The following is a 56,581-nucleotide window of genomic DNA, read 5'->3' as shown; positions in this document are numbered from 1 at the left end:
GCCCGGCTCTGCGACAAGGCCGGCGTCACCTTCGTCGGCCCGAGTGCGGAGACGTTGGCGCTGCTCGGTGACAAGGGCCGCGCCCGGGAACTGGCGGAGTCGTTGCAGGTACCGGTACTGCCCGCGACTCCGGCAGGCTCCGACCCGGCCGAGGCTGCGGCGCTGCTGCGACGACTCGACGACGGCGCGGTGATGGTCAAGGCGGTCGGTGGCGGGGGCGGCCGTGGGATGCGCATCGTGCGTGGTGCCGACGAGCTGGCCGACGCCTGGCAGCGGTGCCGCTCCGAGGCCGAGCGCGGTTTCGGCAGCGGCGAACTGTACGCGGAGCAGTACCTGCCCCGTGCCCGTCACGTCGAGGTGCAGATCATCGGCGACGGCAGCGGCGGCATCGCCCACCTGCACGACCGGGACTGTTCGCTGCAGCGGCAACACCAGAAGATCATCGAGCTGGCGCCGTGTGTCACTCTCGCGGCCGAACACCGGCAGCCGCTGCTGGCCGCGGCCACCCGGATCGCCGCCGAGGTCGGCTACGCCGGCCTGGCCACCGTGGAGTTCCTCGTCGACGCCGACCATCCGGAGCGGTCCTACTTCCTCGAGGTCAACCCCCGGGTGCAGGTGGAGCACACCGTCACCGAGGAGGTACTCGGTCTCGACCTGGTGGCCGCCCAGCTGCGGATCGCGGCCGGTGCGTCGCTGGCCGAGACGGGGCTGACTCAGGACCGGATCCCGGCGCCCCGCGGGCTCGCGGTGCAGCTGCGGGTCAACGCGGAGCGGCTGCGGCCGGACGGCACGTCGGTCTCCGGGGTGGGCCGGATCGAGGCACTGCAGCTGCCCGGTGGCCCGGGTGTGCGCGTCGACAGTCACGCCGCCGTGGGGATGGACGTCACCGGCCGTTACGACTCGCTGCTGGCGAAGATCGTCAGCCACACCTCCTCGCCCGACCCGGCCGTCGGCGCTGCGGCCGCACGGGAGGCGCTGGCGGAGACCGTGGTCGACGGCGTCGACACCAACCTCGCCGTGCTGGACCGGCTGCTGGCTCACCCGGCGTTCGCTGCCGGTGAGATCACCACCGGCTTCTTCGACGAGCACGTTTCCGAGTTCGCGCCGGCCGAGGAGGAGTCCGCGGCGGCGGCCGAGGTGGGCCGCGTCGTCGCCGAGTTCCCGGGCACCGTGGTCGACGTCCCGGTCGCTGCCGGCGACCACGTGCTCGCCGGCACACCGGTGGTGGTGCTGGAGGCGATGAAGATGGAGTACGTCGTCGCTGCACCGCTGGCCGGTCTGGTCGAGGAGGTGCTGGTCGCCGCCGGTGACGTCGCCGTCGACGGCGCGGAACTGGTACGGCTGCAGCCCGACGAGGAGCAGAGCGGGGTGCGGGCCGACGAGGTGGAGGTCGATCTCGACCACATCCGCCCCGACCTGGCCGAGGTGCTCGACCGGCACCGGATCGGGCTCGACGAGGCTCGTCCCGACGCGGTCGCCAAGCGGCGGCGCAGCGGGCACCGGACCGCGCGGGAGAACATCGCCGACCTGGTCGACGAGGACAGCTTTGCCGAGTACGGCGCACTCGCGGTCGCCGCGCAGAGCCGTCGCCGCAGCCAGGAGGACCTGCTCGCCAACACCCCGGCCGACGGCATGGTCACCGGGATCGCCCGGATCAACGGCGACCGTGCCGCGGTGCTGTCCTACGACTACACCGTGCTCGCCGGTACCCAGGGGGTGCGCAACCACGGCAAGACCGACCGGCTGCTGGAACTCGCCGAACAGCAGCGGCTCCCGGTGGTGCTGTTCGCCGAGGGCGGCGGTGGCCGGCCCGGCGACACCGACCACGGCGGCGCCTCCGGGCTGGACGTCCCCACGTTCGCCACCATGGGGCGGCTCAACGGGGTCGTGCCCTCGATCGGCATCACCACCGGTCGTTGTTTCGCCGGCAACGCCGCCCTGCTCGGCTGCTGCGACGTCATCATCGCCACCCGCGACGCCACTATCGGCATGGGCGGACCGGCGATGATCGAGGGCGGCGGGCTCGGCGTGTATCGCCCGGAGGAGGTCGGCCCGGCCGACGTGCAGGCGCCCAACGGGGTGATCGACGTGCTGGTCGAGGACGAGGCCGAGGCGGTCGACGTGGCGCGGCGGTACCTGTCCTACTTCCAGGGTCCGGTCGCGGACTGGGAGGCGGCCGATCAGCGGCTGCTGCGCCACGTGATCGGCGAGAACCGGGTGCGGGTCTACGACGTACGCCGGGTGATCGACCTGGTCGCCGACACCGGCTCGGTGCTGGAGCTGCGCCGCGACTTCGGCGCCGGCATCATCACCGCGCTGGTCCGTGTCGAGGGCCGCCCGATGGGGCTGATCGCCAACAACCCGGCTCATCTGGGCGGTGCGATCGACACTCCCGCCGCCGACAAGGCGGCCCGGTTCCTGCAGTTGTGCGAGGCGCACGGACTTCCGGTGCTCTCGCTGTGCGACACCCCGGGCTTCATGGTCGGCCCGGAGGCGGAGAAGACCGCCACGGTGCGTCATTTCAGCCGCCTGTTCGTCACCGGCGCCAAGTTGACGGTTCCGCTGGTCACGGTGCTGCTGCGCAAGGCCTACGGGCTGGGCGCGCAGTCGATGGCGGGCGGCAGTTTCCGAGTGCCCGCGGCGACGCTGTCCTGGCCCACCGGCGAACTGGGCGGAATGGGGCTCGAGGGCGCCGTGCGGTTGGGCTACCGCCGGGAGCTGGAGGCGATCGAGGACCCGGCCGCACGGCAGCAGCGCTACGAGGAACTGGTGGCCGAGCAGTACCGGCACGGCAAGGCGCTCAACGCCGCCATGGTGTTCGAGGTCGACGACGTCATCGACCCGGCCGAAACCCGCGCCCGGGTGCTGGCCGCGATGCCTGCCGAGACGGCCTCGTCCCGGCGCGACTTCGTGGACACCTGGTGACCCGGACCCACCCGACACCGTCACCGCCACCGAGAGGACGACACCGATGACCGCGGACACCCCTGCGACCGAGACCGAGACCGCCCGGGCGCTCGAGGCCTGCCTCGCCGAACTGCGCCCCAGGCAGGAGCGGCTCCGCCCCGCCGGAACCCCGCGTCGGGTGCACTACCCACTGGGCGAGATCACGCTGCCCGAGTACGTCGACGAGTGGGCACGGCGGCGCCCGGAGATCACCGCCATCGCGTTCGAGGGCGCCCGGATCAGCTACGCCGACCTGGCGGACCGGGTTGCCCGGCTCGCCGGCTGGATGGAGTCGGCCGGGGTGGCCGCCGGGGACCGGGTCGCGGTGTTCATGCCCAACGCGCCGCAGTTCGTGATCACCATGCTGGCCGCGTTGCGGCTCGGTGCGGTGCACGTCCCGGTGAACCCGATGTTCCAGACCACCGAGCTGAGCTACGAACTCGCCGACTCCGGCGCCACCGTGGTGGTCACCTTCGACGAGCTGTACCCACGGTTGGCCACCGCGCTGGACACCGACGGTGTGAATGTGGCGCATGTGCTGGTCACCGGGCCGCGGGAGCTGGCAGGTGAGGCGAGCCCGCCCGCCGCGGTCGACGGCGAGGTCACCCGGTGGGCGGAGGCGGCCGTCGCCGCGCCGGTGCCGGTGCGATCCCGCGACGTCGACGCACTCGCGGCGCTCAACTACACCGGCGGCACCACCGGGCTGCCGAAGGGATGCCAGCACACCCAGCGGCACATGATCTACACCGCCGCGTCCTCGGCCGGTGCCACCGAGGAGAGCTCCGAGACCGGATTCGTCGCGGTCTGCTACATCCCGATCTTCTGGATCGCGGGGGAGAACCTCGGCATCCTGAACCCGTTGGTGCTCGGCGGCACGGTGGCGCTGCTGTCCCGGTGGAACGCTCGTGCCGTGCTGGAGGCCATCGAGACCCACGGCGCCACCACGATGGTCGGCACCGTGGAGAACTACCTGGAGCTGCTGGACCAGCCCGACCTCGGCGAGCGGGACCTGTCCACGCTGCGGGATCCGATGGCGGTCTCGTTCGTCCGCAAAATGACGCCCGAGGTCCGCGCCGCCTGGCAGGCCGCGGTCGGTGACCATTCGGTGCTGCGGGAGGGGGCGTACGGCATGACCGAGACCCACACCATGGACGTCACCCCGTTCGGTTTGGCCGCCGACGACGCCGATCTGCGCGCGGAACCCGTGTTCTGTGGCATCCCGGTGCCGGGCACCGATGTCGCCGTGGTCGACTTCACCACCGGCATGCCGCTGCCGTTGGGTGAGGCCGGCGAGATCCTGGTGCGCAGTCCGTCGGTGATGACCGGCTACTGGAACAAACCCGAAGCCACCGCGCGGCAGCTGGTCGGCGGTTGGCTGCACACCGGTGACAACGGCCGCATCGACGACCAGGGCTGCTTGCACTACCTGGGCCGGGACAAGGACATGATCAAGGTCAACGGGATGAGCGTGTTCCCGGCCGAGGTCGAGTTGCTGCTGTGCGGCCACCCGGGGGTCCGCACCGTCGCGGTCGTCGCCGCGGAGCACCCGGACACCGGGCAGACGCCGGTGGCGTTCGTCAACCCGAACCCCGAGGCCGACCTCGACCCCGCCGAGTTGCGGACGTGGGCGCGTGACCAGATGGCCGGCTACAAGGTTCCGGTGGTGGAGATCGTCGAGGAGTTCCCGATGACCGCCACCGGCAAGATCCGGAAGGTGGAGCTCGCCGACCAGGCGCAGCAGATCGTCGACGCCGGTCGCTGAGTGACCGTCGGCACGACGCGTGTGCGTGGGACTCGGAACGGCCGACGAGAAGACGGCCCGTGACCAACGGAACGCATCTCACGATGTTTCCGCAGGCCACGGGCCGTTTCCGTGATGAACCCTGAGGTCAGAACCTCACGCCGATCAGCAGTCGTAGTAGAGAGCGAACTCACTGCAGGGCACGCCTGACCTGCAACAACCGGCCGTGCGGCCGTTCTGCGCTGCGCTTACTACGTTTCGTGACGTTGGTAATCGCTGGCACTTTTGTACCGTCCTGCGGACTCTCTGCGGACCATTCCGTCGTATGTGGACAGTGCGCGCGCCCGCCCCCTCGGCCGTACGCCTGCCGACCCCATAAGGCGGCCCCGACGAGGTGACCTCACCACCTGCCGGGGCCTTGATCGGAAACGGAGCTTCCGACCCATGGCAACTGTAGTTCTCGCTGCGCTGTGCGCAGTCTGTGCCACCGCTGCGGCTGTGTTCGCGGCGCGTTCCCGCCGCTGGCGGCGCAAGGCTGATGCGTACAAGGGCTTGATGGCCCATCACCAGCGCAGCGCCGCCGACGCCGAGGCGCTGCGCCTCGAGCACGTCGCGAACCGCGATCTGTTGGACATGCTCGCCGAGGAACATCCCGGCGAACTCGAGGTGCTGGGCCGTCTCGACGAGGTGCGGGCGCTGGCCGCGCGGATGCAGCAGCACGCCGAGCCGGACGGGCTCACCGCGGCCGACGTGCACGTGTTCGCCGCCAAGATGCGCAGCACCGCACGCGGAGGTGAGCAGCGATGACCGGCGACGATCTGCACGCGCTGCGCGGCGAGCTCGAGGCCGTCGAACGCCGGCTCTCCGACATTCGCGCACGTCTCGACCAGCACCGCGGCGCCCCTCCTGGTGGTGCCGGCGGTGTCCGGCACGTCCACTTCGGCACCGGCGAGACGCTGGAACGAGTCGAGCCCATGGAGGAGGGCGGCACCGTGGCCTACCGCGTCACCTTCGACGGCGAGTTCGTCGGCTGGGTCGGCGACGGCCGGCCGTGGCGCGGCTGGCGCCACGGCGGCCGCCGCTGGTGGGCTTGCTGGCGGCAGCACGGCGACCGCGCGGCACGGTGGTCGTCGGAGCTGGACTATGCCACCCGGTGTGCCGCCCTGGCCGCGCTCGAGCGTGCCGTCGCCGAGGGCGGTGCCGACCATGTCTGACCGTGAGTGGTTCCGCCGCATGGCCGTAGCCGGGTGGTCGGTGTCGCTGATGTTGGCGTGCACCGTGGCCGCGCTGTACACGTGGGCGCCCGGGGTGCTGTCGACTGCCTGTTGACCCGAGAGCGCGGTCGGCCGAGGGGTGCGCGCTTCTGCGTACCCCTCGGTCGGCCGTTCCCGTCGGGGCCGGTGATCGCGCTACCCTGGCCGCTGTCCTCTTCGCGGAGGTAGTGCCCCCGGTTTGGCCACCGGGGGCCACGCGGAGAGACCGACTCCGCGAACGAGGTAGCCCCATGTCGTCCGAGACGTTCGGGCAGCGTCTGCGCCGGCTCCGCGCCGCCGCCGGCCTGTCACAGTCCCGCCTGGCACGCCTGGTGCCGATCTCGCAGTCCAGCCTGTCGCGGTACGAGTCCGACACGCAGGCCGTCGACGACGAGCGCATTGCCGCCCGGCTGGACGAGCTCGTCGGCGCCGGTGGCACGCTGCGCGCCCTGTTGCATCCGAGCGCGGCCGGCCTGGTGCTGTCGGACGAGGACCGGGCGCGCATCGCCCATCACGCCGAGCATCCGTCGCGCATCGATGGCGGCACCGTGTCGGCCCTGGCCGATCTGCTGGCGGCGCAACGACGCCTCGACGACACCCTCGGCCCGGAGATCATCCTTCCGGCGTCCCTGGCGCAGATGGACACCGTGCGCGCCCTGCTACCGGCCGCGCGAGGTCCGCACCGCGATGCGCTGGCCGAGGTCGCGGCCGAGTACGTGCAGTTCGCCGGATGGCTGCACGCCGAATCGCGCGGCGACGAACGCGCCGTCGAGCTACTCGGCCAGGCCGAACTGCTCGCCGACGAGGCCGGTAGCGGCATTCTGGCGGCGCAGGCGGCGAATTTCCGCGGCTACGTCGCCCGCCAGCGCGGCAACCCGCGCGGGGTGGTGCGCTGGTTCCTGGCCGAGCACCACACCCCCGGGGCCCACATCGCCCAGCGGGTCGGCGCCGCGGCGCAGGCCGCGCACGGCTACGCCCAGCTCGGCGAGCGTGACGAGGCGCTGCGGCTGATGGACACCGCCGGGCGGCTGCTCGACGAGGCCGCGCGCGAGGAACCGCCCCGCACCGCCTACTGGCTCACGCCCACGTTCCACCGGCTCAACTTCGGGTTGACGCACCTCGCGCTGGCCGACCACGCGACCGCGGCCGACCACTTCGCCGCCGGGTTCGGCGGCCTGCCGGCCGATCAGCTCGACGCCGAGTGGACGGCCGAGTACCGGCACGCCTGGAACGCCGCGGAGAACGCCAAGTAGGCGCGCTTATGCGCGCGCCTATGCGCATGGCGCAACCCCTGTTGTCGCAGGTCACCAGCGGTCGATGGTCTGGCCATGCGGCACGTGCAGTTCCCCAGCGGCCATATGGTCACGATCGGCCCGGACGGGTGGCCGATCGAGGCCGACCCCGAGGCGCCCGACCTCGACACGGTGCCCGGCTGGCGCCCGGTGGCCGAGGGTGTGCGCCACATCGGCGGCACCGTCGACGAACCGGCCGCCGACACCGTGGCCGAGATGCTGTGCGGCCGCCAGATCGTCGTGCCTCGCCGGCACCGCCGCGTGCCGCCGGCCCTGTTCGACTGCCACGCCTGCTGGCACGAGTGGATCGGCGTGGACGAGTAAGACGCGCCGGGCACTGCCCGGTGCTGCCTGGCGGTAGAGCCACCCCCAACCGCCCGCGCTCGTGACCCTCTGTGGTGATAACGGCGAACTTCAAAACCCGGGCGGAGTCTCTGGCGCTAACCCCATGCGTACGGGGGTCCCCTGCGGGAGGGGTCCTCCCCACCCCGTCACCGGTCACGCTCGGTGGCGTCTCGGGTGGCTCGGCCCGAGCTGCGTCGGCGGCGTCCGGTCACGCTCGAGCGTGACTGCTGCTGACTCGGTTGCCTGCGCGTTCCTGTTCGGGCGCGTTATGGGGGCGGGGCTTTCGACGGTCCGGGGGTGGTGTTGCTCGGCGTGGCCGGTGACGTGCGCTCGGCGTTGTCGCTGATCGGCTTGCCGTTGTCGCCATGTTGTCGGCTGTCATCTGGCCGCGTGCCGAACAGTGTTTGCTGTGCGCCTCACCCCTCCGTACCCGGGACGGGCGGCGGGGTGGGGGTGTGTTGTCCGTGGGGGTGGTCCGTCGCCGCCGGTGGTGCCGTGTCGGCGCCCGGTGGCATCTCGCCGCCCGGATGGGTCCGCGCGTCCGCGGGGCCGGCCTGCCGGTCCGGGGTGTCCGGGTCTTCGGCGGCGACGGACCGTCTGCAGGCGGGACACAGCGGCACGTGTGGCAGCTCGTCTCGCCGGCAGAGGAACGTGAGGATTCGGTTGCAGCCCTGACAGGGCCGGTGGTGGCAGCCTACGGCGAGGGTGTCGTCGAGGGCTTGGGCGGCGCGGCGTCGGGCGGAACGTTCCCGCACATCCGCGCCGTCCTGCCACGGGTCCGGGGGTAGTTCGGCGAGCGGGTGACCGTCGCCGGGGTGCGGGTCAGTCCGGATGTGTGGGTGTTCGGCCACACGGTCGGCGATGGCGTCGGTGTCGATGCGCCGAGCATCGCCGGGGCCGTGGCCGCAGGCGCCGCTGCGCATTCGTTACAGGTCGGCGTTGGGGTCGAGTTGCACGCCGAGCTGGCGGAGCCGTTCGCGTTCGGACTGGCGGCCCTGGCGGCGGGCGCGCTGCTGCTCGTTCTCGTGCGGATGGTCCATGTGGTCGATGAGTCGGGCGGTGTCGGCCGCGGCCTGCTCGTCGTCGGCGCGGTTCTCGGTTCGGCGCTGCTGGTTCTCGGCGATCAGGTCGTCCAGGTGGTCGGTGCTCATGCTGGCTTCACTCCCTGCGAGGCCAAGATGTCGTCGGCCAGGCCGTCGGATGCTTCCTTGCGTGCGCGGATGTTGGCGGCTGCGGTGGCGTCGCCGGCGAGCGCGCGGCGCTGTTCGTACTGTTCGCGGGTCTCGTGGTCGGGGCCGAGCGCGTCGACGATCTCGGCCGAGTACTGATCCGCGGCAGGGACGACGGCGCCTTGGGTGTCCCAGCCGGGAGCCTTGCCGTTCCGAAGTCGCGTGATCGCGCTTTCGGCGGCGCGGTGCTGCTTGTCCGGTAGCCGCAAGTCGTCCAGCTCGTCGGCGTGGATGTGGTCGCCCTGTTCGGCGCGGTTGAGCAGGCTTCGTACTGGGTGGTTGTGCCAGCGCTTGTATAGCTCGCGGTCCATGTGTCCCGCCTCCCTTTGCGTGTCCGGTGTGTCCAGTGGCGGCCCGCCCGGCACCGGACACAGAGCCCCGGGCGGGCCACCTGCGGGCGGGTGGCTTTCCGCTTCGCGTACCCCGGGCGGTGCCCGGGCACCCACCAGTATACGACGGTATGTAGTACTAGTGTCCGTCCTTTGTGGCGTGTTGCTGGCGGTGTCGAGGCTGAGGTCATCTTCCGTCGACTGGCGCGTCAAACCATGCGGCGACAGGCGTAATTCCTTCGCTGGTCGGCATGCCGTCGGGGAAGATGCCCTCGAGTAGTTCCTTGGCTTGGCTGCGCAGGTCGCCCTGTTGAACCATGGCGTCGAACTCGGCCTCGAGGGATGTTCCGGCGGGCACGTAGTAGCCGTGGCGCCGGATGGAGGGCAGCACGTCGTGGCATAGCCAGTCGGTGACGGTCTCGCATGAGGCGCAGGACGTGACGGTGTCTTCGTCGCCAATGCGTCCTCCGTCACCGGGGACGACGGGCATGGTGCCTGGCGGGCACCACTGTTCGCAGTAGATGGGGTGGGTCATGGTGTGTCCCTTCATGGTCCTGACTGGTCCCGGTCCGGTGGGGTCATGCGGGGCGCCCCGGGGTATGGCCGTTCGGATCACCATTCGGGCCGTTCGGATCAGCGTGTGTGCCCTGACCCGAATGAGCCGAATGTGATCCGGATGGGTCGACCGTCCACTCGGAGCCTTGGCCGAATCCGCGGCGCTGGCTACCCACGCCGGCGCGCTTGCGGGCACGTTTGAGCGTGGCCTCGGCGATGCCGTCGGCCCGTGCGGCCTTGAAGATGTCGGCGGCCGCGGCCGTGCCGCCCTGGTCCCGTAGGTAGCTGGTCAGCCACTCGACGGCTTCGTCGCGTTCGCTGCGCTCGTCGGCACTGTCGGGTACGTGGTCGATCAGGTTTCGTACGTTCTGCTCGGTCTCGCCGATCGGCACGTACCGGCCAACATCGGTCGGCCCCTCGGCGGTGTCGACGGTGGCCGGCTCGATGCGGTAGCGCACGCTCGTCGTCGACTGCGGCGCGATGTTGGTTTTGATCAGCGACATGACGGCCGATCCGTCGTCGGCTTCGCGGTCGGCGGCGAATCCGATGGCCGAGCGCACGACCTGGCCGAACTCTGCGGACCCGGCGATCATGTGAAGTGGGTCGGCGCCGCCGGCCTTGCGGAAGTGCGCCACGCCCACCACGGCGATGTTCAGGTCCTGCGCGAGCTGTGACACGGGTTCGAGGTAGCCGCGCACGTTGCCCTGCCGGGTGAGGTCTTGGCCGGTCATGGTTGAGAGCAGCGCGTCGAGCACGACGAGGCGGGCGCCGGTTCCCTTGATCTCGTCGCGCAGCTCGCCGAGGTCGGCCGCCAGCGAGACCGCGCCGTCGCCGCCGGCGTAGGACTCGGCATAGAGCCGGTACACGCGGCCCAGGTCGGCGCCGGCGGCCACGAACCGCGGCGCCAGCGTGTAGGACCACGCGTCCTCGGTGCCGAGGTAGAGCACGGGCGAGGGCGTGCCGTGCAGCTCGCCGGGCAGGCTGCCGCGGGACACCTCGGAGGCCAGCCACACCGCGGCCTGACTCTTGCCGATACCCGCATGTCCGACCCACAACGTCAGCTCGCCGAGCGGCACCCGGTTCTCCCACAGCCACGTACGCCGCTTGAGCGGGATTTCGCGCACGGGCTGCGAGCGGAGCCGGCGCGGCTGCGGCTCGGCGTCATCGCCGGTGTCCACTTCGGGCGGTGGCGCGAACTGGTCGATATTGCTCACGCGGCGGTGCTCCTGACGTTCGGCTCGGCCGCGGCCCACGAGGCGGCCGCGCGGGCCTTGATCTGGTCGGGTGTGAGCGCGGTGCGCTCGTAGGCACGGCGTCGGCGCTCGAGCTCGGTGAAGGTGGGCGCGCCGGCGACCGCGTGCCAGCTTTCGAGCGACGACATGGCCGCGGTCGCGGCGGACAGGTCGCGGCGCCGGCGCCACTCGTGCCACTCGTGCAGCAGGTCGACGACGTGCTCGGAGCGCTTGAGCGCGCGCCATGCCTCGGCGTCGCTGACGAGGGCGGTGTACTCGGCCCGGTCGAGGGTTACGACGTCGCCGGTCATGACGCGCCTGCCTCGATGTCGGCGAGTACGCGGGCCGACAGCGCGCCCCACAAGCCGGCGACACGTAGGTGATGCTCGGCGCGGCGGCAGGAACGGCGGCGCCGGTAGGCCGCGATGTCTGCGGGCCGCGGTACGCTCGTGGTGAACGTTGCCTCTGCTGCCCTGCTCGGTTCGTTCTCTGCGGCCCCTGCCCGTTCCTCTTCCGGGCGGGGGCCGTTCCATGTCTCGATCATGCGACGCCCTCGGCCCCCTCGATCTGCTCGGCGAGCTGGCGATCGAACTTCTCGCACTCGGCGACCGGGTACAGCACGCGCGCACCACACTTGACCCCCTTCGGCCCGTATCCGATATGGCGCCAGTAGCGCACCGTTCCCTGGCTGGTCCGGTAGCGCTCGGCGACATCGTCCGTGGTCAGGTACTGGACAAGCTTGTTCTTGCCGTCGGTCTTCGTACGGTCCATGTCGATACCTCCGTCGACGTTGGTCTCGATCTATGGATTGATACCACCGTTGACGTTGGTATAGCAACCCGTGTTGACGTTGGTATCGGTCGGGACTACCGTCCGGCCGCATGGCGAACGGCTGGACGGTGCAGGTGAGTGCCGACGACGGGGTGGACTATGTCCCGTTCGGGCCCCTCGGGGACGCGATACCGGCGACTTTTACGGCAACAATCCAGTACGACGGTGCGCCCGTGGTCATGGCCGTTCGCGCTGGGTTTGGCGGGGACAAAATCGTTGTCGAGTCCGCGACGGTTGCGCGCACGGACGGAACATCGGTGACACCGCGCGATATGTCCGCGCTTGAGCTGGGGGCAGTGGTGCAGGATGTCGGCGGGGCGGCGGTCCAGCCGGGTCACGGTGCGCATCTCGGACATCGGCCCGACAAGCGCCCTGACGACGACGAGCTTGAGCTCGTAGCTGCCTGCTACTGGTTCCACTACGTGACATGGGGTCGCCCACGGCAGGCCGTTATGGGGATCTGGGATCTTCCTCGAGCTACGGCGAATCGCTGGATCACAAAGGCTCGCGAACGGTTTGACATGCCAGACGGGGGCGCGCCATGAGCAGCATCAAGAAGCGGCCGAACGGCCAGTGGCGAGCGAGATACCGTGACGCGGTCGGCAAGGAGCACGCGCGGCACTTCGACCGGAAGGCCGATGCGCAGAAGTGGCTCGACGAGGCGACGGCCGAACTGGTCACCGGAACGTGGATCGAGCCGAAAGCACGCAAGATCACGGTCGGCGAGTGGTGCGACCGGTGGATCGCGGGGTACGCGACGAAACGCGCGTCGACCGTCCGCCAGGCGCGTACGCACTTGGCGCTGGTCCGGGACGAGTTCGGTTCGCTACTGCTGTCGCAGGTGCGGCCATCATCCGTGCGCGCCTGGTGCGCGACGCTGAAGGAGCGGGGTTACAGCACATCGTACGTTCACGCGGTGCACGCGCGGCTATCGCAGGTGATGCAGGACGCGGTGCTCGACGGCCTGGTGCCTGCGAACCCGTGCTCGCGGCGTACCGCGCCGAGCGCGGGGGAGCAGCGTCCGTACGTCGCGACGACTGATCAGGTGTTCGCGCTGTACGAGGCGTTCGCGCCGCGGTACCGGGTCGCGGTGTTGCTCGGCGCGTTCGCCGGCCTGCGCACCGCCGAGGTGTGCGGCCTGCGGCCGGGGGAGGTGAAGTGGTTGCAGCGCGAGCTGCACCCGGAAGTGCAGTACCCGGAGGAGCCGTTGAAGACGGACATGTCACGCACGCCCCTTCCGGTTGCGGACACTCTGCTTACCGCACTGTCCGAGCACGTGAAGGTCTACCCGGCATCGACCGTGCTCACGAACACGGACGGGCGGCAGGCCGGGCCCTGGCGGATCGATCGGGAGATGCGACGTGTGCGCGGGGGAGTCGAGGGGCTGCCGGCGAAGTTTCGCTTCCACGACCTGCGGCACTACCTCGCGTCGCTGCTGATCGCGTCCGGGGCCGACGTGAAGGTCGTGCAGTACCGGCTACGGCACGCGAGCGCGAAGACCACGCTCGACACTTACGGGCACTTGTGGCCGGACTCGGACGAGTCGACGCGGTCCGCGGTCGAGCGTGTGCTGTCCTCGCGCCTGTCCGCTGTTGCGGACTCTGTGCGGACTGGGGGCGGCCCAGCATGAGCCGCCCCCAGGTCACCGCACATTCACTGATCAGCAGTCGTAGTAGAGGGCGAACTCGTACGGGTGCGGACGCAGCCGCAGCGGGTCGATCTCTTCCTCGCGCTTGAAGGCGATCCACTTCTCGATGACGTCGGGGGTGAACACGCCACCCTCGAGCAGGTAGTCGTGGTCGGCCTCGAGGTTGGTGAGAACGGTCTCCAGGTCGGCCGGGACCTGCTTGACGTCCTTGGCGTCCTCCGGCGGAAGCTCGTACAGGTCCTTGTCGATCGGCTCCGGCGGCTCGATCTTGTTCTTGATGCCGTCCAGGCCTGCCATCATCATCGCGGCGAACGCCAGGTACGGGTTACCGGACGAGTCGGGGCAGCGGAACTCGATGCGCTTGGCCTTGGCGCTGTTGCCCGTGATCGGGATACGAACACACGCCGAGCGGTTGCGCTGCGAGTACACCAGGCTGACCGGAGCCTCGTAGCCCGGCACGAGCCGGTGGTACGAGTTCACGGTCGGGTTGGTGAACGCCAGCAGGCTCGGCGCGTGGGCGAGGATGCCGCCGATGTAGTGGCGGGCCACGTCCGACAGCCCGGCGTACCCGGACTCGTCGTAGAACAGCGGCGCCCCGTCCTTCCACAGCGACTGGTGGCAGTGCATGCCCGAGCCGTTGTCCCCGTACAGCGGCTTCGGCATGAACGTGGCCGTCTTGCCGTTCTCGAACGCCGTGTTCTTCACGATGTACTTGAACAGCTGCAGGTCGTCGGCAGCGTGCAGCATCGTGTTGAACTTGTAGTTGATCTCGGCCTGACCGGCGGTGCCGACCTCGTGGTGGGCGCGCTCGAGCTGGAAGTCCGATCCCATCAGGTGCTGGGAGATCTCGTCACGCAGGTCGGCGTAGTGGTCGACCGGCGGCACCGGGAAGTAGCCGCCCTTGAACTTGGTCTTGTAGCCCTTGTTGCCGCCCTCTTCCTTGCGGCCCGTGTTCCACCAGCCCTCGACCGAGTCGATCTCGTGGAACGTGGCGTTCTCGGACGAGTCGAAGCGCACGTCGTCGAAGACGTAGAACTCGGCCTCGGAACCGAAGAACACGGTGTCGGCGACGCCGGACTCGGAGATGTACTGCTCGGCCTTGCGCGCAATGTTGCGCGGGTCGCGGCTGTAGGGCTCGCGCGTGAACGGGTCGTGCACGAAGAAGTTCATCGACAGCGTCTTGGCCTGCCGGAACGGGTCGATCTTCGCGGTCGCCGGGTCCGGCAGCAGCAGCATGTCCGACTCGTGGATCGACTGGAAGCCTCGAACCGAAGAGCCGTCGAAGGCGAGGCCCTCTTCGAACGCGTCCGCGTCGAACGACTTGGCGGGGACGGTGAAGTGCTGCATGATCCCCGGAAGGTCGCAGAACCTCACATCGATGAATTGCACGTCCTCGTCGGCAATGAGACGCAGGACATCGTCGGCAGTTGTGGACACCCTCGGTGACTCCTTCTGGTTCGAGCTCGCGTGAGCATTGCTCTCTTCGGCCCAAGTTAAGAGGGCGGTGTTGCCCTACCGTCACCCGTATGTTTCACCGGGGTTAACGGATCGGCGAATATTGCATAGTCCCACGTCAGGCCGTTCGGGGCAGCGGCGAACCGGCGGCATATCCTGTTCGGGTGGCTCGATGGACCGGAGAGTGGCTGGCGAATCTGTCCGCGGCGGCCGATCAGGACCCGCCGCGTTGGCCCGGCGAGCGGCTCGGGTTGCCGGCCGGCGGCGTCGGTGCAGCGGCGGGCTCGGGCCGCCGGTTCGTCGGCCTGATCGCCGACCTGCTGCTGGCCTCGCTGCTCACGGCACTGTTCGTCCGCCCCGATGTCGCCGACACGGCCGCCATGGAGTCGTTCAACCTGTGGTCGCTGGCCACGTGGGCCGTCCTCACGGTCGTCTCGGCGGCGTGGTTCGGCTTCACCCCGGGGATGGGCCTGTGCGGTATCCGCATCGGCAGGCTCGACGGTGGCGGCGTCCCGGGACTGTGGCGCGCGCTCGTGCGCTGCGTACTCACGTTCCTGCTCCTCCCCGCCGCGGTGCGCAACGCCGACGCCCGTGGCTGGCACGACCGCCTCACGGGCACCGTCGTCGTCCGCATGCGGTGACCGGCTTGCGCGCTCTCGCATCCGACGTGAGCACGGCGCATCCGGCGTAGTCGACGTACGGCCGAGTCGACGCACAGCCCCGAACGCAGGCGAGCCGCCTTCCGCAGCGGGAAGGCGGCTCGCCTGCGCGTGAGTTCTGAGGGTGCCGGCTCAGCGGCGGCGGACGGTCCGCTGGACGTTGCGCATCTTGGCGCCCTGCGGCATCGGTCCCTTCGGCATCGCCGCGCCGCGGTTGCCCAGTGCGGAGAGCTTCGTCTCGAGGGCGTCCACCTGCGGGCCCTTGAGGTTGCGCGGCAGCTTCATCAGGTGGCTCTGCAGCTTGCGCAGCGGAACCTGCCCTTCGTCGTCGCCGATGATCACCTCGTAGATCGGGGTTTCACCGACAAGGCGGGCGATGCGCTTCTTCTCCTGCGAGAGCAGGTTCTTGACGCGGTGCGGAGCGCCCTCGCCGACGAGGACCACACCCGGTCCGCCGAGCACCCGGTGGACGGCGTCGAGCTGCGTGGTGGCCGCCACGGACTGCGTCACGCGCCATTTGCCACGCAGGTTGTCCAGCGCCCACGCGCCCGAGCCGGGCTGCCCCTCGGCCTTCCTGAACACGTTCCGCTGCACGCGGCGGCCGAACAGGATGATCGCGCCGAGCACACCGAGCAGGATGCCGAGCGGCAGCAGCAGCCACTCGATGCCGATCCACATGCCGAGAAGGAAGACCAGCCCCGCGATGACCAGGAAGGTCCCGAGCATCCACGGGATCAGGGCCTTGTCTTCCTTGCGCTGCATATGGAACGCCTGGAAGATCTGGCCACGGCGCGCCTTGCTCGCCGCTTTCTTGTCCTTCTTGGTCTGCTTGGCAGCCTCTTTGTCCCGCTTCTCCGCCATAATCGCCAGGATACGGGCGTCCGGGCTGTCGCCGCTGCGTCGGTCCCCTCTGCGAGGATGCGGGGCGTGGGAAGTGCGTCGTCGAACCGTCATCCGGAACTGCTCGAGGGCCTCGACCCCGAACAACGCGCGGCTGCGTGCGCACCGCGCGGCCCGGTGTGCGTACTCGCGGGCGCGGGCACCGGCAAGACCCGCACGATCACCCACCGGATCGCCTACCTCGTCCGTTCCGGGCATGTTTCCGCAGGTCAGGTGCTTGCCGTTACGTTCACGTCGCGCGCCGCGGGGGAGCTGCGCACGCGCTTGCGCGGACTCGGTGTCGAAGCGGCGCAGGCACGCACGTTCCATGCCGCGGCGCTGCGGCAACTGCGCTACTTCTGGCCGCGTGTCGTCGGCGAGCGCCAGTGGGACCTCGTCGACGGCAACAAGCTCCGCCTCGTCGGCCAGGCCGCCAACCGGCTGGGGCTGCCCACCGAGGTCGACGTGCTGCGTGACCTCACGAGCGAGATCGAATGGGCCAAGGCGTCGCTGGTCGGACCGGACGACTACCCGGCCGTGGTCGCCAGGCTGAACCGGGACATCCCGGAACCGGCCCAGCGGATCGCCGAGCTGTACCGGGGATACGAACAGGCCAAGAACGACGCCCAGCTGCTCGATTTCGACGACCTGCTGCTGCACACCACGGCAGCGCTCGAAGAGCACCGCGCCGTCGCCGACGAGTTCCGCGAGCGCTACCGGTGCTTCGTCGTCGACGAGTACCAGGACGTCACGCCCGCGCAGCAGCGGCTGCTCGACGCGTGGCTCGGCGGGCGTGACGACCTGACCGTCGTCGGCGACGCCAATCAGACGATCTATTCCTTCGGCGGCGCCTCACCGCGCCCGCTGCTGGAATTCACCCGCCGGTTCCCCGAGGCGGCCGTGGTGCGCCTCGAGCGGGACTACCGGTCGACGCCGCAGGTGGTGTCGCTGGCCAACCGCGTCATCGGCGCCGCGCACGGCCGGCCTGCCGGGTCACGGCTGCAGCTCATCGGGCAACGGGCCGACGGCCCGGAGCCGCGGTTCGCCGAGTACGACGACGAACCCGCCGAGGCCGCCGCGGTCGCGGCGCGTATCCGTGCGCTGCTCGACGACGGGGTGTCGGCCAGCGAGGTCGCGGTGCTGTATCGCGTGAACGCCCAGTCGGAGGCGTACGAACAGGCGTTGTCCGAGGTCGGCGTGCCGTACCTGGTGCGCGGCGGTGAGCGGTTCTTCCAGCGGCAGGAGATCCGGCAGGCGATCTCGGCGCTGCGCACTGCGGCGGCCGAGGAGCCGCAGGGTGGACTGGTCGCGCTGTGCCGGCGGGTGCTCGCGCGCGTCGGCCTGAGCGAACAACCGCCTGCCGGGGGAGCGGCGCGGGAACGCTGGGACGCGCTGCTGGCGCTCGTCGAGGTGGCCGAGGAGCTGGCGAACACGGTCGAGGGCGCGACGCTGGGCAGGCTCGTCACCGAACTCGAACAACGCGCGAGCGCGCAGCATCCACCGACGGTGGAAGGCGTGACCCTCGCGTCGCTGCATGCGGCTAAGGGACTCGAATGGGATGCGGTGTTCCTCGTCGGCCTGGCCGATGGCACGGTGCCGATCCACCGCGCCGACGGGGACGACGCGGCCGTGGAGGAGGAACGCAGGCTGTTCTACGTCGGCGTCACGCGCGCCCGCGAACACCTCTCGCTGAGCTGGGCGTTGTCGCGCCATCCCGACGGAAGGCGCAACCGGCGGCGGAGCCGGTTCCTGAACGGCCTCGTACCGGAGGACCATCCGGCGGCGCGCGCGGCGACCTCGGGCAAGCAGACGAAGTTCGCCAATTCGTGCCGCCTCTGCGCGCGCCCGCTCATTTCCACGATGGAGGTCAAACTCGGCCGGTGCACCAAATGCCCGGCGGATGTGGACGAACACCTGCTCGGGCGGCTGCAGGAATGGCGGACCGAGCGCGCTCGGGAGCTGAACGTGCCCGCCTTCGTGGTGTTCACCGACTCGACCCTCGTGGCGATCGCCGAACAGCGCCCCGGCGACAGCAAGGCGCTCGTCGGGATCTCCGGTATCGGCTCATCCAAGCTCCAGCAGTTCGGTGACGAGATCCTCGCGGTCGTGCGTGACGAGGCGAGCGGATAGTCCGTCCACTCGCGTCGTCCGTGCGGTGGGCTCCGGGCTCGGTGCTCCTGCCGGACGTGGCGGACCTGTCGGCAGTGGCGCCGGGACGACTGTCATCGCTGGTCACAGACCTTTTCTTGGAGAATGACGAACTTTTCGAAAAATCAGTTGCCCCGTCGCGTGCGGTCGCAATAACCTGCAATGACCAGGTTGAAGACGCGCGGCCGCCCCGGTGGTGGCCGACCGATGTGAGAGGAGGTGCCCGCAATGGAGTTCATGACAACGATCGACACCGCCGGCATCTCCGGAAACCGGTCGGCCCTGCTCGGTGACGGGCAGTTCGTGCGCGCGCTGTTGTCCTGCGCGCCGGTCGACCGTGACCGCCGCCGTAGCGGCCTGTCCCTGGATCTGGGTGACCTCGGTGTGTTCGGCGTGCGTGGGGGCACGACGTCGCACGTTCCGGGTGCCGCTCGGACTCACGCCGGTGTTGCCGACCTCGGCAACCCGGTGCCGCGTCCGCAGCGTCGTCAGCTGCGTCCGATCCAGATCCAGGGCAAGCCGCAGGTTCCGCCTGGCTTACGCGAGAGGCGTCGTCTAGCGATCGGCTAGACATCAGGCTCTCGAAGGCCGCGGAACCCATCGGATCCGCGGCCTTCGTGCTGTTCGAGGGCTGTGCGGGTCCGTCGACTCGTCCGCACACACTCGTCATTGAAGGAGAGCCGCCATGCCAACGGCCACCGTCTCCGCGTCAGAGGAGACGTTCTCCGCCCTGTTGGCCGGGACGACCGGAGTCGCCGAACTGATCGACTCCGGAGAGTCCGCCGATTTCGACCTCCCTTGCCGGACCGGGGACGCGGACCTGTGGTTCGCCGAGAAGCCGGCCGAACTGGAACGCGCCAAGACGCTGTGCGGGGAGTGCCCGGTGCGCTCGGCCTGCCTGGAAGGTGCGCTGGCCCGCGGTGAGCCGTGGGGCGTCTGGGGAGGCGAGATCTTCGAACGCGGTGCCGTCGTAGCCCGCAAGCGGCCGCGTGGCCGCCCGCGGAAGCAGCCGGTGCCCGAACCGCGGGAACGGAGCGCCGCATGATGATCCGACCACACCGCGGACCGGGCGAGGAGTACCCGCCGGTCGCGCCGATGGTGACGCCGGCACACCGGACACCCGACTATCCGAACGCGGAGACCACCCCTATGTTGCACGAAGAAATGGCCAGAGATCGATTACGTGAGCTGCGAAAACAGGCCGAGTTCGGGCGCGTCGCGCGCCGGGAGCGCGCGGCACGGCGCTGGCAGCGGGTCGCACGATGGGCCTCACATCGCGCGGCGCACTTCGAGCCGTAGACCGCCGCAGGGTGGCGAACGGATGACGCGTCCGTTCGCCACCCTGCGGTCCACCGGTGTTGAATTGGTGGGATGGCAGCACATACGCACGACGACGTCGACTGGGCTGCGCGCCTGTCCGGCATGCGCAGACTCGACGACCTCGAGAGCACCGCCACGGCCGGGGTCGCAGACCGGCTCACCCACCGTCTCGGCGCCGGAGCGACGGTGGTGGACGTCGGCGCCGGGGCAGGAGGGATGAGCGCAGCCCTCGCCGCCTCTCTGCGTGCACGGGGCGGTGGCACGCTCGTCGTCATCGACGCGGTCGACGAACTCATCGCCGCGGCGGGCGATGCCGCCCGCGAGGCCGGCGGCACCTCGGTGACCGTCGACCGGATCGTCGCCGACGCCGCCGCGGAACCGCTCGCGGAACTCGTCGCGCCGGTCGATCTGGTCTGGGCGTCGGCCGTGGTGCACCATCTCCCCGACCAGCAGGCCGCCGTCGACCGGCTCGCGGCGGCCCTCCGCTCCGGCGGCGTCCTGGCGGTCGCCGAAGGCGGGCTCAGCATGCGTTGCTTGCCGTGGGATCTCGGTGTGGGCCGCCCCGGGCTGGAGCTTCGCCTGCTCGGTCATCGCGACGCGTGGTTCGAGGACATGCGCTCGTCGATGCCGGATGCGGTGCGCATGGACTACGGGTGGACCACGGCCGTGGCCCGTGCCGGGCTCACCGACGTCACGTCCTTCACCTACCTCGTCGATCACCCCGCTCCGGGTGGGGAACAGGTACGTGAGTTCGTGCTCGACCACGTTGGCGGCCTCGCCGAGATGACCGACGACCGGATGGACGACGAGGATCGCGACGCGGTGGCCCGGCTGCTGGATCCGGCGGCGGCCGAATATCTCGGGCACCGCGACGACCTCTGTCTGCTGAGCGCACGCACGGTGTATCTGGGGAGGAAGCCATGACCGACGAGGAGGCCGTGACGTGCGGACTGTGCGGACAGCGCGGGGAACCCGCCGCCGCTGCCGCCGGTCTGGGGTGGTTGCGGGAGTCCGACGCCGGCCGGACGCGCTGGCTCTGCCCGCGCTGCGTCCGTGACCATGTTCGCGACATCGAGGGAAAGCTGCCCTCCGAGTACTGGTGACGACTCATACCGCGGCCGCCACCTTCGCCACGCACCGGACGGCCGGTTGCCTGCGCGTTGCGGCGGTGCGGAAGGCGCTCGCCAGCTCGGCGAGTACGCCGTGCCGGTCCGTGGTGAGTCGCTCGGGATCGGTCCGCACGATCGTCACCCCGGCGGCGGTCAGGGCCAGATGACCGAGAGGTGCTCGGCCGGGCGGGTGGAACTGCCAGCCCAGGCCGACCTCGTCCCACCACGCATCGACCGTGCCGATCGGCTTTCCGCGACGGTCGCACACGGTCACGTCCCATCGCGGTGGCGGCAGCGGCCCGTCCCGCAGCACTGCGCGGGCCCATCCGTGTACGTAGGTGTCGCGATCGTGCTCGAGGGACCGCAGTTCCGACCGCACCGCCGCCGAACCGCGTTGACTGCCGGCATCGAGCTCGGCCCGTAGCTCGGTTCCGGTGGTCAGGCCGTAGTAGATGGGCAGGGACAGCAGATCGCGTAACCGTCCCGGGTCGGGTTCGCGCCGCGCCGCGTCGAGCGCGGCCCGGGTCGCCGGCGCGAAGGGAATGTCGTCGACGACGACCGGATCGGGTGGGCGGGTGGTGCGCTCGACGAGCGCGAAGGTCGGCGAGAGCATGCGGCGTGCTTTCGGCACCAGGATGTGCACCGCAGGGGTTCTCGGCAGGGTGAGGCCGTGAGCACCGAGCGCGTCGCCACCCGTCACGACGGCGTCGCGCCCCACATAGCGTGCGAGTGCGCGCACCAGTTGTCTTCGAGTCGGTTCGCCGGTGCCGAGCAGGACGACTCCGGGCAGCAGGCGTCGCCACGGGCCGCCCGGTCGGCAGCGGCGCGCGATGGTGCCCTCGGACACGCCTTGTGCGCGCAGTTCCGCGGTGGTCAGGACATGGTCGTTCGCGGCGGGTGCCAGCTGTGCCGCGTCAGCCAGAGCAGTCATGCCTCGAGAGTGCCCAGCGCGGAGTCCGGCGGGGAGGGGGTTGGTGAAAATGTGGACAAGTCAGGCCGCGAAGGGCGAATTCCTACCGTTCCGGCGACATTTGTGGACAACTCGCCGGTGCCGGCCGCTCAGTCGGCGAAGCCGGGTTGCCACTGCTGCACGATCGAACGCAACGGCAGCTCGGCGCCGAGCTGGCACAGAATGCCGGTGGCGCCCGCGGTCACCCGGTGGATCAGCAACCAGTGCGGCGGCAGGTTGAGCGACCGTCCGGTGCGGAAGTCCTGGCCGCGCAGGTCGCCCATGCGCAGTGCCTGGTCCTGGGCCCATTGACGGGAGAAGTGGAATCGCTCCTCGGCGAGCGGGGCCACGATCGGATGGAGGTATGCGTAGACGTCGTCAGGATCGATCTCGGTGTCGGGCCGCACGAATCCCTCGGCACGCAGCGCTGCGTACAGTTCCTCGGACCGTCCTTCGAGCGCGAGCCGCATGATCCTGCCCATCGCGCGGGGAGCGCCGTACGGCAGCCGTGCGACGGCACCGAAGTCGATCACGCACATCCGGCCGTCGTCGCGCAACATGAAGTTGCCGGGATGGGGATCCGAGTGCAGCAACTGCGCGCGGGCGGGCGCCGAGTAGTGGAACTCCGCCAGCAACCGGCCCGCGTCGTTGCGCTGCTCCTGAGTGCCGCTGTGGATGATCTCGGAGAAGGACGTGCCGGTGACCCACTCGCTGACGATCACCTTGGGGGAGCTCGCCACGATCCGCGGCACCAGGACCCGCTCGTCCCCGGCGAACGCCTTCGAGAAGGCCCGCTGGTTGTCGGCCTCCCTCCGGTAGTCGAGCTCCTCGTCCATCCGGTCCGCCAGTTCGGAGAGCAGCGGTTTGACGTCGGTGCCCGGTACCAGGCTCTGGAACAGGCGACTGAAGCGCTGCAACTGGCGCAGGTCACCGCGCAGCGCGTCGTCGGCGCCCGGGTACTGCACCTTGACGGCGACCTGGCGGCCGTCGTGCCAGACGCCGTGGTGCACCTGGCCGATACTCGCCGCCGCGGTCGGTTCGTCGTCGAACTCGGCGAACCGCTGTCGCCACGTCCGCCCCAGCTGCTCGGTCAGCACGCGGTGGGTCTGTTTGGCAGGCATCGGCGGGGCGGCGGCCTGCAACCGGGTGAGCGCATCGCGATACGGCTCGGCCAGTTCATCCGGCACGGCAGCCTCGAACACGCTCAGCGCCTGCCCGAACTTCATGGCGCCGCCCTTGAGCGTGCCCAGCACTTCGAACAGCTGCTCGGCCGCCTTCGCCGACAGGCCCGCGTTGACCTCGTCGGCGCTCTGGCCGGTCATCCGGCGGCCCCAGCCGCCGACCGCACGGCCCGCCATGCCCAGTGGCAGACTCGCCAGCTTCGCAGTGCGGGCCACGGTCTTGCGCGGTACCGCGGCATCCGTGTCACCGTCGCGTCCCGTGCCCGGTGCGCCTCCCGCGGTTCCGGTGGTCTCGGCACCGTCCGCCGCAGTCTCGTCGGGCCTGTCCTGGGCCTCGCGGTGTTCCGTCACGCCCGCGATTCTGCCTTGTCGATCAGTTCTGTGGGGAGCCGTGCAGTGCCCGTGCACGGATGGGAGCGGCTCCCGGCCGGTCCGGGGAGAGGGGCCGCAGCCTCGAGGTCGTCCCTACGGTGCGGCAGCGTCACCCCCGGAACCGGTCGCACCGGGCGGCGCCGGAGGTCGTGCGGACGACCCGCCCTGGTGCTGCGCAGTGCGCTCGGCCGCCTGCGCGGCGACGGCGGCTCCGCACGGACACGACGGATGCGGGGGCCAGTCCGAGGCGGTGGTCGTGCCGTCGAACGCGTCGGTCTCGATGGTGCGGTTCCAGGTCGGCGGTACCGACTCCTCGGGGTCGAGGATGCGCAGAATCTGCCCGCCTGCGATGCCTGCCGTCGCGGTCACGCTGCACAGGTCGGTCCGGGGAAGCCGGCCCGCGAGCTGGTTCGCGATCCGCGGCCACGAGGGGTCGTGCGAGGTTCGTGCGAGGTCCGCGCAGCGCAGGCAACTGCTCCGGCCCGGGTGGACGAGTGGGCCGACGATGCCGTTACCGTCCCGGACCCTGACCAGCAGATGCGGTTGCCGCTCCACCATCAGCTCGTTGACGATCTCCGGAGCAGGGACGACCGTGTCGGTCAACACGACCAGGTCCGGACGCTGCCTGCCCCGTACCTTGCCGGTTTTCGTCGCCGAGTTGGTCCGCTTGACCAGACTCGTGATCGCCTGCCTGCGCGGAGTGCCGATGTCGCCGTCGACGAACCCGGTGCCCAGGTCTTCCGGGCCGACGCGTCCGCTGGTGTGGGTGTCGATGTGGCCGACACCTGCCGTCGCCAGCGTGCGTGCCAGGGCGGCGGCAAGTCTGCCACCTCCTTCGAGCAGCACGGTGCTCTGCGCCCACCGCGCGGCAGCGGTCCGGCGCGTGCGGGAGCGGGTCAGGGCCCAGAATGCCGGTTCGTCGGTGCGGACGGACCGTGCATGTGCGGGCGCGTCGGTCTCCTCGATCAGCCCGCGTTCCGCGAGGCCCTCGATCACGAGCCTGACGTCGTCGGCGGCCGTTTCGGCCGCTTCGTCGGACGTGCACTGAGAACGGGCGAGCTGCATGAGCGTGTCGGTGCTACGGCTGCCGTCGAGTCCCCGGACAAGGTCCATCAGCATCGGCGACAGTGCGTTCACGACAACGGCGTGGCGCGGTTCCAAGCCGATCTGCAGTTCCCCCTCGCCGCGCTCCAGGACCTGCAGTCCCGGCACGATCCGCGGCCGGTCCGGCAACGAGCCGGTTTCGATGAGTGTTCGGGTCATGTTCACAGGGTGACGGGATCGCGCGGTGCTGTGGGACACCCGATCAGGGTTATCCACAGGTGAACTTGAATGTGGACAACTGGAGTTCTGTGATGTTCGAGCCATCCCGAATGTCGGTGGTGCGCTTTACCGTGTACGGGTGGCCGATGCACGGGTTCCCTCATTACGGAGTCAACGCGGGCGGGCGCAGAACGCGGCGCAGAATTCACCGTCACGCGGAAAGCAGCCGAAAGGCGGACAATCCCAACCCCCACGTACCCGACGAGACGACGGACATCACGCGCACGAGGATCGCCGACGGCGCGGTCAGGACCCGCGTGGCGAGGACCGGAACGGTGAGGACCGGAACGGCGAGGACCGGGCCGGTCGGCAGACACCGACGCCGGACGAGAAGGTCGAGGTCAGGCGCAGCGCGCGGCGCCGCCGCACTGTCACGGCCTACCGTGACGGAGACACGACGGTGGTGCTCATCCCGGCGACGATGACCAAGGCCGAGGAGCGGCACTGGATCGCCGAGATGCAGAAGAAGCTGCGGCGGACCGAGAGCAAGAGGGCCTCGCCGGCACGCGCGTCCGACGAGGCGTTGTTGTTGCGGTGCAGTGAGCTCTCGGCGCGCTATCTCGACGGCACGGCCGACCCCGCGAGCGTGCGCTGGGTCCCGCCGATGCGGACGCGCTGGGCATCGTGCACGCCGATGAACCGCACGATCCGGGTCAGCGAGCGGCTTCGCGAGGTGCCGTCGTGGGTGCTCGACTACGTGCTCGTGCACGAACTGGCGCATCTGCGGGTCGCCGACCACAACGACGAGTTCTGGGCTCTGGTGCACCGCTATCCGAAGGCCGAACGCGCCATCGGATACCTGGAGGGCCTGTCGGCGGCGGCACACCTCGGCATCAGCGGAGACGCCGACGACACCGAGGAGCCCGACGACGAGGAGTGACGGCCGCACAAAAGCCCGCACCGGGACGGCGGCCGGAGACCGGCGCGACCCCGGTGCGGGCGGTCGTTCGAGCGGTGAGTCGAGCGGTGGGGCGAGGAGGTCAGCCGTTCTCGCCGGACGCGCGGCCCGGCTCGTCCCCGTTCTCCCCGTGGTTGTTCTCCCGGTTGTTGTTCTCCGCGTCGTTGTTGCCGTCGGAGTCGCCGGCGGAGGTGTCAGCCCCGGACGTGTCGGAACTCGAGCTGTCGGAACCCGATGCGGCGGCTTCGGCCTCGGCGCGCTCGGTTTTCTCGAGCTCGGCGATCGGGTCGACGTCGGCACCGAGGACGGTGCCGCCGAGCCGGTCGGCGAAGTCCGCCGGCTCGTCGAGGTCGTCCGTCGTGGGCATGAGGTCCGGATGCGACCAGAGATGGTCCCGCTGTTCGGTGCCGTGACGGTCGCCGACCAGCTGCCAGAGTGTCGAGGCCGCACGCATCCGCCGCGGCCGGAGCTCGAGCCCGACGAGCGTGGCGAACGTCTGCTCGGCGGGTCCGCCGCTGGCCCGCCGCCTGCGCAGTGTTTCGCGCAGCGCATCCGCACCCGGCAGGCGGTTGCCGACGGCATCGGCGACCACGACGTCGACCCAGCCCTCGACCAGGGCGAGCAGCGTCTCCAGCCGGGTCAACGCGGCCTGCTGTTCGGGCGTCGTCTGCGGCTCGAACAGCCCCGACGACATCGCCTGCTCGATGCTCTGCGGATTCGTCGGGTCGATCTGTCCCGCCAGCTGCTCGAGGCCGGACACGTCGACGGAGATGCCGCGGGCGAACTCCTCGACCGTCGCCAGCAGCCGCTGCCGCAGCCACGGCACGTGCGCGAACAGTCGCTGATGGGCGGCTTCGCGCGCGGCGAGGAACACGAGCACTTCGCTGGCCGGCCGTTCGAGGCCTTCGGTGAACTTCTCGACGTTCGCGGGCAGCAGCGCGGCAGTGGCCTCCGGTCCCAGCGGCAGGCCGACGTCGGAGGACGTCAGGACCTCGGCGCCCAGGTCGCCGAGTGCGTTCCCGAGCTGCGAGCCGAACGCCATGCCGCCCATCTGGCCCAGCATCGACATCAGCGGCCCGGCCGCCTGCTTCGCCTCTGCGGGCATCGCCTCGGTCCAGGCCGACGACACCTGCTCGGCGACCGGATCGCACAGCCGCTGCCAGGTCGGCAGCGTCTGCTCGATCCAGTCCTTCGCGGTCCACGCGACGGTCTGCGTCGCGCCCGCGGGCAGGATCGTGGCCTCGTCGAGCCACAGCTCCGCCAGGTGGGAGGCGTCGCGCACCGCGGTGTCACCCTGCTGCGTGTCGCCGGTGGCGGAGGCGAACCCGATCCCCGGTTTGGCGTCGCCGTCCTCGGAATTCGACGCGAGGCGCTGCAGCGCGATCTGCTTGGCCAGGTCGTAGTTCACCGGCCCGGAGGAGCTGCCCGCCTGGCTGAACATGTGACCGAGCTGGCTGAGCATCTGCCCCAGCTGCTGGAACGGGTCGCCACCCTGACCGCCGGAGCCGGACGAGTTGCTGCCAGGGCCGGACGAGCTGTTGTCGGGGTCGGGCAGACCGAAGCCGAACCCGAAGGGTGGGTTGCTCATACCCTCCACCGTACGCGGCCCGAGGGTGCCGTGACCCGTCGATCGACATGGCGAATCGGACCTTCGCTCTGAGCTGACAGCGGCGGCCGTACGCTGTGCCCGTGAGCGAGTCCGGCGACAAGAAATCCGCGTCAGGAGCCACGGGCCCCGAACCAGTCGACGACCGCGCGTCCGCACCGCGCGCCGGGGCCGGCGACTCCGGGGCCGACGACTCCGGGGCCGAGCGGCGACCGCGGCGACGTCCCACGCGGCGCACCTGGACGATCGTGTTCAGTGCCGTCCTCGTGGTGGCGTTCGTGCTGGTCGGGTCTTTCGTCAAGGTGCCGTACGTGGCGCTCGGGCCGGGGCCGACCTACGACACGCTCGGTGACGTCGACGGCGATCACGTCGTGGCGATCGACGGGGAACGCAGCTACGACGCCGAAGGTCAGTTGCGGATGACCACCGTCTCCCTCAACGACGACGTCACCCTCTTCGGCGCGCTGGGTCTGTGGATCAGTGGCCGGTACGCCGTCGCGCCGCGGGAGGAGTACTTCCGCCCCGGGCAGACCGACGAGGAAGTGCGCAAGGAGAACGTCGAGCAGTTCCGCAGTTCGCAGAGCAACGCCGAGGTCGCCGCGCTGCGCACGCTCGGCTACCCGGTGAAGGTCGTCGCGGACCAGGTCGTGGCCGACAGCCCCGCCTCGCGGGTGCTCGAACCCGGGGACCAGCTGGTGTCGGTGAACGGCAAGCGTGTCGCGGGGCGGCGTGACGTGACGGCCGCGCTGAAGAACACCCGCCCCGGACAGCAGGTCGATCTGACCTACCGGCGTGGCGAGCAGCAGTCCCGTACGGTGCAGATCGAGCTGGCCCGGCATCCGGAAGGCGGAAAGCAGGGCTTCGTCGGCGTGCAGCCCGCGGACCGGGCGGACGTGCCGTTCACGGTCGACATCTCGCTCGAGGACGTGGGCGGTCCGTCGGCGGGTGCGATGTTCGCACTGGCGATCGTCGAGCGTCTGGAGCAGGAGGACCTGATCGACGGCAGGCGCGTGGCGGGCACCGGCGAAATCGACGCGCAGGGCAACGTCGGCGCGATCGGCGGCATCTCGTTCAAGGTCGTCGCCGCCGAGGAGGACGGCGCGACGACGTTCCTGGTGCCGGAGCGCAACTGCGCCGAGGCGGTGTCTGCCGCGCCGGAGGGGCTCCGGCTCGTCCGGGTCGGCACCCTCGACGACGCGGTCAGCGCACTGCGCAATCTCCGGGACGGCAAGCCCGTTCCGACCTGCGAGGGCTGACTCCGCACAGTGGGCCGGCCGAGGCCCGGCCCCGGCTGGACGCCCGTTCCCAGGACAGCGGAGTGGGCGCCCGGTGGCGGTGACTCAGGGGAGCAGCGTCGCGCGCAGGGCCTCGACCAGATTCGGAGCGAGTTCGGGGTGCTCGATGATCTCGTCGGTCGGTTCGGCGTCGTCGGCCGGCGGCGTGCGGATGCCGTGCAGGCGCATGGCACACGAGGCGGGCCCGTCGCGCAGAACGGCAGCCACGAGCCGGGCTTCGGTGCGTTGCGGATGACCGGCGGCGGCCTGCTTGAGGCGCTCGACGTCGGTGGCGGAGACGCCCGCCGATTCGTCGACACCGGGCAGCTCGTCCTCGGCGTCGGGCGGCAGCACGATGATCTCCTGGGCGAGCGCGCAGCCCTGGACGAGTTCCGGCCACGCGATCGTCGCGAGCGCATCCGCGAGGTCGTCGCCGGGCAACGGTTCCTGCGCGACCGGGGTGAGCTCGGCGTCCGGGTCCAGTGAGTCGGCGAGCTCGGGCTGCTGGGACAGCAGTTCCGCGGTGGGTACGAGCGCGAACAGCTGCGGCGGTTGCTGCCATCCGCCCGCGGCCACGAACTCCTCGACCTCCCGCGCGATCGCGCCCACGGTGGCCGCGGCCGACGCCGACCCGTCGTCGTCGAGGTCCTCGTCGTCCTCGAAATCCCAGACGTTCTCGGCCGCGGTGTCGTCGTTGCTCCCGGCGAGCCCGGTGACCTCGGTGTTCTCGGCGACAGGGTGGGCCGCGCCTTCGCTGTCCGTCATGGTGACCATCGTCGCAGCAACGGCCCGACGTCCGATTCAGGGGCATTCGGGGAACTCGGGCACCGGTCCGTAGAGTTGGGCATACAGGGAGCCCGTCTCGCGAGCCCCCTGAACCACGCCAGTTTCGACCTCAGGAGTGTGCGCTGTGGCCACTCGGCCCCCCGTCGGTCTCCCCAAGTTGTCCAAGCGGGCCCGGATCCTGCTGACAATCGCGGCCGTCCTCGTCCTGCTCTTGCTGCTCGGTGCGCGGTTCTTGAACGCGTATGTCGACTGGCTGTGGTTCGGCGAGGTGGATGCGCGCGGCGTGTTCACCACCGTGCTGCTGACCCGGCTCACACTCTTCGTGGCGACCGGCCTCCTCGTCGGCGGTGCGCTCGCGGTGAGTTTGTGGATCGCCTACCGCACGCGGCCGGTGTTCGTGCCGGTCAGCGGCGAGGACGATCCGCTGGCGCGCTACCGCTCGGTCGTCGCCAGCAGGGTGAAGCTCTTCGGCATCGGCATCCCGGTGCTCGCGGGCCTGGTCGCGGGCGTGTCCGGTCAGGGCAGCTGGGAGACCGTTCAGATGTACCTGAACGGCAGCGAGTTCGGGCGCAACGACCCGCAGTTCGGTAACGACATCGGGTTCTACGTCTTCGACCTGCCGTTCCTCGGCTGGGTGCTGGGCTGGCTGTTCGTCGCCACCGTCGTGGCGTTCGTCGGCGGGCTGCTCGCGCACTACCTGTTCGGCGGTGTCCGTCTCGCGGGTCGCGGTGGTTCGGTCGCGGGCCCCGCGCGGGTGCACCTGCTGATCCTGGTCGGCCTGTTCGTGCTGCTCAAGGCGGTCGAGTACTTCCTCGACCGCTACAACCTGCTGCTGTCGGACCGCAACGAGCTGTTCACCGGCGCCACCTACACGGACCTGAACGCGGTGCTGCCGGCCAAGCTGATCCTGCTGAGCATCTGCGTGTTCTGCGCGATCGCGTTCTTCGTGGGTGCGTTCCTGCGCAACATCCAGCTGCCGGCGATCGCGCTGGTGCTGTTGCTGCTGTCCGGGCTGATCGTCGGCGTGGCGTGGCCCGCGATCCTCGAACAGTTCTCCGTGCGCCCGAACGCCAACGAGCGCGAGGCGCAGTCGATCCAGCGCAACATGGAGGCGACGCGGTACGCCTACAACATCAACGACGTCCGATATGACGACTACAGCGGCCAGTCGGACGTCGACGCCAGCAAGATCCGCAACGACGAGGGCACCATCCCGAACATCCGGTTGCTCGACCCGAACGTGCTCTCGCCGACGTTCACCCAGCGGGTCGGCCGGGAGAACTTCTACGGCTTCCCCGAGAAGCTCGACATCGACCGCTACACGGTCGACGGTGAGGAGCAGGCCTACCTCGTCGCGGCGAAGGAGATGAACACCGAGGGCCTGGCCGCGAACCAGCAGACCTGGATCAACCGCCACCTCGTCTACACCCACGGCAACGGCTTCGTCGCCGCGCCCGCCAACCAGATCGACCGTGCCCTGCAGGGCGCCGACAGTGACGGCGGGTATCCGGTGGCGGGTACCAGCGACACGCAGAACCCGAGCGGCGCCGGCATGCAGGTCGACCAGCCGCGCATCTACTTCGGTGAGCTCGCCACCGAGTACGCCATCGCCGGCGGCCCGGAGGACGCCGCGCCCGGTGAGTACGACACGGCGCAGGACCGCACCTACCTGTACGACGGCGAGGGCGGCGTGCCGATCGACGGCTGGTTCAACCGTGCCGTCTTCGCCATGCAGCACGGTGAGCGCAACATCCTGTTCTCCGACGCCATCGGCGACGGCTCCAAGATCATGTACAACCGCGACCCGCGGGATCGCGTCGAGAAGATCGCGCCGTGGCTCACCGCCGACGGCGACCCGTATCCCGCCGTGATCGACGGCCGGGTCAAGTGGGTCGTCGACGGCTACACCACGCTCGACAACTTCCCGTACTCGCAGCGCACCTCGCTGGGCGAAGCGACGTCCGACTCGCTGAGCGGCGTCGCGCAACAGCAGGACAGCGAGATCAACTACGTCCGCAACTCGGTGAAGGCCACGGTCGACGCGTTCGACGGCACCGTGGACCTCTACCAGATGGACAAGCAGGACCCGGTGCTGAAGGCCTGGATGAAGACCTTCCCCGGGGTGGTCCAACCCGAGTCGCAGATCTCCGACGAACTGCGGCAGCACTTCCGGTATCCGGAAGACATCTTCAAGCTCCAGCGTGAGCTGATCACGCAGTACCACGTGGAGAATGCCCAGGAGTTCTACGCGACCCAGACGTTCTGGAACGTGCCGCAGGACCCGACGACCGACGGTGGACTCGACCCGAACACCGACGCGGCCAAGCAACCCGCGTACTACACGTACTCGCAGTCGCCGTGGCAGGACGAACCGCACTTCCAGCTGACCAGTGCCCTCACCCAGCTGCGACGGCAGTACCTCGCCGCGTGGGTGACGGTCTCCTCCGATCCGGGCAGTTACGGCAACATGCGCGTGCTGCGGCTGCCGACCTCCGGTGAACGGCAGATCGAAGGCCCGGTCCAGGTGCAGAACGCCTTCCAGTCGCACCCCGAGTTCACCCAGGACCGCACCCTGCTCGGCAACCAGAGTGTCGACCTGATCTACGGCAACCTGCTCACCCTGCCGGTCGCGGACGGGTTCCTGTACGTCGAACCCATCTACGTGCAGCAGCGCAACTCGCAGAGCTACCCGCAGCTGGCCCGTGTGATCGTGTCCTTCGGCGGCAAGATCGGCTTCGATTCCACCCTCAAGGGTGCGCTCGACCAGGTCTTCGGCGAGGGCGGCGGCGACGCTGCCGCCGGCCCCGAGTCCGGGGGCACGCCCGATCAGGACAACTCCGGAGACAACGACGGCAACCAGAGCGACAACCAGCAGGGTGGTAACCAGGACGGCGACGGTTCCGGCAACCAGGACGGCGACAACCAGGACGGCGGCGGTGGCAACAGTGCCGAGATGAACCAGGCCATCGAGGACATCCAGTCAGCCCTCGAGAAGCTCCGGAAGGCGCAGGAAGAGGGCGACTTCCAGACCCAGGGTGAAGCGTTGTCCGAACTGGACGAAGCCACACGCCGCTACGAGGAACTCCAGAACTCCGGCGGTTGACCGGGGACGAACACCACGTGGCACCCGCCTTACGGCCAGAGAATGCCAAGGCGTAAGGTGGGTGCCACAACGACGCGGGGTGGAGCAGTTCGGTAGCTCGCTGGGCTCATAACCCAGAGGTCGCAGGTTCAAATCCTGTCCCCGCTACAGATAATGGGAGAACCCCGTCTACGGCGTGCGTAGACGGGGTTCTTTCGTTGTTGTCCTTTGTTGTCGCAGTCTCGTTCGTTATTGCTGTGGGGGCGCAGCCCCCGCGTCCCCAGCCCGGCGGGCTCTGCCCCCTCCCGGCATCCCGGGGCGGTGTCGCCTCGCCTCGGCGGCGATTCGGTGTGGTTGCGTTGGGTGGTGGGCGGTCTCCGTTGCTCGCTGGTGCGCGTTCGGCTGGTTGGTGCTCGCCGCGTTCGCGCGGGTGCCGTACGCAATGGGGCTCAGGTTGGCGCTCGGGCGATGTCCACGTCCCGGTGGGCCCCGAGGAGGCTGAGAGTGCGGCTCGGGTGTGAGCGAGGCACTCAGCGTCGCCACGGGGTCGAGTTGCTATGGGGTCGAGTTGCCACGGGGTCGAGTTGCTATGGGCTCGAGGCGCCATGGACTCGAGGTGCCATGGACTCGAGATGCTGCGAGTTCGAGTCGTTACGGGTTCGCAGCCCGGCGGGAACGGTGCGGGTAGCCCAGAAACAGCAGCGCACACCGCCTTTCGGGGTGTGACGGAGCTCGAAGGTACCCCCTTGAAAAGACGATCTTGGCGGCCTGTAGAGTTATGCACACACAACGACGCGGGGTGGAGCAGTTCGGTAGCTCGCTGGGCTCATAACCCAGAGGTCGCAGGTTCAAATCCTGTCCCCGCTACAGAGAATGGGAGAACCCCGTCTACGGCGTGCGTAGACGGGGTTCTTTCGTTGTTGTCCTTTGTTGTCGCAGTCTCGTTCGTTATTGCTGTGGGGGCGCAGCCCCCGCGTCCCCAGCCCGGCGGGCTCTGCCCCCTCCCGGCACCCCGGGGAGGCGCCGCCTCGCCTCGCCTCGCCTCGCTCGCTCGGCTGGTCGGGGGCGTGCTCGGCTCGCCGGATATGCACTGATCCGCAAGGTCTGCTCGGCGCGGGGGAGACGTACGCCCATCGTCGTGATGACCGAAAGGTCGTCACTCACTGCTGCAGTTGCGCTACGCAATGTGCTGCCACGGACGGTGAGGGATTCGGCCGCGTGGGTGTTGCGGTGGACTCCGCTCCATGGGGACGGCGCGCCGCAGCGGTGACGCGGCGTTATCGGCCGAACACGCTGTGCCGTTCCGTGGAGATCGGATTGCGCCGTACGGAGGCATTTCGTGCGGCCGTCACTCTGGTGCTTGTGGACTGTTTACAGATCCATTGTGGACCTCACGCGGGGCCACAGTGGACAGAAGGCGTCGGACGTGGCACCGTGGAGGCGTGTCCGATTTGAACGCTACAGCCGCAGCACTGCTTGGCCTGCTTCACGACGGCCCCGCCACCGGTGGTGAACTCGTCGCCGGAGCCGAAGAGCGCTTCGGGGCGTTCTTCAGCGTCACACGGAGCCAGGTCTACCGCGAACTCCCCGCGCTGAACGAAGCCGGGTACGTCCGCCTGGGCAAGCAGGGTCCGCGCTCCAGCCAGCAGTACGTGATCACCGCGGCCGGTAAGAAGGCATTCAAGGCCTGGGTCGCCACCGACTCCGCACCCGACCACCTGCGCTCGCCACTCATCCTGCGCCTCGTGCACGCCAGGGTGCTCACGGCGAAGCAGCGACAGAACCTCTTCGACACCGCCAGGGCCGTCTACACCGAGCAGGCCGACATCGCCAAGGCCTCCTCGAAGGCCGCCGAGGACCCGGTGACCAAGGCCGTCGCCGACTTCGACCTGGCGCACGCGAAGGCCGCACTCAAGCTCCTCGACACGGTCACGGCGAACTGATCACCCGGCGTCACGCGGCCGCCTCCAACGGCCGCGTGATTTGCCGTAACCTTGTCATTCGTGAGTGCTGAGTTCGAAGACGTCGTCAAGGGCCTCGACGGCAAGCTGACGCAGGTCGAGTCGGTCATGGACATCGACGCCCTGCGCCAGGAGGTCGCCTCCCTCGAAGAGGAGGCGGCACGCCCGGACCTGTGGGACGACCCTGCGGCCGCGCAGAAGGTGACCAGCCAGCTGTCGTACAAGCAGGCCGACCTGCGGCGCGTCGGCGAACTGCGGCAGCGGCTCGACGACCTCCGCGTGCTCCACGAGCTCGCCCAGGCCGAGGGCGACCCCGCCACCAAGAGCGAAGCCGACAGCGAGCTCGCGTCCCTCACCGAGGCGATCGACCTGCTCGAGGTGCGCACGTTGCTGTCCGGCGAGTACGACCCGCGCAACGCCGTGGTCAACATCCGTGCCGAGGCCGGTGGCGTCGACGCCGCCGACTTCGCCGAGATGCTCATGCGCATGTACCTTCGCTGGGCCGAGCGGCACGGCTACGCGACCGAGGTCTACGACACCTCCTACGCCGAGGAAGCGGGCATCAAGTCCGCCACGTTCAAGGTCGGCGCCTCGTACGCCTACGGCACGCTGTCGGTGGAGCAGGGTACGCACCGGCTCGTCCGCATCTCGCCGTTCGACAACCAGAGCCGCAGGCAGACGTCGTTCGCGCACGTCGAGGTGCTGCCCGAGGTCGACGAGGTCGACCACGTCGAGATCCCCGAGAAGGACCTGCGCATCGACGTCTACCGCTCGTCCGGTCCCGGTGGGCAGAGCGTGAACACCACCGACTCGGCCGTGCGCATCACGCACCAGCCCACCGGCATCGTCGTGTCCTGCCAGAACGAGAAGTCGCAGCTGCAGAACAAGATCGCCGCGATGAAGGTGCTGCAGGCCAAGCTGCTCCAGCGGAAGAAGGAGGAGGAGCAGGCCGAACTGGACGCGCTCAAGGACGGCGGCTCCAGCTGGGGCAACCAGATGCGCTCGTACGTGCTGCACCCGTACCAGATGGTCAAGGACCTGCGCACCGAATACGAGTCCGGCAATCCGACGGCCGTGCTCGAGGGCAATATCGATGCCTTCCTCGACGCCGGCATCCGGTGGCGTAAGCAACAGGAAACCGACGCCTCCTAGTCCCGACCGGGGCGTGCCGGGCGGGCAGGCCCGCGTTTCCGGGCGGCCGATGCCCGGGCAACCCGTCCTTCACGGGGTGCGCGGGTAGGATGCTCAATCGTGATCCAGCTCGAATCCGTATCCAAGGCCTACAAGACCTCGACCCGTCCGGCACTGGACGACGTCACGGTCGACGTGGACAAGGGTGAGTTCGTCTTCCTCATCGGCCCGTCCGGGTCGGGGAAGTCGACGTTCCTGCGCCTGCTGTTGCGTGAGGAAGTGCCCAGTAAGGGCCGGGTGTCGGTGTCGAACTTCGACGTCGCCAAGATGCCCCGGCGCAGGGTCCCCCGCTTGCGCCAGACCATCGGCTGCGTCTTCCAGGACTTCCGGCTGTTGAACAACAAGACGGTGTCCGAGAACGTCGCGTTCGCACTCGAGGTCATCGGCAAGCCGAAGCACACCATCACCAAGGTCGTTCCCGAGGTGCTGGAGCTGGTCGGTCTCGACGGCAAGGCCGACCGGATGCCGCACGAGCTCTCCGGTGGTGAGCAGCAGCGCGTCGCGATGGCGCGGGCGTTCGTCAACCGGCCGCTCGTGTTGCTGGCCGACGAGCCGACGGGCAACTTGGACCCCGACACCAGCCAGGACATCATGTTGCTGCTGGAGCGGATCAACCGCACCGGCACGACCGTCCTGATGGCCACGCACGACCACTCGATCGTCGACTCCATGCGCCGCCGCGTCGTGGAACTCGACAACGGCAAGGTCATCCGTGACGACCGGCGAGGCGTGTACGGCGTCGGTCGCTGATTCCCCCGCAGCGATCCGCCTTTGACCGTCTCCGACCGCCTCGGTCCGCTCGCCGTGTCGAGCGGACGTAGCCGTCGGTCCGGCCACCGGACACTCCCCGTCCCCGTACCCGACCCCCGACCCCAAGGAACCGTGCCCTAGATGCGCGCCAGCTTCGTCTTCAGCGAGGTCGTCACCGGCTTGCGCCGGAACGTCACGATGACCATCGCCATGATCCTGACCACCGCGATCTCACTCGGGATGTTCGGCGGCGGTCTGCTGCTCGTCCGCACGATCGACAAGATGCAGGCCAGCTACCTCGACGACGTCGAGGTCACGGTGTATCTCACGCAGGACATCAGCGCCAACGACCAGAACTGCACCGCCGAGCCGTGCTCGACGATCCGGTCCTCGCTCGAGAACAACCAGGCCGTCGAGTCGGTCGTGTTCGAGGACCGCGACGAGGCCTACGAGCGGTTCCAGCGGATCTTCGAGGGCCAGCCGGAACTGGTCGAACTGGCCCGGCCCGAGTCGTTGCCCGCGTCCCTGCACGTCAAGCTGTTCGACCCCGAGCGCAGCGACGTGATCGTGCAGGAGTTCGGCGACCAGCCGGGCGTGGCGAACGTCGATGACCAGAACAAGTTCCTCGACCGTTTCTTCGACCTGCTCAACTCGGGCCGTGACGGCACGTTCATCGTGGCGGCGATCGCGGCGCTGGCCGCCGTACTGCTGATCGCGAACACGATCCAGGTGTCGGCCTACACGCGGCGTACCGAGGTGGGCATCATGCGGCTGGTCGGTGCCACGCGCTGGTACACGCAGCTACCGTTCCTGCTGGAAGCGGTCGTGGCCGGTGTGATCGGTGCGGCTCTCGGTGTAGTGGGGCTGGTGGGCGTCAAATACATCGCGCTGGACCGGATCTTCGAAGCCACCGGTGGGGCGATCCCCAATATCGAGATCGTCGACATCCTGTTCCCCGTCGCACCCGTTCTGCTGGGCGTGTCGATCCTGATCTCCGCCGTCACCGGATACGTCACCCTGCGCGCCTACGTGCGCACGTAGGGAATGCGACGATCGAGCCCTGCGTCGGGGTTCCGGTAGCGGAACCCCGACGTGGCGGTGCCGGTGACGTGGACGGCAGCGGCGGCGCGCCCGCGGCGGCGGTACCGCAGTAACCGTTAGGACACCCGGTAACCGTTAGGAAACCCCGGTCGAGGGCGGATAGAGTCGAGACATGGTCAAGGAAGTCGGACGCAAGGTGATCGCGTCGAACCGTCGTGCCCGCCACGACTATTCGATCCTCGACACCTACGAGGCCGGTATCGCGCTGGCCGGTACCGAGGTCAAGAGCCTCCGTGCCGGTAAGGCGTCGCTGAGCGAGGCGTTCGCGACCGTCTACGAGGGCGAGGTCTACCTGCGCAACGTCCACATCCCGGAGTACGCGCAGGGCACATGGACCAACCACGCTCCCCGTCGCAGCCGGAAGCTGCTCCTGCACCGCAGGGAGATCGCGAAGCTGATCGGCAAGACGAAGGAGGGCGGCGTCAGCCTCGTGCCGCTGTCGCTCTACTTCAAGGACGGCAAGGTCAAGGTCGAGCTGGCGCTGGCGCGCGGTAAGAAGGCCCACGACAAGCGGCAGGACATCGCCAAGCGTGACGCGCAGCGCGAGATCTCCAAGGCGATGGGCCGGGCGATCAAGGGCAAGCACAAGCAACAGCGCGCGGGACGCCGGTGACCGGCCCCGGGGCCGACAGCGACGTCGCTGCCTGGGCCCGGGGACTCGGGCTCGACGGTCTCGTCGACATCCACGTCCATTTCCTGCCCGAGCGCATGCTCGCGAAGGTGTGGGCGTACTTCGACGACGCCGAGGAGAACTACGGCATGCCGTGGCCGGTGCACTACCGGCTGCCGGAGGACCAGCGGCTCGCCGCGTTGCGGGCCATGGGAGTGCGGACGTTCGCGCCGCTGGTGTACCCGCACAAACCGGGTATGGCGGAGTGGCTGAACGCGTGGGCCCGCGAGTTCGCCGACCGGCAGCCGGACGCCGTGCCGACGGCGACGTTCTTCCCGGAGCCCGAGGCGGCCCGCTACGTCGAGGAGGCGTTGCGATCGGGTGTGCGGTGCGTCAAGGTCCACGTGCAGGTCGGGGCGTTCGATCCGCGGGACGACCGGCTCGACGCGGTGTGGGGGATGCTCGCCGACGCCGGAGTCCCCGCGGTCGTGCACTGCGGGCACGGGCCGCTGCGGGGCGAGCACACCGGACTCGACGTGTTCGCCCGGGTGCTGGAACGGCACCCCGCGCTGGTCGCCGTGCTGGCACACGCCGGCATGCCCGAGTACGACGCGGCGCTGCACCTGGTGCAGCGGTTCCCGCGGGTGTATCTCGACACGACGATGGTGGGCGTGCCGTTCACGGAACGCATCATGCCCGTACCCGATGACTGGCCTGCGCGCCTGGCCGGCATCGCCGACCGGATCGTGCTCGGCACCGACTTTCCGAACATCCCCTACGACTACGCCACGCAACTGCGTGCGGTCGCCAGCTGGGCGGAGGCCGACGACCGGCTGGGGGAGCCGTTCCTGCGCGCCGTCCTCCACGACACGCCGGCCAAGCTCCTCGGCGTGTGATCCGCGGGCGGCCTGAGCGGATGCCCCGAAGGGCACCTTCGGGGCGTTGAGTGCCCCAAAGGTGCCCTTCGGGGCGCGAGGGGCCCACGGTTCAGCGTTCGAGGTAGGTCAGCACCGCGCGGACACGGCGATGCTCCTCGAGGCTGCTGTCGAGGCCGAGCTTGGCGAAGATGTTGCCGATGTGCTTTTCGACGGCGCCGTGCGAGACCACCATCCGGGCCGCGATCGCGGAGTTCGTCAGGCCCTGTGCCATCAGGGCGAGCACGTCGCCTTCGCGGCCGGTGAGCGAGTCGAGCGGGTTGTTGCGTCCGCGCGCCATGACCTGCGAGACCACCTCGGGGTCGATCGCGGTGCCGCCTGCGGCGACGCGGCGCACGGCATCGAGGAAGTCGGTCACGTCGGAGACGCGTTCCTTCAGCAGGTACCCGACACCGCCCGCGCCACCGGACAGCAGCTCGATCGCGTAGGTCTCCTCGACGTACTGCGACAGGACGAGCACCGGGAGGTTGCCTGTGATCTCGCGTGCCTGCAGCGCGGCCCGCAGTCCCTCGTCGGTGAACGTCGGCGGCATCCGCACGTCGACGATCGCCAGGTCGGGTTCGTGCTCGCCGACCGCGGCCAGCAGCTCGTCGCCCGAGCCGACCGCAGCGGCCGTCTCGATGCCCTCGTCCGCCAGCAGTCGCTGGACACCGGCGCGCAGCAGCACGGCGTCCTCGGCGATGACCACCCGCACGTGCAGACCCCCAGAAGTTCGTTCACCAGCGACACGGAAGTTCGGCGCGAACGACCGTCGGACCACCGGCGGGACTGACGACCGAGATGACGCCGTCGATCGTCGCGGCACGGTCGGCGAGCCCGGCCAGCCCGCCACCGGCACGGATCTCGGCGCCACCCCGGCCGTCGTCGGTGACCTCGGCGATCACTGTATCCCCGTCGCGGCGCACGTCCACGCGGATGTCGGAGGCTTCGGCGTACTTGGCGGCGTTGGCGAGCGTTTCGCCGACGACGAAGTACGTCGTGCTCTCGACCGCGGCAGGAGGGCGTTCCTCGATGTCGACCGACACCGAGACCGGCACCGTCGACTTCGCCGCGAGCGCCGACAACGCCGCGTCGAGTCCGCGGTCGCCCAGCACCGCGGGGTAGATGCCGCGCGCCAGGTCGCGCAGTTCCGACACCGCGAGTTTCGCGTCGGTATGCGCTTCGTCGAGGAGGTTCTGCAGCTCAGCGGTATCGGGGTCGGAACCGCCGACCTTGGCTTTGGCACGGCCGACCGTCATCGCCACCGACACGAGCCGCTGCTGCGCGCCGTCGTGCAGGTCGCGTTCGATGCGCCTGCGTTCGGCCTCGGCCGCGTCGACCCCGCGTGCCCGCGACGCCTGCAGCCGCGAGGCCCGCGCCTCGAGCCGTTCGGCCCGCGGCGGACCGAGCAGCGCCAACGCGAGTTTGCCGTGCAGCCAGCCGACACCGGGCGCGACCGTCAACGCGAGCGGTACGATGATCGCGGACACGACGCCGAGCACGAACTCGGCGATCGCGATGGGCGTCGTGACCAGCAGATACGTGAGGTCCCGCCACGTCGTGGAGTCCGTCAGCTGGGCGAACCAGTTCCGGACCGGCCCGTCGCCGCGGTTGCGGATCGCATCCGCCAGCGGGGTGTGCAGCCACCGGCGCAGTGATCGGCGCTCGAAGTCGGCGAAACGCTGCGTCAACGTCGTGGCCAGCATCAGCAGGGGAATGCCCACCCAGACGAGGGTCGTCGCGATCCCGGTCACCAGCAGCACCAGGAGCACGACGAACTCGAAGATGCGCACCGGCAGTGCCAGCACCTGGTACGCGATCGTGCGCCAGGTTTCCGGCCATGGCTGGTCCTCATGCATCACGGTGTCCCCTCTACCCGGAGTGCTCATCGTGCCACCGTGCGCGTCGGCCGGGTATCCGCCGCGGTCGTGTCGGCGGGATCGGTGAGATCGGCGAGGTAGCCGAGGTCGGCGGGGTGGCCGATCCTGCCCTCGGCCTCACGGATGCGCCGTGCCGTCGGCCCCAGCAGCGCCCGTGCCAGCCACGCGTGTCCGGCACCCAGCGCCCGCGTGCCCAGGACCGCACCGCACGCCACCAGCACTCCCAGCGCCGTCCACGGCAGTGCCGTCGGCACCGAGTCGACCGTCACCCAGCGCAGCTCGTGCGACGGGAACGCGTACAGGCCCTCGGGCAGGAAGCGGTAGTAGACGGGCAGTGCGATCAGCCCCAGCGACACCGACCAGAACACGACCACCAGCGTGAACTCGACGATCCCCACCGGCAGCAGGATGATCAGGTAGAAGATGTCACGCCAGGTCTGCGCATCGCGGGCGCGTGCCAGCCACCGGCTGCGCACCGGGCCGTGCGGCAACGGGCGGTACGGCCGCGGTACGGCCGCGTCCAGCATCCCGTGGACGCGCGTGCGCTCGAGGTCCGCCAGCCTGCGGGTGCCCGTGAGCAGCAGCATCAGCACCGGAATGCCCACCCACACCAGGGCCGTCGGCGCGCCCGCGCTCACCGTCGTCACCACGAACACGAATCCGACGATTCCCATCGGGAGGCTGAGCAACAGAAACGGCAGTGCGCCGCGCAACCGGGGAGTCTGTCTCCGCACCGTCATGATCGTGCTCCCTTCCTTCCTGCCGACGTAGGCGATGTCGGCGACTCCCAGCATCGCCGGGGAGCGGCGGTGGTGACCATGGAGCACACGGGTCGAAACGGGGTGGGGCCAGCCCCACCCTCGGCCGTGACCGGGTGCTGCTCCCGCGCACGGATGCGACAGCCACCCGTCCGGGCACTGGGGTGGGCCCCGCAACACCGAGCCGGGGAATTAACCGCTTGTCAGGGGAGTTATGCTGATCGAAGACGATCGGCCACGATCCCGTACAAGGGGGTGAACGGTTTCGACTCTGGACGTTGGTCCAGTGGGAAGCGTGCCGGTGCAGGCAACGACCACCGAAAGCGTCGTCGCAACTAAATATAAGCGCCAAGACGAATAGTCAGCGCGACTTCGCCCTCGCCGCCTGAGCGAGTGCGAGTCTGTCGGCCCGGGTACGCCTTCGACCCGATGTGCCGGCATCAGCTAGAAGGCTCACCTCCGGTCCCGGCCACGGGGCCCGGCAGGGACATCAACAGTGGCTGGGCCCGTCACACCGGCTTGTTCGCGTGACCGGTGGGGCCGAGTAGAGGCACAGCGAACTGCGCACGGAGAAGCCCTGGAGAGACGGCAGAGGACCCGGGTTCGATTCCCGGCACCTCCACTCGACCGAAGGCGCCCCCTGCTCGACGCGGGGGGCGCCTTCGCTGTTTTCGGTCCTCGTCGTGTTTTCTGGGGGCGCAGCCCCGGACTCGCCCGGGGCGGTCCTCGGACCCCATCGTTGCCCGGGCCTCATCGTGGTGGGTTTCGTGTTGCGGGCCCGTTTCTGCACCAGCGACGACCAGTGCCTGGGTTGGAGTGCCATCGCCGGGTCCGGGGTTCGCAGGCCGGGCTTCAGTCCGCTGGTGGCGCATCGGTCCGAGGAGCTGGAGTCCGCGGGGTGTTGCGGACGGACGTGACGCAAGGACTGTGATGGTCAGAACTTGAGTTCGGTGATCGTGTTGAGGTCGATGCCGTAGCGGGCATAGATCTTGATGGTGTTCTCGCCGGTGAGGTCGGCTTCGGCGTAGCCGAGCAGCTCGGCGACGCGGACCACTTCGTCCTTCGAACCGGCTTCGATCTCCACATACGGCGGGATCTGCGGCCAGGTGTCGATCTCGACTTGTGCGCCGTCGAGGATGAAGCTGGTGCGATTGGTCTCTTGATAGGACTTCGGGGTGAATCCCAACATCCCCAGTAGCGCATTGGTGGCGGCGAAGTCATCGACGCAGACTTCGACTTCGTGGGTGCCGTCGATGGCGTCGCTGGTGATCTCCTTGACGGTCAGCGTTGTCTCACCGTCCGTGTCGCGGAGCCTGATCCACTTCGACTCGTCGCCGGGAGTGATGTCGTAGACGTAACGCCGCATGAACTTCTCGCGGAGCTTCTGACCGCCCTTGTCGAGGATCAGTTTCTCGGTTGATTCGGGGGCGATGTCGAGGATCTTGGCTTCGTGCTCGATGGGCACCGCGGGATCTCCCTCCGGATAGTGATCGTTACGGCAGGTTATCCGGCTCGCCGGGCGGCGAGCCGGTGGTACTCGGCTTCGCGGAGATCAAGGATCTCTTCGCGGAGTGAGCTGGTCAGGAACTCCTCGACGGGCAGGCAAAGGTCCATGCGCTGGATACACACGCCGACGTGGTAGCGGCCGGTTCGGTCGTAGTAGAGCCGGATACCGTAGAAGCCCTCTTGGCAGTCGGTGTCGTTATTGAACCGGCACCCGGCGCAGGTCTCGGGCAGGCGCACGCGGCGGATCTGTTTGAAGAACACGCGCCGCCCATCAGGCAGGCGGTAGGCGGTGCGGGTGCCGGAGACGCCAGCGGTGATGTGGTGCGCTTCGGCGACCGCGCCGCGCTCGGCGAGGATGCGTTCGATGGCCTCGATCGAGGCAGAGCCGTGGTCGAGCGAATTGAGCAGTCGCACCGACAGGTGCGGCGAGTATTCATCCAGCAGCCGGTGCACACGTGGAGCGTGGCTGTGGTCGAGCACGACGATGTTGGCGCTGGCCTTGACCTCGTGCTCTTCGCAGGTGGCGATCGAGCGTTTGAGCGTCGCGATCTTGCGTTCGGCCAGCTTGGCGTTGCGGTAGCGGGCGTGCTGGACCTCGGCGAGTTCGGTAGGTGTGGTGCCGAAGATCGAGAAGTTGACCCGATCCAGCCCTGCGGCGGCGCAGTCGGGCAAGACCCGTTCACCGTGCTCGCCGTTGGAAGTCATCCCCACTCGATAGCCCGCATGCGTGGCGAGGCTGGTCAGCTTCGCCACTGAGGAGTGCAAGGTGGGTTCGCCGCCGGTCAGGTGGACTTCGGTGAAGCCCAGCGCGTCGCGGAGCGCGGCGAGCACGTTACCGAACTCGTCGTCGGCCGGCACCGCAGCGGGAAGAAAGCCCGCACCGTTGGTGGCCGCGTAGATGGACACGCGCCCGCTGGCTCCGGCCGTGGTGAACTCGCCGAGTGGCTGCTTGCGGTTGTCCACCGTGACCGGCGTGCCCTCGTTGTGGCAGAACGTGCAGGTCAGACCGCACGCGTCAACGATCTTGACACGAAGGGTCGTGTCCTTTTCGACGTGCACCGGGATACCGGTGATGTTCATCGCGGTCATGTCCCTTCCTGGTTCGGTGGGCACCGGGTGCGGCGGAGACCGGGTCCGCTCGGGGCCGGGCTACGGTCATGCCGCGCTTGGGGTGCTCCGGCAGCGCAAGCGGCTGCCACATGCGGGAACGGCGCTCAGCTCGCGCCGCCGGAGCGGTCAGAGGCTCGAGGGGATCGAGCGGTTGCCATGGCTGGCCCGTGAGTGGTCGGCCAGTCCCGTACGGCGCTGACAAGATCGACGCCGATACTCGCGAGTACCGCTACAGCCAGCGAAACCACGGCGAGTGTGGAAGCCATGGTCGTCACGCCAGCCCTGCTGTCTCCGCGACGGCCCGTACGGCAGCCAGGGGATCTTGGTGGGGAGCGCCATCGTCTTGCGGCGGGGTCGTCGTCAACGTGAACATCGCTGGCGTCTCGCTTCCTTGGTAACGGTTCGTGGTGGGTTCGTCACCACAAGCGAAACGCCAAGACCAGGCGATTTGCAGTCTTGGATCAGTACGACTGAGACCGATCAGCTTCCGGGGGTCGCACTTGGGCCCCACTTCGCGGAGGAGACTTCACAGAGCATCGCGCGGTAGGCCAGGATCAACTACCAGGAGCGATCAGACCAATACGCAGGATGTGACCGGATGGAAAGTGTTGGCCACACCGGCGGCCAAGATTGCGAGCTGCGTGCGCTGCTGGACGAAGCGGGGATGAGCAACGCTGCGTTAGCACGTGCCGTGGTCACCGCAGGCGCCGAGGAAGGCGTGCACCTCGGCACGAACACGACCTCGGTAACCCGGATGCTGGGCGGAGCTCAGCCGCGCTGGCCAGTGCCGCGTCTGGTAGCCAAGGTGCTCTCTCGCTGCCTGCGCCGTGAGATCAGCGTCACCGGCTGCGGGTTTGCCGATCGCGCTCCCGCTACAGACGATTTACACGATGGACTGAACTGTTCCGGAACACTGGACGGCACAGTCCGCACAGTTGTCGAGCTGTCGGGACGGGATATGAACCGGCGAAAGTTCCTGCTGGGCTCCGCTTTTACAGCGGCGGCCTTCTCCGAGCCAGCGTTGTACGCGCTCACGGTGTCTCCAGCCGAGAGCACCGCCCGCGTGGCAGGTAAACGTATCGGCATGGCCGATGTCGAGATCATCACCGAGCACATCGCCCACCTGCGGCGACTAGATCATCGCTACGGCTCCGGCCGCGTCCGCGAACAAGTGGTGCAGATGCTGCACCGCGAAGCAAACACCGTCATGCACGGCACCTACTCGGAGAAGACCGGCAAAGCTCTGCTGGGTGCGGTGGCACAAGCCTCATGGCTGGCCGCGTCGATGGCCGCCGATGTCGGGCGGCACTCACTGGCACAGCGCTACTACATCCAGACGCTCAACCTCGCCATGAGCGCCGGCGATCGGCTGTATGCGGGCAATGTGCTGTCCCACATGAGCCGCCTGACTGTCCAACTTGGACACAGTGCTCTGACCGAGCATGACCGCCTCGGCCACGCGCGGCAATCCATTGCCCTGGCCCGCGCTGGTCAGAACGTGGCCAACGGTAAGGCCACTCCGGTGCTGTCGTCGCTGCTGCACGCGGTCGAGGCGCGCGGGCACGCCCTGTCCGGTGACGCCAACGCCACCCGCACGGCCGTGCTCGAAGCCGAGCAGCACTACGAACGCGCTCGCCCGGATGACGAACCCACGTGGCTGGGCTTCTACACCGAAGCCGAACTAACCGCCGATCTCGGCCGATGCCTGCGCGATGCGGGCGAACCCAACCAGGGAACCCGCCTGATCAAGCAAGCGTTGGACGGCTACGAGTCGTGGCGCGTGCGCAGCCGATGTTTCGTCCAGACCGACCTGGCTACCGCCCATTTGGCCAGCCGCGATCTGGAACAGGCTGCATCGCTGGGACGTGACGCCGTGCGCACGGCGAGCCAAGTCAGCTCCTCTCGTGCGCTCGACCGGCTCCGCACGCTGCAACGACAGGTGCGCCCGCTGCGCAGTGGTTCTCCGGACGTGCGCGAGCTGGACGACCGCATCACCGAACTCACCCGCATCAGCACCGGCCGAGACGAGGACACGACTACCTGATGACCAACAAGATCGACTTCGACGGCGCTCGCATCTACGCGATCCCCATGCGCACCCGGTTCCGGGGCATCACCGTGCGGGAAGGAATGCTGCTCGAAGGTCTCGCCGGTTGGGGCGAGTTCTGCCCGTTCGCCGACTACGACGACGCCGTGTCCGCCGGGTGGCTGGCGACCGCGATCGAGCAGTGCACCGTCGGCTGGCCCGAACCTGTGCGGGACCGCATCCCGATCAACTGCACCGTGCCCGCTGTCGGCCCCGAGCGTGCCCACGAGATCGCCGCCAACTCCGGCTGCCGCACGGCAAAGGTCAAAGTTGCCGACCACTCCGAATCCCTGCCGGAAGACCTCGCCCGCGTCGAGGCGGTTCGGGATGCCTTCGGCCCGAGCGGGGCGATTCGCGTGGATGCCAACGGCGTCTGGGACGTCGACACGGCCGTGTCCCACATCGGCCGGCTCGACAAAGCAGCAGGCGGGCTCGAATACGTTGAACAGCCCTGCTGGACCGTGGAGGAACTCGCCGCCGTCCGGCGTCAGGTCGATGTGCGTATCGCCGCCGACGAATCCATCCGCCGCGCCGAGGACCCCCTGAGGGTAGCTGTCGCGGGCGCCGCCGACGTCGCCGTCATCAAGTGCACGCCGCTGGGCGGTGTACGCCGTTCTCTGGAGGTCGCCGAAGCCGCCGGACTGCCCTGCGTGGTCTCCTCCGCTCTGGAAACCAGTATCGGTCTCGCAGCACAGGTTGCCCTTGCCGCCGCTCTGCCCGAGTTGGACTTCGCCTGCGGCCTCGGCACGCTCTCGCTCCTCAACAGCGATCTCGTCTCCGGCCCCGAATCGCTGCGTGCGGTGGACGGCTACCTTCCGGTACCGCACACACCACCCACCCCGGACTCCACCCTGCTCGACACTTACGAACTCACCGACCCCGAGCAAGCCGCATGGTGGCGCGACCGGCTCGCCCGCGTCCGCGCCGTGCACGACACCGACTGGCTTTCCTGAGGTACCAGCCGAAAAGGCGGCCGCGCCCGACGACGCTGCGACGTCCTGTACGTCAGCTCCGCAACCGCGCCCACTACCGACGCGCCGAACCACTCCCACCGCCGCGGCCGTGGCTCGACCAGCCCTGTAGGGACAGCCGCCGTCGGCGGTTCGTCCGCGGTCGGCGCGCTGACTCGTTCGTACTGCGGTCGTTCCGCGGCGGATGGGCCTGTGTCTGCGCTGGAACTTGTGTCGGTGGTCGGCGCTACTGTCAGCGGATGCCTGAGTTGCTGCGCAAGGAACCGTTGACCGCGTATCCACTGCACGAGCGCCCACGGGAACGACTGGTGGCGCTCGGTTCGGCTGCGCTGTCCGACGCTGAGCTCGTGGCCATCCACCTCGGTTCGGGCAGCCGCGGGCAGACGGCGTTGGAGTTGGCTTCCCGGCTGTTGCTCGATTTCGGCGGGGTGGAAGGGCTCGGCCGGGCCGACGTCGACGAGCTCGCCCGGCACGCCGGCGTCGGCCTGGCGAAGGCCTGCCGGGTGGTTGCCGCGTTCGCACTTGCCGACCGGGGGCGGCATGCCGTCGAGCGGCTGGAGGTGCGGACGTCGCGCGACATTGCTGCCGTGGCGGGTCCCCGCATCGGCCGGGTCAGGACGGAACAGGTGTTGCTTTTGGTGCTCGACGGCGCGCATCGAGTCAGCCGAGTGCTCGCCGTCGCGCTGGGTGGTGCGACGGCGAGCACGGTGCCGATCCGCGAGGTCCTGTCGCTGGCGCTACGCCACGACGCGGTGGCGATCGCGCTGGCGCACAACCACCCCAGCGGGTCCCTGAAGTGCTCCGTCGCGCCGACGAAGTCGATGATCTCGAACGACGTCTTCCCTTTGTCGGGGAAGAGCCGAGTGCCGCGGCCGATGATCTGCTTGAACTCCACCGGCGAGCCGACGGGCCGAAAGAGCACGGCGTACTTCAGATCCTCGATGTCTACTCCGGTGGACAGCAGCCGGGAAGTGGTAGCCACCACCGGGGAATCCTGCTCCGGGTCGGAGAAAGCCTCCAGTAACCTGGTCTTCTCACTTTCGGAGCCGACGATCCGGACGGCCCATTCGGGGTCCTGACCGGCAAGTTCTGGGTTAGCGTTGATGATCGCGAGCCGCATGTCGGCGGCGTGTTGCTGATCAACACAGAAAATGATGGTACGCGCCGTCGGATCCTTGCCGAGAAACCGGCTCACGTGTTCGGCCGCCAGGTCGGTTCGCACGAGAAGTCGGAGGATTCTTTCGAAGTCCCGCGTCGAGTACCGGCCCTCCGGAATCTCACGTCCCAACCGGTCGAGCTCTCCGTGTTCAGGCTCCCAGCCGTCGGTATCGGGACTGAGCATCACTCGCCGGACACGGTAAGGCGCCAGGTAGCCGTCGTCGATGCCGTCGCGCAGCGAGTAGGTGAACACCGGGTCGCCGAAGTAGGAGTAGGTGTCGACAGGGAAATCGTACCGTCATACGCAACCTGCGAGGCGATTCAAGCGCCCAGTGGAGAGCGTCGCTGAGCTGGTGCGGGTTCAGGCCCACCTCACGGGCGAGGTCGAGCCTGCCGGCCGACGGCACTCGGCAAGGGGTCTGAGCCGGGTGCCGGTCAGCCCTCACCTGCCAGGCGGGTGAGCGTGTCGGCGGCCGGTTCCTCCCGTGCGTCGCGGTGTCCGGTTCCTGCCCAGAGGTGGATCAGCCCGGTGTCGCCGGCGTTGGAGGCGGCCTTGCGCAGTGGGCCGGTGAGGTGGTGCACGGCGGGATAGGCGCAGGGGGCGATCGGCTCGTACCGATCCGTGAAGTGGTTCCGCAGCGCGCGTGCGGGGCGCCCGGTGAAGGCGCGGGTGACGACGGTCTCGTCGAAGTCGGGATCGGCCAGTGCGGTCTTGTGCGGCGCGGACGCCCCGCTCTCGTGGGTGCGCAGCAGCGCGGTACCGACGGTGACCGCCTCGGCACCGGCATCGACCGCGGCGGCGACGTCGGCGGGCCGGCTGATTCCTCCTGTACCGATCAGCGGGAGGTCGGTGTCGGCGCGAACGTCCCGGAGCAGCCGCGGCAACGGAACCCCGGGCGGGGTCCGTGCCGGGGTGAACGTGCCGGAATGGCCGCCTGCTGCCGAGGACTGGACGATGAGGGCGTCGACCCCGGCCTCCTCGGCGAGCCGTGCCTCGGGTGCGGAGGTCACGGTCTGCACCACCATGCTCCCCGCCGCGCGCAAGGCGGCGACGACGTCGCGGTGCGGCAGGCCGAAGGTCAGCGACACGACCGGCACCGGATCGGCGAGCAACAGGTCGATCTTGGCCGCCCAGTGGTCGTCGTCCTCGACGGGAGTCTCCGGAAGGTGCACGCCGTAGCGGCCGGCCTCGGGCAGGAGCGCGTCACGATAGGCGCGATAGTCCTCGTCGGACACCGGAACGGGATTGGGCACGAAGAGATTGACGCCGAACGGCACTTCGTCGGCGCGGACGGCGGTGATCTGCTCGGCCAGCGCCGCCGGTGTCTTGTAGCCGCCTGCGAGGAATCCCATCGAACCGGCGTGTCCGGCTGCGGTGACCAGGTTCGGCGCGGTCGGACCGCCCGCCATGGGGGCGGCGAGGACGGGAAGGCTGATGCCGAGGTCGGTGAGCACGAAGCTGTCCTTTCGGGAACTGCGGCCGGGCGGCCGGTCAGGAGGCGCTGAGCCGGCCGGGGAAGCGGACTCGGATCGCGGCCGCGGGGCCGACGTTAGGTGGCCCCGCCGGTGTTGTGAAATGCGTGCCGAGCCGGTTATATGCGGCTCGGGCATAGATGCTGGTGAGGCAGGCTCCGACCGTGGCGTCCCGGCTGGATCGGCCGATCCTTCGCAACCGTCCCCTGCGTTCGAGCGTCCGGCACCGGGCCGCGAAGGCCGGCGAGTGCTCGCGTCACGGGTGCACGGCGTCGATGGCGTCGAGCAGGTCCCGCACCGGTCCGTTCCAGGACGGGAACTCCGCCATGAACGCATTCCAGGCGAACTCGTCGTCGCCGTAGCGCTCCGTCAGCAAGCGGGCCAGGAACCCGACCTCGTCACCGTGAGCGGGCCGGAGGTCGTGACACGTCGCATACCAGCCGTGCACCATCGCCGATGCGATGTCGTAGCTGCTCTCGTCCTTGATCACCCGCGACACCAGGCCCTCGCGCAGGAGGAATCGGCGCGCGTCCGGGACCCGTGCGGGATCAAGGCGGAGCAGGGTCGCCAGAACCGCGGGAGGGACGCTGCCCGGCTCGTCGTCCTCGACGTCGTGCAGGAATCGGACCAGCGACTGCTGCCGGTCGTGGTCGAGCTCGTCGAACTGTTCCGGCAGGCACCGCAGGATGTCGGCCACCATGTTCGGGCTGCGCATGCCGGGACGGCCGAACAGATCGTCCTCGTGCCACAGGCCCCGGTCGCGCACTCCGGTCAGGCCTTCGACGCGGAGAACGGCGGCGATCGGCTGTGCGGGTGGGATCACGCTGATCGGGCTGGCGCGGCGGTACCGGTCGAGCACCGTGGGCAGGGCGTCGGCCGGAAGCGCCGGGTTCTGCAGCAGGTCGGACAGGATCGCCTCGTCCGGGAACGTCTCCGCGAGATACCGCAGCACGTCCGGGTTCGTCACGCGGAAGACCAGGTCCACGAGGTGTTCCCGGCGCGCGACGTCGAACATCGCCCTGGCGTTGTCGATGGTCTGCCGGGGCGAGAAGTAGTCGCGGATCCGGACACCGTCGGCGATCCAGCGCGAGGCCAGACTCGCGTCGACGTCGCTCAGCAGATCGGTTCTCCAGCGGTCGACCTGCCGGCGCTGCTCGCGGGAGAGCCACGGCCCGTGCCTTCGGAGCGGTGTCTTTCGCCGGGCAGCCGCGGGGATGTCCGCCAGCCGCAGCCCGCTGCGGGCGAGCAGTCGCAGGGCGCGGTCCCACAGCGGCGCGTCATCCGCGAACTGTTCGGCCAGATAGCCGGCCAGCCGACGTCGTTGCGCCGGGTCGAGTTCGGTCAGGTTCTCACCCGTGCAGTCCGCGATGTCGCGTGGTGCATCGTGGCCAGGTTCGTGGCCTGGTTCGTCGCCGGCGTGGCCGTCGGTGCCGCCCGCCTCGTGCGGGTGGGAGCGGAACGCTCGCTGCGGAGCGCCCCGGCCGGCCGTTCCGCGTGCCCCGGTGACTTCCTCGCCGAGCCAGTCGCGCGCGACGCCCGCGGGCGCGTAGGGCAGGAACGCCTCCTTGAGCAGGCGGGTGGCGTCGGTGTCCGCTCTGCCGCTGTCGGTGTCCACGCTCGTTCCTTCCGGTGGGGTCTGCTCATGGCGGCCGGGCTCTGCTCCAGCTGGGGCACGTCAAGGCAACCACGGAGCGGGGTCATCGCTGCGAACGGGCGATTCTGCGCGAACTTCCTACGTTCGACGGTCCTGCGCGGGGACGGTCGTTGCGTAGCCTCAGCATGTTCGCGTGACGACGACGATGCGAGGGATTGATGAGCGGTCGGCACAGGAATCGGGGAAAGATCGGGCTGTATGCCGCAGTTCTGGGTAGCAGTGCGGCAGTGCTGAGCGCGGTACTCGCTCATCCTGAGCCGGTGCGCGACCGGCCCGACGAATCGGTATCGGCACTGAGCGATTCGGCCGGATTGCGCGACACGAACGGAGCAGCTGGAGACGCGCACGACGCCGAGACGTCCGACGCAGACGTGGACGGGGACGGGGCGCACGACGCGGGCACGTCGTCGGCCGGACCACGCGGTACCGTGCCCGGCGCGGTACCGGAGTCGAAGGCCGGGTCGACGGCGGAGCCGGATGCCGAGGAGAGCCTGCAGGAGGCCCCTGCGCGGCCCGCAGCCGAGCCGGAGACCGAATCCGCCGCCGCCCCCGGCGAATCCGTAGCACAGCCTGAAGCCATCGCGGAGCAGCCTGAAGCCACTGCGGAGCAGCCTGGAGCCACTGCGGAGCAGGACGAAACCACCGCGGTGCAGGACAGATTGGCTGCGGCGCAGGACGAGACCGCCGCGGCACAGGGCGATACCACTGCCGTACCCGCCACGGCCGAGTCCGCCCGGGTTGCCGGGCAGGATCGGACCGCGGCGGAATCGGAAACCGTCGCGCAGGAGAGTCTCGACGCGGCTGAGGCAGTCGCGCAGACGGTGGACGAGCCTGCCGTCACGACGACGACCCGCACGGCGGGCAGCCCCGAGGTGAGTACGGAGGTCGACGCGAACTCGGTGAGTGCCGCGGTGACGGACCAGCACGCAGCCGAGGTCTCGGCCGAGACCTCGGCAGGTGGGGTCTCGATCGAATACGGCGGCAAGGTGAGCGTCGGTCCGGAGGCGTCCGCCTCGGCGTCGGCCGGCCGTGACGGGCTCAGGGCGGGCGCCTCGGTGGAGGGCGGTGTCGCCGGTTCCGTCGGTGTCGATGCGGAACGCGGTCCGCTGCGCGGCGGCGTGGAGGCCGGCGTGTTCGGCGGGGGCCGGGGTGAGATCTCCGGCCGGCTCGACCTGGACGGTGCCCGGATGGCCGTGGGCGGGTTCGTCGGATTCGAAGGGTCCGTGAGTGGCAGCGGCGGGATCAGCGGTGTCGAAGGCGGAATGACGTACACCGGTCAGGTGGGATACGGAGCCGAACTCGACGCGGGCGCCTCGTGGGACGGCGAGACGCTGGATGCCAGCACCCGGGCCGGTCTGGCGTTGGGTCTCGGCGGCAAGGTCGGGACGGACCTCTCGGTTGATCCGGGCCGGCTGGCGTCCGACTTCGGCGACTTCGCCAGCCCCGAAGACGGGCCGCTCGGCGGCGTCTCGTTCGCCGACACGTCGCTCGGAACCGAATCGGACGACGTTGCCGGTGAGGACACGGTCGACGCCGTCACCGGGGCCACGCGGGCTCACGACGACACCGGCAGCACCGATGCCGACGATGCCGCACGGGCCGAGGCTGCGGAGACCGAGGCCGCGGAGACGGAGAACGCGGAGACGGAGAGCGCGGAGACGGAGGCCGCGGAGACCGAGGCCGCGGAGACCGAAAGCGCGGAGACCGAGGCCGCGGAGACGGAGAACGCGGAGACGGAGAGCGCGGAGACGGAGGCCGCGGAGACCGAGGCCGCGGAGACCGAAAGCGCGGAGACCGAGGCCGCGGAGACCGAAAGCGCGGAGACCGAGGCCGCGGAGACGGAGAACGCGGAGACGGAGAGCGCGGAGACGGAGGCCGCGGAGACCGAGGCCGCGGAGACCGAAAGCGCGGAAACTGAGAATGCCGAGTCGGCGGCCTCGGAGAACGACACCGACTCGTCCTCCGAGGCAGGCGGCTACAGCGACGGCTTCGGCAGTGAGGTCGACGGCGGCGGGGTCGGCGACAGCTCGGACGACTCCGACTCCGACTCCGGGTCCAGCTCCGGCTCCGACGGTGGCGGTTACGGAGGCGGCGGCTTCGGTGGCGAGGTCGACGGCGGTGGGGTCAGCAGCGCCGGTTCCGGCGGTGGTGGCTACGGAGGCGGAGCTGCCGACGGCGGCTCCTCGTCCGGCAGTTCGTCCAGCAGCTCGTCCGGTGGTGGCTACGGAGGCGGTGGCTTCGGCGGCAGCGTCGGCGCCTGGTGAGTGACCCGGCCGAAGCGATGACCCGGCCGAAGCGATGACCCGGCCGAAGCGATGACCCGGCCGAAGCGATGACCGAGCGTCGTGCGACACGAGGCAGGCGGCGGCGCAGCAAGCCGATCACCGCCACCGCCGCGACCGCGGCCAGTGAGTAGACGGCGATGTCGTCGAGCGCGCCGTCGGCCGCCGCCTGCTCCGCGGTGACGACCAGCCGGCGTCGTGCCGCCGTCCCGGTCCGGGCTCGCCGCTCCTCGGCGTCCCCCATGAGCAGGATGAGAGCATATGGCCTGATCCTGATGGGCTGATCGGCCGCTGTCGGCTCGGCCCGGTGTGGAGCGATGGCCCCGTTGTCCCGGAGCCGGCATCCGGCGAGGGCCGGGCGTGCCATACTCGCCGCGTGACTGCACCGATGCACCTGCCGACGTTCTTCGTTCGCCAGCGGATCACCATGATGGTCAACCGCTACGAGATCCGCGGCGTCGGCCCGGACGGCGGCGAAGGCGACCTGATCGCGTTCGCGCAGCAGAAGCGCATGAAGCTGCGCGAGGAGATCATCTTCTATTCGGACGAGACGCGTACCCGCCAGGTGTTCTCGTTCAAGGCCCGGCAGAAGCTCGACGCCCACGCCGAGCACGACGTGTACGACGAGCACGGGCAGCCGCTCGGTGCCTTCAACAAGGAGTTTGGCAAAAGCCTGCTGCGGTCGACGTGGCAGCTGTTCGGGCCGGGCTACTCCGCGAAAGGGCAGGAACGCAACAAGGTCATCGCCATCCTCCGCCGGGTCTGGACGATGATCCCGTATCTCGGTGACGTCTGGGTGCCGTTCCTGTTCCACTTCGACTTCGCCGACAACGAGACCGGACAGCCGGTGATGACCAGCCAGAAGGGCATCGCGATCCGCGACAAGTACACGATCACCGTGCCCGATCCCCGCGTCGACTTCCGGGTGGCCGCCGGCATGGCCGTCGCGCTGGACGCGCTGCAGTCACGCTGATGCGCTCCAGCCACGCTGACGCGCTGCAGTCACCCTCTTCGGGCCGCCGTCACGTCGACGGGCTCCGGTCGGCCGCGTGGCGCAGGTGGTCGACGTAGTCGTCGACGGCGGTGATCAGCTCGCGGTCGTCGGCCAGATCGGCGTCGAGTGCCGACAGGACCCGGCGTGCGGCGTCGTCCGATCGGGCCAGGGAGACGAGTTCGTCCGCGCGCGGGTCGTCGACCTGCCGGTCCCGGAGGTGGATCAGCCACCCGGCCAGCGTCGCGACCGGTGCTTCCGGTAGCCGCTGCCGGGATCGTTCGGCGCGCAGCACCGGCAGGATCCGGGCCGGGATCTTCGACGAACCGCCGGCGGCGATCTGCACCAGGTTGTGCCGAATGCCGCGCGACGAGAACCGCCGCAACAGGCGCTCCCGGTAACCGGCCAGGTCCTCGGCCGGCAGCGAGGCGTGCCGGGTGGCGGTGTCCCACCAGGATTCGGTCAACGCCGCCGGCACGGGATGCCGCACCGCCTCGTCGACAGTGGTGCACCCCAGCGTCGGTCCGACGTAGGCCAACAGCGTGTGCGCGCCGTTGAGAAGCCACAGCTTGCGTTGTTCGTACGCGGCGAGATCGTCCACGAACCGTGCGCCCGCGTGCTCCCATGAGGGCCTGCCGAGGGGAAAATCCCCGGCCAGCAGCCACTCGTTGAACGGCTCGGTCACCACGGGAGCGTGGTCGTCGAACCCGGTCAGCTCCGCGGCCGTGACGGAGTCGTCCTCGGCGGTGGCAGGCGTGATGCGGTCGACGACGGTGTCGACGAACGACACGTTCTCCTCGATCCAGGAGCGGAAGCCGGGGTCTTCGTTCGCGGCTGCACGGCCCAGCGCCTCGCGCAGCACACCGCCGTTGCCCGGCAGGTTGTCGCAGGGCACGAGTGCGATGGGGGCGCCGCCCGCACGGTGACGTGCGCGCAGTCCGGCCAGGACCCGGTCGATGGCGGTCCCGGTCCCGTCGGCTGCCACCCGGTAACCGGCCTCGGTGATCGTCAACGTCAGCACAGCCACGTCGGGCGAGGCCAGGTCGGCGAGCCACCGGCCGGTGTCGCCGCCGGGGTGGGCGCGGCTGATCGAGTCGACGATCTCGGCCCGCGGCGCGCCGTTCCCGCGCAGCAGCAGCGTGTACAGCCCGTCCTGTTCGGTGAGCAGGCGCGGCAACTCGGTGTTGCGGAACGTGTAGGCCGCGATGCCCCACTCCGGATCGGCCGTCGTGTACACGGCCTGGTGGGCACGATGGAACGCGCCCAGTCCGAGGTGGACGGCGCGGACCGGCGCCGGTGGGCGGCATCCGGCGGAGCCGCGGGTGAGCCGGGGCGCCGGAGTCGGTGGAATCGGCGGAGTCGGCGGAGTCGGCATCAGAGTCGGAACGCGGCGCGGGGCTGGCGGTCGTGGAGGTCGTGGATCACCTGTGCGGCGTCGTCCTCGCCGAGCAGATGCTCGGCGACGAGGCCGGACAGGTGTGCCGCGTCGACCCGGCGGGCCGTGTCGTGGCGGGCCGGGATGGAGCAGAATCCGCGGGTGTCGTCGATGAACCCGGCGTTGCGGTAGAACCCGGCCGTCTCGGTGACCGCGTCGCGGAACCGGTGCATCGCGCGGGGAGCGTCGAGGAACCACCACGGCGCGCCGAGATACACCGACGGGTAGAACCCGGCCAGCGGTGCGAGCTCGCGGGAGAAGACCGTCTCGTCGAGGGTGAACACGACGGTCTGGAACCGCGGGTGGGT

General features: G+C 69.5%; 52 protein-coding genes, 2 tRNA genes, 1 other RNA gene and 2 pseudogenes (2 of these 57 cut by a window edge). 33 read left to right on the top strand and 24 right to left on the bottom strand.

The features are described from left to right. From LY41_RS06165 to LY41_RS06140, 7 genes are all read left to right on the top strand, one after another. On the top strand, positions 1-2,925 hold the 3' portion of the coding sequence (locus LY41_RS06165; protein WP_253862811.1) for a carboxyl transferase domain-containing protein. The gene continues 414 nt to the left of window position 1, outside the view; 2,925 of the gene's 3,339 nt are visible here — the last part of the coding sequence; its start codon lies off the left edge, out of view; it ends in the stop codon at positions 2,923-2,925. Positions 2,926-2,971: 46 nt separating this feature from the next. Continuing rightward, entirely contained in the window at positions 2,972-4,708 is a 1,737-nt protein-coding gene (locus tag LY41_RS06160; protein ID WP_253862810.1) for an AMP-binding protein, read from the top strand. 423 nt (positions 4,709-5,131) lie between these two features. Next, positions 5,132-5,494 carry a hypothetical protein gene (locus LY41_RS06155; protein WP_253862809.1) on the top strand — a complete coding sequence of 121 codons (363 nt, stop codon included), beginning with the start codon at positions 5,132-5,134 and terminating at the stop codon, positions 5,492-5,494. Next, a complete protein-coding gene (locus LY41_RS06150) occupies positions 5,491-5,901 on the top strand; it encodes a hypothetical protein (RefSeq protein ID WP_253862808.1) in 411 nt (136 codons plus the stop codon). Before LY41_RS06155 ends, LY41_RS06150 begins: the two co-directional genes overlap by 4 nt. Beyond that, the gene (locus LY41_RS23565) at positions 5,894-6,016 is read left to right on the top strand and encodes a hypothetical protein (RefSeq protein ID WP_301296517.1); all 123 of its coding nucleotides are present in this window, start codon (positions 5,894-5,896) and stop codon (positions 6,014-6,016) included. The genes LY41_RS06150 and LY41_RS23565 overlap by 8 nt, the downstream gene beginning before the upstream one ends. 175 nt (positions 6,017-6,191) lie before the next feature. Beyond that, complete coding sequence (locus tag LY41_RS06145) at positions 6,192-7,193, top strand: helix-turn-helix domain-containing protein (RefSeq protein ID WP_253862807.1); 1,002 nt, start codon at positions 6,192-6,194, stop codon at positions 7,191-7,193. A 75-nt stretch (positions 7,194-7,268) separates the two neighbouring features. Continuing rightward, positions 7,269-7,556, top strand: a complete 288-nt coding sequence (locus tag LY41_RS06140) for a hypothetical protein (protein WP_253862806.1) — start codon at positions 7,269-7,271, stop codon at positions 7,554-7,556. 947 nt (positions 7,557-8,503) lie between these two features. On the opposite strand, the gene LY41_RS06135 is transcribed toward LY41_RS06140, so the two are convergent. The 7 genes from LY41_RS06135 to LY41_RS06105 form a co-directional block, all read right to left on the bottom strand. After that, a complete protein-coding gene (locus tag LY41_RS06135; RefSeq protein ID WP_253862805.1) occupies positions 8,504-8,728 on the bottom strand; it encodes a hypothetical protein in 225 nt (74 codons plus the stop codon). Beyond that, positions 8,725-9,117 (bottom strand): hypothetical protein, encoded by a 393-nt coding sequence (locus tag LY41_RS06130; protein WP_253862804.1) that lies wholly within the window; start codon positions 9,115-9,117, stop codon positions 8,725-8,727. The genes LY41_RS06135 and LY41_RS06130 overlap by 4 nt, the downstream gene beginning before the upstream one ends. A 205-nt stretch (positions 9,118-9,322) precedes the next feature. Then, a complete protein-coding gene (locus LY41_RS06125) occupies positions 9,323-9,670 on the bottom strand; it encodes a hypothetical protein (protein ID WP_253862803.1) in 348 nt (115 codons plus the stop codon). 43 nt (positions 9,671-9,713) lie between these two features. Beyond that, a complete protein-coding gene (locus LY41_RS06120; RefSeq protein WP_253862802.1) occupies positions 9,714-10,904 on the bottom strand; it encodes an AAA family ATPase in 1,191 nt (396 codons plus the stop codon). Further along, positions 10,901-11,233 (bottom strand): hypothetical protein, encoded by a 333-nt coding sequence (locus LY41_RS06115; protein ID WP_253862801.1) that lies wholly within the window; start codon positions 11,231-11,233, stop codon positions 10,901-10,903. Before LY41_RS06115 ends, LY41_RS06120 begins: the two co-directional genes overlap by 4 nt. Continuing rightward, on the bottom strand, positions 11,230-11,466 hold the full coding sequence (locus LY41_RS06110; RefSeq protein WP_253862800.1) for a hypothetical protein: 237 nt from the start codon (positions 11,464-11,466) through the stop codon (positions 11,230-11,232). Before LY41_RS06110 ends, LY41_RS06115 begins: the two co-directional genes overlap by 4 nt. After that, positions 11,463-11,693, bottom strand: a complete 231-nt coding sequence (locus tag LY41_RS06105) for a helix-turn-helix transcriptional regulator (RefSeq protein WP_253862799.1) — start codon at positions 11,691-11,693, stop codon at positions 11,463-11,465. The genes LY41_RS06110 and LY41_RS06105 overlap by 4 nt, the downstream gene beginning before the upstream one ends. A 110-nt stretch (positions 11,694-11,803) precedes the next feature. On the opposite strand from LY41_RS06105, the gene LY41_RS06100 reads away from it, so the two are divergent. Further along, positions 11,804-12,298 carry a hypothetical protein gene (locus LY41_RS06100; RefSeq protein WP_253862798.1) on the top strand — a complete coding sequence of 165 codons (495 nt, stop codon included), beginning with the start codon at positions 11,804-11,806 and terminating at the stop codon, positions 12,296-12,298. After that, positions 12,295-13,383 (top strand): tyrosine-type recombinase/integrase, encoded by a 1,089-nt coding sequence (locus tag LY41_RS06095; RefSeq protein ID WP_253862797.1) that lies wholly within the window; start codon positions 12,295-12,297, stop codon positions 13,381-13,383. Before LY41_RS06100 ends, LY41_RS06095 begins: the two co-directional genes overlap by 4 nt. A 30-nt stretch (positions 13,384-13,413) precedes the next feature. Here LY41_RS06095 and glnA read toward each other — a convergent pair whose 3' ends face one another. Then, positions 13,414-14,838: a type I glutamate--ammonia ligase gene (gene glnA / locus LY41_RS06090; RefSeq protein WP_253862796.1), complete on the bottom strand. Its 1,425-nt coding sequence runs from the start codon at positions 14,836-14,838 to the stop codon at positions 13,414-13,416. A gap of 182 nt (positions 14,839-15,020) precedes the next feature. Here glnA and LY41_RS06085 point away from each other — a divergent pair, with 182 nt between their 5' ends. Beyond that, positions 15,021-15,497, top strand: a complete 477-nt coding sequence (locus tag LY41_RS06085; RefSeq protein WP_253862795.1) for an RDD family protein — start codon at positions 15,021-15,023, stop codon at positions 15,495-15,497. A gap of 150 nt (positions 15,498-15,647) precedes the next feature. On the opposite strand, the gene LY41_RS06080 is transcribed toward LY41_RS06085, so the two are convergent. Then, entirely contained in the window at positions 15,648-16,376 is a 729-nt protein-coding gene (locus tag LY41_RS06080) for a DUF4191 domain-containing protein (protein WP_253862794.1), read from the bottom strand. A 57-nt stretch (positions 16,377-16,433) separates the two neighbouring features. Here LY41_RS06080 and LY41_RS06075 point away from each other — a divergent pair, with 57 nt between their 5' ends. From LY41_RS06075 to LY41_RS06050, 6 genes are all read left to right on the top strand, one after another. Continuing rightward, positions 16,434-18,524 (top strand): ATP-dependent DNA helicase UvrD2, encoded by a 2,091-nt coding sequence (locus LY41_RS06075; RefSeq protein WP_253862793.1) that lies wholly within the window; start codon positions 16,434-16,436, stop codon positions 18,522-18,524. Between the two features lie 246 nt (positions 18,525-18,770). Further along, positions 18,771-19,112: a hypothetical protein gene (locus tag LY41_RS06070; protein WP_253862792.1), complete on the top strand. Its 342-nt coding sequence runs from the start codon at positions 18,771-18,773 to the stop codon at positions 19,110-19,112. Between the two features lie 115 nt (positions 19,113-19,227). Further along, positions 19,228-19,587 carry a WhiB family transcriptional regulator gene (locus LY41_RS06065; RefSeq protein ID WP_253862791.1) on the top strand — a complete coding sequence of 120 codons (360 nt, stop codon included), beginning with the start codon at positions 19,228-19,230 and terminating at the stop codon, positions 19,585-19,587. Further along, the gene (locus LY41_RS06060) at positions 19,584-19,841 is read left to right on the top strand and encodes a hypothetical protein (RefSeq protein WP_253862790.1); all 258 of its coding nucleotides are present in this window, start codon (positions 19,584-19,586) and stop codon (positions 19,839-19,841) included. The genes LY41_RS06065 and LY41_RS06060 overlap by 4 nt, the downstream gene beginning before the upstream one ends. Positions 19,842-19,913: 72 nt before the next feature. Next, positions 19,914-20,786 (top strand): class I SAM-dependent methyltransferase, encoded by an 873-nt coding sequence (locus LY41_RS06055; protein WP_253862789.1) that lies wholly within the window; start codon positions 19,914-19,916, stop codon positions 20,784-20,786. Further along, positions 20,783-20,965, top strand: a complete 183-nt coding sequence (locus LY41_RS06050) for a hypothetical protein (protein WP_253862788.1) — start codon at positions 20,783-20,785, stop codon at positions 20,963-20,965. The genes LY41_RS06055 and LY41_RS06050 overlap by 4 nt, the downstream gene beginning before the upstream one ends. Before the next feature lie 4 nt (positions 20,966-20,969). Here LY41_RS06050 and LY41_RS06045 read toward each other — a convergent pair whose 3' ends face one another. The 3 genes from LY41_RS06045 to LY41_RS06035 all read right to left on the bottom strand — a co-directional run bounded on the left by LY41_RS06045 (position 20,970) and on the right by LY41_RS06035 (position 24,736). Further along, positions 20,970-21,902, bottom strand: a complete 933-nt coding sequence (locus tag LY41_RS06045; RefSeq protein ID WP_253862787.1) for a hypothetical protein — start codon at positions 21,900-21,902, stop codon at positions 20,970-20,972. Positions 21,903-22,030: 128 nt separating this feature from the next. Then, on the bottom strand, positions 22,031-23,317 hold the full coding sequence (locus LY41_RS06040) for an ABC1 kinase family protein (RefSeq protein ID WP_253862920.1): 1,287 nt from the start codon (positions 23,315-23,317) through the stop codon (positions 22,031-22,033). A 249-nt stretch (positions 23,318-23,566) separates the two neighbouring features. Next, entirely contained in the window at positions 23,567-24,736 is a 1,170-nt protein-coding gene (locus tag LY41_RS06035; protein ID WP_253862786.1) for a ThiF family adenylyltransferase, read from the bottom strand. Positions 24,737-25,196: 460 nt separating this feature from the next. On the opposite strand from LY41_RS06035, the gene LY41_RS06030 reads away from it, so the two are divergent. Continuing rightward, complete coding sequence (locus tag LY41_RS06030) at positions 25,197-25,676, top strand: M48 metallopeptidase family protein (protein ID WP_253862785.1); 480 nt, start codon at positions 25,197-25,199, stop codon at positions 25,674-25,676. 100 nt (positions 25,677-25,776) lie between these two features. Here the strand turns inward: LY41_RS06030 and LY41_RS06025 are convergent, their stop codons facing one another. After that, positions 25,777-27,282 (bottom strand): zinc-dependent metalloprotease, encoded by a 1,506-nt coding sequence (locus LY41_RS06025; protein WP_253862784.1) that lies wholly within the window; start codon positions 27,280-27,282, stop codon positions 25,777-25,779. Between the two features lie 101 nt (positions 27,283-27,383). On the opposite strand from LY41_RS06025, the gene LY41_RS06020 reads away from it, so the two are divergent. After that, the gene (locus tag LY41_RS06020; RefSeq protein WP_253862783.1) at positions 27,384-28,556 is read left to right on the top strand and encodes a YlbL family protein; all 1,173 of its coding nucleotides are present in this window, start codon (positions 27,384-27,386) and stop codon (positions 28,554-28,556) included. 84 nt (positions 28,557-28,640) lie between these two features. On the opposite strand, the gene LY41_RS06015 is transcribed toward LY41_RS06020, so the two are convergent. Then, complete coding sequence (locus LY41_RS06015) at positions 28,641-29,339, bottom strand: PPA1309 family protein (protein ID WP_253862782.1); 699 nt, start codon at positions 29,337-29,339, stop codon at positions 28,641-28,643. A gap of 145 nt (positions 29,340-29,484) precedes the next feature. Here LY41_RS06015 and LY41_RS06010 point away from each other — a divergent pair, with 145 nt between their 5' ends. The 9 genes from LY41_RS06010 to LY41_RS05970 all read left to right on the top strand — a co-directional run bounded on the left by LY41_RS06010 (position 29,485) and on the right by LY41_RS05970 (position 38,951). Next, positions 29,485-32,463, top strand: coding sequence for a UPF0182 family protein (locus LY41_RS06010; protein WP_253862781.1), 2,979 nt, complete (start codon positions 29,485-29,487; stop codon positions 32,461-32,463). 73 nt (positions 32,464-32,536) lie between these two features. After that, a tRNA-Met gene (locus LY41_RS06005) sits at positions 32,537-32,610 on the top strand. 625 nt (positions 32,611-33,235) lie between these two features. After that, positions 33,236-33,309, top strand: a tRNA-Met gene (locus LY41_RS06000). Positions 33,310-33,884: 575 nt separating this feature from the next. Beyond that, the gene (locus LY41_RS05995) at positions 33,885-34,385 is read left to right on the top strand and encodes a PadR family transcriptional regulator (RefSeq protein WP_253862780.1); all 501 of its coding nucleotides are present in this window, start codon (positions 33,885-33,887) and stop codon (positions 34,383-34,385) included. Positions 34,386-34,445: 60 nt separating this feature from the next. Beyond that, positions 34,446-35,555 carry a peptide chain release factor 2 gene (prfB, locus tag LY41_RS05990; protein WP_253862779.1) on the top strand — a complete coding sequence of 370 codons (1,110 nt, stop codon included), beginning with the start codon at positions 34,446-34,448 and terminating at the stop codon, positions 35,553-35,555. A 99-nt stretch (positions 35,556-35,654) separates the two neighbouring features. Further along, positions 35,655-36,344: a cell division ATP-binding protein FtsE gene (ftsE, locus tag LY41_RS05985; RefSeq protein ID WP_253862778.1), complete on the top strand. Its 690-nt coding sequence runs from the start codon at positions 35,655-35,657 to the stop codon at positions 36,342-36,344. Positions 36,345-36,485: 141 nt separating this feature from the next. Further along, on the top strand, positions 36,486-37,385 hold the full coding sequence (gene ftsX, locus LY41_RS05980) for a permease-like cell division protein FtsX (RefSeq protein WP_253862777.1): 900 nt from the start codon (positions 36,486-36,488) through the stop codon (positions 37,383-37,385). A 172-nt stretch (positions 37,386-37,557) separates the two neighbouring features. Next, positions 37,558-38,058: an SsrA-binding protein SmpB gene (gene smpB, locus LY41_RS05975; protein WP_253862776.1), complete on the top strand. Its 501-nt coding sequence runs from the start codon at positions 37,558-37,560 to the stop codon at positions 38,056-38,058. After that, positions 38,055-38,951, top strand: coding sequence for an amidohydrolase family protein (locus LY41_RS05970; protein WP_253862775.1), 897 nt, complete (start codon positions 38,055-38,057; stop codon positions 38,949-38,951). The genes smpB and LY41_RS05970 overlap by 4 nt, the downstream gene beginning before the upstream one ends. Before the next feature lie 91 nt (positions 38,952-39,042). Here LY41_RS05970 and LY41_RS05965 read toward each other — a convergent pair whose 3' ends face one another. From LY41_RS05965 to LY41_RS05955, 3 genes are read right to left on the bottom strand one after another with little or no spacing between them, the layout of a single operon-like run. Further along, complete coding sequence (locus LY41_RS05965) at positions 39,043-39,684, bottom strand: response regulator transcription factor (protein ID WP_253862774.1); 642 nt, start codon at positions 39,682-39,684, stop codon at positions 39,043-39,045. A 22-nt stretch (positions 39,685-39,706) separates the two neighbouring features. Beyond that, positions 39,707-40,858: a sensor histidine kinase gene (locus tag LY41_RS05960; RefSeq protein ID WP_372493103.1), complete on the bottom strand. Its 1,152-nt coding sequence runs from the start codon at positions 40,856-40,858 to the stop codon at positions 39,707-39,709. After that, positions 40,855-41,643, bottom strand: coding sequence for a sensor domain-containing protein (locus LY41_RS05955; RefSeq protein ID WP_253862773.1), 789 nt, complete (start codon positions 41,641-41,643; stop codon positions 40,855-40,857). Before LY41_RS05955 ends, LY41_RS05960 begins: the two co-directional genes overlap by 4 nt. A gap of 215 nt (positions 41,644-41,858) precedes the next feature. On the opposite strand from LY41_RS05955, the gene ssrA reads away from it, so the two are divergent. Continuing rightward, positions 41,859-42,232: a transfer-messenger RNA gene (gene ssrA, locus LY41_RS05950) on the top strand. Positions 42,233-42,541: 309 nt separating this feature from the next. Here the strand turns inward: ssrA and LY41_RS05945 are convergent. Further along, positions 42,542-43,072, bottom strand: coding sequence for a class IV adenylate cyclase (locus LY41_RS05945; protein ID WP_253862772.1), 531 nt, complete (start codon positions 43,070-43,072; stop codon positions 42,542-42,544). Between the two features lie 38 nt (positions 43,073-43,110). Further along, positions 43,111-44,202, bottom strand: a complete 1,092-nt coding sequence (locus LY41_RS05940; protein ID WP_253862771.1) for a radical SAM protein — start codon at positions 44,200-44,202, stop codon at positions 43,111-43,113. 619 nt (positions 44,203-44,821) lie between these two features. Between LY41_RS05940 and LY41_RS05935 the strand changes: the two genes are divergently transcribed. The 3 genes and pseudogenes from LY41_RS05935 to LY41_RS24010 all read left to right on the top strand — a co-directional run. Beyond that, the gene (locus LY41_RS05935) at positions 44,822-46,267 is read left to right on the top strand and encodes an NsdA family TPR-like regulatory protein (protein WP_253862770.1); all 1,446 of its coding nucleotides are present in this window, start codon (positions 44,822-44,824) and stop codon (positions 46,265-46,267) included. Then, the gene (locus LY41_RS05930) at positions 46,267-47,262 is read left to right on the top strand and encodes an o-succinylbenzoate synthase (RefSeq protein ID WP_253862769.1); all 996 of its coding nucleotides are present in this window, start codon (positions 46,267-46,269) and stop codon (positions 47,260-47,262) included. The genes LY41_RS05935 and LY41_RS05930 overlap by 1 nt, the downstream gene beginning before the upstream one ends. After that, positions 47,202-48,074 (top strand): annotated as a pseudogene (locus LY41_RS24010) (JAB domain-containing protein); the annotation flags it as partial. The gene LY41_RS05930 and the pseudogene LY41_RS24010, both read left to right, overlap by 61 nt. Before the next feature lie 125 nt (positions 48,075-48,199). On the opposite strand, the pseudogene LY41_RS24005 reads toward LY41_RS24010, so the two are convergent. The 3 genes and pseudogenes from LY41_RS24005 to LY41_RS05915 all read right to left on the bottom strand — a co-directional run. Beyond that, positions 48,200-48,622 (bottom strand): annotated as a pseudogene (locus tag LY41_RS24005) (hypothetical protein); the annotation flags it as partial. A gap of 251 nt (positions 48,623-48,873) precedes the next feature. Next, positions 48,874-49,893 carry a nitronate monooxygenase gene (locus LY41_RS05920; protein ID WP_253862767.1) on the bottom strand — a complete coding sequence of 340 codons (1,020 nt, stop codon included), beginning with the start codon at positions 49,891-49,893 and terminating at the stop codon, positions 48,874-48,876. 274 nt (positions 49,894-50,167) lie between these two features. Then, positions 50,168-51,526: a hypothetical protein gene (locus LY41_RS05915; protein WP_253862766.1), complete on the bottom strand. Its 1,359-nt coding sequence runs from the start codon at positions 51,524-51,526 to the stop codon at positions 50,168-50,170. 299 nt (positions 51,527-51,825) lie between these two features. Between LY41_RS05915 and LY41_RS05910 the strand changes: the two genes are divergently transcribed. Together LY41_RS05910 and LY41_RS05905 are read left to right on the top strand one after the other, a co-directional pair. Further along, positions 51,826-53,829: a hypothetical protein gene (locus LY41_RS05910; RefSeq protein ID WP_253862924.1), complete on the top strand. Its 2,004-nt coding sequence runs from the start codon at positions 51,826-51,828 to the stop codon at positions 53,827-53,829. Between the two features lie 394 nt (positions 53,830-54,223). After that, positions 54,224-54,820: an LURP-one-related family protein gene (locus LY41_RS05905; RefSeq protein WP_253862765.1), complete on the top strand. Its 597-nt coding sequence runs from the start codon at positions 54,224-54,226 to the stop codon at positions 54,818-54,820. 49 nt (positions 54,821-54,869) lie between these two features. Here LY41_RS05905 and LY41_RS05900 read toward each other — a convergent pair whose 3' ends face one another. Together LY41_RS05900 and uxaC are read right to left on the bottom strand one after the other, a co-directional pair. Further along, the gene (locus LY41_RS05900; protein ID WP_301296510.1) at positions 54,870-56,213 is read right to left on the bottom strand and encodes a mannitol dehydrogenase family protein; all 1,344 of its coding nucleotides are present in this window, start codon (positions 56,211-56,213) and stop codon (positions 54,870-54,872) included. Next, positions 56,213-56,581: the final stretch of a glucuronate isomerase gene (gene uxaC / locus LY41_RS05895; protein WP_253862763.1), read on the bottom strand. It continues 1,176 nt past the right edge of the window; the window shows 369 of its 1,545 coding nt (coding positions 1,177-1,545); its start codon lies beyond the right edge, outside the window; it ends in the stop codon at positions 56,213-56,215. Before uxaC ends, LY41_RS05900 begins: the two co-directional genes overlap by 1 nt.

This window comes from Prauserella halophila (genome assembly GCF_024171895.1).
Lineage (GTDB): Bacteria > Actinomycetota > Actinomycetes > Mycobacteriales > Pseudonocardiaceae > Prauserella > Prauserella halophila.
This window is presented reverse-complemented; position numbering and strand designations above follow the sequence as displayed.

Excerpts from the sequence above, each read along its gene's own strand:
- smpB (WP_253862776.1), top strand. The coding sequence starts at position 37,558 with ATGGTCAAGGAAGTCGGACGCAAGGTGATCGCGTCGAACCGTCGTGCC.
- LY41_RS05960 (WP_372493103.1), bottom strand. The coding sequence starts at position 40,858 with ATGAGCACTCCGGGTAGAGGGGACACCGTGATGCATGAGGACCAGCCA.
- LY41_RS06095 (WP_253862797.1), top strand. The coding sequence starts at position 12,295 with ATGAGCAGCATCAAGAAGCGGCCGAACGGCCAGTGGCGAGCGAGATAC.
- LY41_RS06035 (WP_253862786.1), bottom strand. The coding sequence starts at position 24,736 with ATGACCCGAACACTCATCGAAACCGGCTCGTTGCCGGACCGGCCGCGG.
- LY41_RS06150 (WP_253862808.1), top strand. The coding sequence starts at position 5,491 with ATGACCGGCGACGATCTGCACGCGCTGCGCGGCGAGCTCGAGGCCGTC.
- LY41_RS06135 (WP_253862805.1), bottom strand. The coding sequence starts at position 8,728 with ATGAGCACCGACCACCTGGACGACCTGATCGCCGAGAACCAGCAGCGC.
- LY41_RS06140 (WP_253862806.1), top strand. The coding sequence starts at position 7,269 with ATGCGGCACGTGCAGTTCCCCAGCGGCCATATGGTCACGATCGGCCCG.
- LY41_RS06065 (WP_253862791.1), top strand. The coding sequence starts at position 19,228 with ATGCCAACGGCCACCGTCTCCGCGTCAGAGGAGACGTTCTCCGCCCTG.
- LY41_RS06025 (WP_253862784.1), bottom strand. The coding sequence starts at position 27,282 with ATGAGCAACCCACCCTTCGGGTTCGGCTTCGGTCTGCCCGACCCCGAC.
- LY41_RS06050 (WP_253862788.1), top strand. The coding sequence starts at position 20,783 with ATGACCGACGAGGAGGCCGTGACGTGCGGACTGTGCGGACAGCGCGGG.
- LY41_RS06105 (WP_253862799.1), bottom strand. The coding sequence starts at position 11,693 with ATGGACCGTACGAAGACCGACGGCAAGAACAAGCTTGTCCAGTACCTG.
- ftsX (WP_253862777.1), top strand. The coding sequence starts at position 36,486 with ATGCGCGCCAGCTTCGTCTTCAGCGAGGTCGTCACCGGCTTGCGCCGG.
- LY41_RS05935 (WP_253862770.1), top strand. The coding sequence starts at position 44,822 with ATGGAAAGTGTTGGCCACACCGGCGGCCAAGATTGCGAGCTGCGTGCG.
- LY41_RS06110 (WP_253862800.1), bottom strand. The coding sequence starts at position 11,466 with ATGATCGAGACATGGAACGGCCCCCGCCCGGAAGAGGAACGGGCAGGG.
- LY41_RS05930 (WP_253862769.1), top strand. The coding sequence starts at position 46,267 with ATGACCAACAAGATCGACTTCGACGGCGCTCGCATCTACGCGATCCCC.
- LY41_RS06125 (WP_253862803.1), bottom strand. The coding sequence starts at position 9,670 with ATGACCCACCCCATCTACTGCGAACAGTGGTGCCCGCCAGGCACCATG.
- LY41_RS06100 (WP_253862798.1), top strand. The coding sequence starts at position 11,804 with ATGGCGAACGGCTGGACGGTGCAGGTGAGTGCCGACGACGGGGTGGAC.
- LY41_RS06160 (WP_253862810.1), top strand. The coding sequence starts at position 2,972 with ATGACCGCGGACACCCCTGCGACCGAGACCGAGACCGCCCGGGCGCTC.
- LY41_RS06155 (WP_253862809.1), top strand. The coding sequence starts at position 5,132 with ATGGCAACTGTAGTTCTCGCTGCGCTGTGCGCAGTCTGTGCCACCGCT.
- LY41_RS06055 (WP_253862789.1), top strand. The coding sequence starts at position 19,914 with ATGGCAGCACATACGCACGACGACGTCGACTGGGCTGCGCGCCTGTCC.
- LY41_RS05940 (WP_253862771.1), bottom strand. The coding sequence starts at position 44,202 with ATGACCGCGATGAACATCACCGGTATCCCGGTGCACGTCGAAAAGGAC.
- LY41_RS06070 (WP_253862792.1), top strand. The coding sequence starts at position 18,771 with ATGGAGTTCATGACAACGATCGACACCGCCGGCATCTCCGGAAACCGG.
- LY41_RS06145 (WP_253862807.1), top strand. The coding sequence starts at position 6,192 with ATGTCGTCCGAGACGTTCGGGCAGCGTCTGCGCCGGCTCCGCGCCGCC.
- LY41_RS06045 (WP_253862787.1), bottom strand. The coding sequence starts at position 21,902 with ATGACTGCTCTGGCTGACGCGGCACAGCTGGCACCCGCCGCGAACGAC.
- LY41_RS06015 (WP_253862782.1), bottom strand. The coding sequence starts at position 29,339 with ATGACGGACAGCGAAGGCGCGGCCCACCCTGTCGCCGAGAACACCGAG.
- LY41_RS06060 (WP_253862790.1), top strand. The coding sequence starts at position 19,584 with ATGATGATCCGACCACACCGCGGACCGGGCGAGGAGTACCCGCCGGTC.
- LY41_RS06080 (WP_253862794.1), bottom strand. The coding sequence starts at position 16,376 with ATGGCGGAGAAGCGGGACAAAGAGGCTGCCAAGCAGACCAAGAAGGAC.
- LY41_RS06115 (WP_253862801.1), bottom strand. The coding sequence starts at position 11,233 with ATGACCGGCGACGTCGTAACCCTCGACCGGGCCGAGTACACCGCCCTC.
- LY41_RS05900 (WP_301296510.1), bottom strand. The coding sequence starts at position 56,213 with ATGCCGACTCCGCCGACTCCGCCGATTCCACCGACTCCGGCGCCCCGG.
- LY41_RS06075 (WP_253862793.1), top strand. The coding sequence starts at position 16,434 with ATGCGGGGCGTGGGAAGTGCGTCGTCGAACCGTCATCCGGAACTGCTC.
- LY41_RS05955 (WP_253862773.1), bottom strand. The coding sequence starts at position 41,643 with ATGCTGGGAGTCGCCGACATCGCCTACGTCGGCAGGAAGGAAGGGAGC.
- LY41_RS06130 (WP_253862804.1), bottom strand. The coding sequence starts at position 9,117 with ATGGACCGCGAGCTATACAAGCGCTGGCACAACCACCCAGTACGAAGC.
- LY41_RS23565 (WP_301296517.1), top strand. The coding sequence starts at position 5,894 with ATGTCTGACCGTGAGTGGTTCCGCCGCATGGCCGTAGCCGGGTGGTCG.